Source organism: Sinomonas cellulolyticus, from assembly GCF_014656475.1.
Classification (GTDB): Bacteria; Actinomycetota; Actinomycetes; order Actinomycetales; family Micrococcaceae; genus Sinomonas; species Sinomonas cellulolyticus.
In genome coordinates, this window is the sequence record NZ_BNCM01000009.1 from 1 (window position 1) to 56,618 (window position 56,618).

The 56,618-nt window shown below is 70.6% G+C and carries 50 protein-coding genes, 1 tRNA gene and 1 riboswitch (1 of these 52 running past the window's edge); of the genes, 19 read left to right on the forward strand and 32 right to left on the reverse strand.

Annotated features, from left to right (window positions below; genetic code table 11):
- Positions 1-181: 181 nt before the first annotated feature.
- The 5 genes from iolD to IE231_RS12005 all read right to left on the reverse strand — a co-directional run bounded on the left by iolD (position 182) and on the right by IE231_RS12005 (position 6,104).
- On the reverse strand, positions 182-2,119 hold the full coding sequence (gene iolD, locus IE231_RS11985; RefSeq protein ID WP_189694317.1) for a 3D-(3,5/4)-trihydroxycyclohexane-1,2-dione acylhydrolase (decyclizing): 1,938 nt from the start codon (positions 2,117-2,119) through the stop codon (positions 182-184).
- A 14-nt stretch (positions 2,120-2,133) separates the two neighbouring features.
- The gene (locus IE231_RS11990; RefSeq protein WP_189694209.1) at positions 2,134-3,117 is read right to left on the reverse strand and encodes a Cgl0159 family (beta/alpha)8-fold protein; all 984 of its coding nucleotides are present in this window, start codon (positions 3,115-3,117) and stop codon (positions 2,134-2,136) included.
- Positions 3,114-4,103 carry a 5-dehydro-2-deoxygluconokinase gene (gene iolC / locus IE231_RS11995; protein WP_189694210.1) on the reverse strand — a complete coding sequence of 330 codons (990 nt, stop codon included), beginning with the start codon at positions 4,101-4,103 and terminating at the stop codon, positions 3,114-3,116. Before iolC ends, IE231_RS11990 begins: the two co-directional genes overlap by 4 nt.
- Before the next feature lie 11 nt (positions 4,104-4,114).
- The gene (locus IE231_RS12000) at positions 4,115-4,546 is read right to left on the reverse strand and encodes a tautomerase family protein (RefSeq protein ID WP_189694211.1); all 432 of its coding nucleotides are present in this window, start codon (positions 4,544-4,546) and stop codon (positions 4,115-4,117) included.
- Positions 4,547-4,649: 103 nt separating this feature from the next.
- A complete protein-coding gene (locus tag IE231_RS12005; RefSeq protein WP_189694212.1) occupies positions 4,650-6,104 on the reverse strand; it encodes a sugar porter family MFS transporter in 1,455 nt (484 codons plus the stop codon).
- Between the two features lie 141 nt (positions 6,105-6,245).
- Here IE231_RS12005 and IE231_RS12010 point away from each other — a divergent pair, with 141 nt between their 5' ends.
- The 4 genes from IE231_RS12010 to IE231_RS12025 all read left to right on the forward strand — a co-directional run bounded on the left by IE231_RS12010 (position 6,246) and on the right by IE231_RS12025 (position 10,432).
- The gene (locus tag IE231_RS12010; protein ID WP_189694213.1) at positions 6,246-7,268 is read left to right on the forward strand and encodes a LacI family DNA-binding transcriptional regulator; all 1,023 of its coding nucleotides are present in this window, start codon (positions 6,246-6,248) and stop codon (positions 7,266-7,268) included.
- Between the two features lie 81 nt (positions 7,269-7,349).
- The gene (locus tag IE231_RS12015; protein WP_189694214.1) at positions 7,350-8,672 is read left to right on the forward strand and encodes an MFS transporter; all 1,323 of its coding nucleotides are present in this window, start codon (positions 7,350-7,352) and stop codon (positions 8,670-8,672) included.
- A gap of 87 nt (positions 8,673-8,759) precedes the next feature.
- Positions 8,760-9,512, forward strand: a complete 753-nt coding sequence (locus IE231_RS12020; RefSeq protein WP_189694215.1) for a flavodoxin family protein — start codon at positions 8,760-8,762, stop codon at positions 9,510-9,512.
- Positions 9,509-10,432, forward strand: coding sequence for a DMT family transporter (locus tag IE231_RS12025; RefSeq protein ID WP_189694216.1), 924 nt, complete (start codon positions 9,509-9,511; stop codon positions 10,430-10,432). The genes IE231_RS12020 and IE231_RS12025 overlap by 4 nt, the downstream gene beginning before the upstream one ends.
- An 85-nt stretch (positions 10,433-10,517) precedes the next feature.
- Here the strand turns inward: IE231_RS12025 and purU are convergent, their stop codons facing one another.
- Genes purU through glyA form a run of 6 tightly spaced genes read right to left on the reverse strand, consistent with a single transcriptional unit; the run spans position 10,518 to position 18,001 of the window.
- Positions 10,518-11,441 carry a formyltetrahydrofolate deformylase gene (purU, locus tag IE231_RS12030; protein WP_189694217.1) on the reverse strand — a complete coding sequence of 308 codons (924 nt, stop codon included), beginning with the start codon at positions 11,439-11,441 and terminating at the stop codon, positions 10,518-10,520.
- A 4-nt stretch (positions 11,442-11,445) separates the two neighbouring features.
- The gene (locus IE231_RS12035) at positions 11,446-12,150 is read right to left on the reverse strand and encodes a sarcosine oxidase subunit gamma (RefSeq protein WP_189694218.1); all 705 of its coding nucleotides are present in this window, start codon (positions 12,148-12,150) and stop codon (positions 11,446-11,448) included.
- Positions 12,143-15,112, reverse strand: a complete 2,970-nt coding sequence (locus IE231_RS12040) for an FAD-dependent oxidoreductase (RefSeq protein ID WP_189694219.1) — start codon at positions 15,110-15,112, stop codon at positions 12,143-12,145. The genes IE231_RS12035 and IE231_RS12040 overlap by 8 nt, the downstream gene beginning before the upstream one ends.
- Positions 15,109-15,420 carry a sarcosine oxidase subunit delta gene (locus tag IE231_RS12045; RefSeq protein ID WP_189694220.1) on the reverse strand — a complete coding sequence of 104 codons (312 nt, stop codon included), beginning with the start codon at positions 15,418-15,420 and terminating at the stop codon, positions 15,109-15,111. The genes IE231_RS12040 and IE231_RS12045 overlap by 4 nt, the downstream gene beginning before the upstream one ends.
- Positions 15,421-15,455: 35 nt before the next feature.
- Positions 15,456-16,673 carry a sarcosine oxidase subunit beta family protein gene (locus IE231_RS12050; RefSeq protein WP_189694221.1) on the reverse strand — a complete coding sequence of 406 codons (1,218 nt, stop codon included), beginning with the start codon at positions 16,671-16,673 and terminating at the stop codon, positions 15,456-15,458.
- A complete protein-coding gene (gene glyA, locus IE231_RS12055; protein WP_201896888.1) occupies positions 16,673-18,001 on the reverse strand; it encodes a serine hydroxymethyltransferase in 1,329 nt (442 codons plus the stop codon). The genes IE231_RS12050 and glyA overlap by 1 nt, the downstream gene beginning before the upstream one ends.
- A gap of 122 nt (positions 18,002-18,123) precedes the next feature.
- Between glyA and IE231_RS12060 the strand changes: the two genes are divergently transcribed.
- The gene (locus IE231_RS12060; protein ID WP_229866799.1) at positions 18,124-18,786 is read left to right on the forward strand and encodes a GntR family transcriptional regulator; all 663 of its coding nucleotides are present in this window, start codon (positions 18,124-18,126) and stop codon (positions 18,784-18,786) included.
- Positions 18,787-18,890: 104 nt separating this feature from the next.
- Here IE231_RS12060 and IE231_RS12065 read toward each other — a convergent pair whose 3' ends face one another.
- Entirely contained in the window at positions 18,891-19,355 is a 465-nt protein-coding gene (locus tag IE231_RS12065; RefSeq protein ID WP_189694222.1) for a DUF2087 domain-containing protein, read from the reverse strand.
- Between the two features lie 58 nt (positions 19,356-19,413).
- Entirely contained in the window at positions 19,414-20,943 is a 1,530-nt protein-coding gene (locus IE231_RS12070) for a PucR family transcriptional regulator (RefSeq protein WP_189694223.1), read from the reverse strand.
- A 144-nt stretch (positions 20,944-21,087) separates the two neighbouring features.
- Here IE231_RS12070 and IE231_RS12075 point away from each other — a divergent pair, with 144 nt between their 5' ends.
- The 6 genes from IE231_RS12075 (at position 21,088) to IE231_RS12100 (ending at position 28,317) form a co-directional block, all read left to right on the forward strand.
- Complete coding sequence (locus IE231_RS12075) at positions 21,088-22,677, forward strand: purine-cytosine permease family protein (RefSeq protein WP_189694224.1); 1,590 nt, start codon at positions 21,088-21,090, stop codon at positions 22,675-22,677.
- A gap of 102 nt (positions 22,678-22,779) precedes the next feature.
- Positions 22,780-23,574: a creatininase gene (locus tag IE231_RS12080; RefSeq protein ID WP_189694225.1), complete on the forward strand. Its 795-nt coding sequence runs from the start codon at positions 22,780-22,782 to the stop codon at positions 23,572-23,574.
- A gap of 152 nt (positions 23,575-23,726) precedes the next feature.
- Entirely contained in the window at positions 23,727-24,980 is a 1,254-nt protein-coding gene (locus tag IE231_RS12085) for an aminopeptidase P family protein (RefSeq protein WP_189694226.1), read from the forward strand.
- A gap of 153 nt (positions 24,981-25,133) precedes the next feature.
- Positions 25,134-25,985: an IclR family transcriptional regulator gene (locus IE231_RS12090; RefSeq protein WP_189694227.1), complete on the forward strand. Its 852-nt coding sequence runs from the start codon at positions 25,134-25,136 to the stop codon at positions 25,983-25,985.
- A gap of 148 nt (positions 25,986-26,133) precedes the next feature.
- Positions 26,134-27,447, forward strand: coding sequence for an MFS transporter (locus IE231_RS12095; RefSeq protein ID WP_189694320.1), 1,314 nt, complete (start codon positions 26,134-26,136; stop codon positions 27,445-27,447).
- 81 nt (positions 27,448-27,528) lie between these two features.
- Positions 27,529-28,317, forward strand: a complete 789-nt coding sequence (locus tag IE231_RS12100; RefSeq protein ID WP_189694228.1) for an IclR family transcriptional regulator — start codon at positions 27,529-27,531, stop codon at positions 28,315-28,317.
- A 56-nt stretch (positions 28,318-28,373) separates the two neighbouring features.
- On the opposite strand, the gene IE231_RS12105 is transcribed toward IE231_RS12100, so the two are convergent.
- The 3 genes from IE231_RS12105 to IE231_RS12115 all read right to left on the reverse strand — a co-directional run bounded on the left by IE231_RS12105 (position 28,374) and on the right by IE231_RS12115 (position 30,346).
- Positions 28,374-28,775 carry a hypothetical protein gene (locus IE231_RS12105; RefSeq protein WP_201896889.1) on the reverse strand — a complete coding sequence of 134 codons (402 nt, stop codon included), beginning with the start codon at positions 28,773-28,775 and terminating at the stop codon, positions 28,374-28,376.
- A gap of 69 nt (positions 28,776-28,844) precedes the next feature.
- Positions 28,845-29,279 (reverse strand): nucleoside deaminase, encoded by a 435-nt coding sequence (locus IE231_RS12110; RefSeq protein ID WP_189694229.1) that lies wholly within the window; start codon positions 29,277-29,279, stop codon positions 28,845-28,847.
- Positions 29,276-30,346 carry a zinc-dependent alcohol dehydrogenase family protein gene (locus tag IE231_RS12115; protein ID WP_189694230.1) on the reverse strand — a complete coding sequence of 357 codons (1,071 nt, stop codon included), beginning with the start codon at positions 30,344-30,346 and terminating at the stop codon, positions 29,276-29,278. The genes IE231_RS12110 and IE231_RS12115 overlap by 4 nt, the downstream gene beginning before the upstream one ends.
- 85 nt (positions 30,347-30,431) lie before the next feature.
- Here IE231_RS12115 and IE231_RS12120 point away from each other — a divergent pair, with 85 nt between their 5' ends.
- The gene (locus IE231_RS12120) at positions 30,432-32,096 is read left to right on the forward strand and encodes a LuxR family transcriptional regulator (protein ID WP_189694231.1); all 1,665 of its coding nucleotides are present in this window, start codon (positions 30,432-30,434) and stop codon (positions 32,094-32,096) included.
- Between the two features lie 123 nt (positions 32,097-32,219).
- On the forward strand, positions 32,220-33,341 hold the full coding sequence (locus tag IE231_RS12125; protein ID WP_189694232.1) for a flavin-containing monooxygenase: 1,122 nt from the start codon (positions 32,220-32,222) through the stop codon (positions 33,339-33,341).
- A 254-nt stretch (positions 33,342-33,595) separates the two neighbouring features.
- Here the strand turns inward: IE231_RS12125 and sucD are convergent, their stop codons facing one another.
- From sucD to IE231_RS12165, 8 genes are all read right to left on the reverse strand, one after another.
- A complete protein-coding gene (sucD, locus tag IE231_RS12130; RefSeq protein WP_189694233.1) occupies positions 33,596-34,531 on the reverse strand; it encodes a succinate--CoA ligase subunit alpha in 936 nt (311 codons plus the stop codon).
- A 13-nt stretch (positions 34,532-34,544) separates the two neighbouring features.
- A complete protein-coding gene (sucC, locus tag IE231_RS12135) occupies positions 34,545-35,723 on the reverse strand; it encodes an ADP-forming succinate--CoA ligase subunit beta (protein WP_189694234.1) in 1,179 nt (392 codons plus the stop codon).
- Positions 35,724-35,922: 199 nt separating this feature from the next.
- Complete coding sequence (locus IE231_RS12140) at positions 35,923-37,218, reverse strand: glycosyltransferase (protein ID WP_189694235.1); 1,296 nt, start codon at positions 37,216-37,218, stop codon at positions 35,923-35,925.
- Positions 37,219-37,288: 70 nt separating this feature from the next.
- Positions 37,289-39,889, reverse strand: coding sequence for a DNA helicase PcrA (gene pcrA / locus IE231_RS12145; RefSeq protein WP_189694236.1), 2,601 nt, complete (start codon positions 39,887-39,889; stop codon positions 37,289-37,291).
- A 78-nt stretch (positions 39,890-39,967) separates the two neighbouring features.
- Positions 39,968-40,213 carry a hypothetical protein gene (locus IE231_RS12150; RefSeq protein ID WP_189694237.1) on the reverse strand — a complete coding sequence of 82 codons (246 nt, stop codon included), beginning with the start codon at positions 40,211-40,213 and terminating at the stop codon, positions 39,968-39,970.
- A gap of 36 nt (positions 40,214-40,249) precedes the next feature.
- Positions 40,250-40,759, reverse strand: a complete 510-nt coding sequence (locus IE231_RS12155) for a DUF892 family protein (protein ID WP_189694238.1) — start codon at positions 40,757-40,759, stop codon at positions 40,250-40,252.
- 149 nt (positions 40,760-40,908) lie between these two features.
- A complete protein-coding gene (locus tag IE231_RS12160; protein ID WP_189694239.1) occupies positions 40,909-41,097 on the reverse strand; it encodes a hypothetical protein in 189 nt (62 codons plus the stop codon).
- An 83-nt stretch (positions 41,098-41,180) separates the two neighbouring features.
- Entirely contained in the window at positions 41,181-42,032 is an 852-nt protein-coding gene (locus IE231_RS12165; RefSeq protein ID WP_229866807.1) for an inositol monophosphatase family protein, read from the reverse strand.
- 56 nt (positions 42,033-42,088) lie between these two features.
- Between IE231_RS12165 and IE231_RS12170 the strand changes: the two genes are divergently transcribed.
- Positions 42,089-42,721 carry a hypothetical protein gene (locus IE231_RS12170; protein WP_189694240.1) on the forward strand — a complete coding sequence of 211 codons (633 nt, stop codon included), beginning with the start codon at positions 42,089-42,091 and terminating at the stop codon, positions 42,719-42,721.
- Here IE231_RS12170 and IE231_RS12175 read toward each other — a convergent pair.
- Positions 42,654-43,487 carry a hypothetical protein gene (locus IE231_RS12175; RefSeq protein ID WP_189694241.1) on the reverse strand — a complete coding sequence of 278 codons (834 nt, stop codon included), beginning with the start codon at positions 43,485-43,487 and terminating at the stop codon, positions 42,654-42,656. The two genes, IE231_RS12170 and IE231_RS12175, sit on opposite strands and share 68 nt — an antisense overlap.
- 85 nt (positions 43,488-43,572) lie before the next feature.
- Between IE231_RS12175 and IE231_RS12180 the strand changes: the two genes are divergently transcribed.
- Together IE231_RS12180 and IE231_RS12185 are read left to right on the forward strand one after the other, a co-directional pair.
- Positions 43,573-43,646 (forward strand) — tRNA-Arg (locus tag IE231_RS12180).
- A gap of 13 nt (positions 43,647-43,659) precedes the next feature.
- Complete coding sequence (locus tag IE231_RS12185) at positions 43,660-44,094, forward strand: DUF6314 family protein (RefSeq protein WP_229866809.1); 435 nt, start codon at positions 43,660-43,662, stop codon at positions 44,092-44,094.
- 62 nt (positions 44,095-44,156) lie between these two features.
- Here the strand turns inward: IE231_RS12185 and IE231_RS12190 are convergent, their stop codons facing one another.
- Together IE231_RS12190 and IE231_RS12195 are read right to left on the reverse strand one after the other, a co-directional pair.
- Entirely contained in the window at positions 44,157-45,323 is a 1,167-nt protein-coding gene (locus tag IE231_RS12190; protein WP_189694243.1) for an alkaline phosphatase family protein, read from the reverse strand.
- A complete protein-coding gene (locus tag IE231_RS12195) occupies positions 45,323-46,603 on the reverse strand; it encodes an alkaline phosphatase family protein (protein WP_229866817.1) in 1,281 nt (426 codons plus the stop codon). Before IE231_RS12195 ends, IE231_RS12190 begins: the two co-directional genes overlap by 1 nt.
- A 186-nt stretch (positions 46,604-46,789) precedes the next feature.
- A riboswitch (SAM riboswitch) is annotated at positions 46,790-46,905 on the forward strand.
- 38 nt (positions 46,906-46,943) lie between these two features.
- Here IE231_RS12195 and IE231_RS12200 point away from each other — a divergent pair.
- Positions 46,944-48,218, forward strand: coding sequence for an acyl-CoA dehydrogenase family protein (locus tag IE231_RS12200; protein WP_189694245.1), 1,275 nt, complete (start codon positions 46,944-46,946; stop codon positions 48,216-48,218).
- A gap of 27 nt (positions 48,219-48,245) precedes the next feature.
- Here IE231_RS12200 and IE231_RS12205 read toward each other — a convergent pair whose 3' ends face one another.
- On the reverse strand, positions 48,246-48,680 hold the full coding sequence (locus IE231_RS12205) for an NUDIX hydrolase (RefSeq protein WP_189694246.1): 435 nt from the start codon (positions 48,678-48,680) through the stop codon (positions 48,246-48,248).
- 35 nt (positions 48,681-48,715) lie between these two features.
- Positions 48,716-50,605 carry an ABC transporter ATP-binding protein gene (locus IE231_RS12210; RefSeq protein WP_189694247.1) on the reverse strand — a complete coding sequence of 630 codons (1,890 nt, stop codon included), beginning with the start codon at positions 50,603-50,605 and terminating at the stop codon, positions 48,716-48,718.
- 167 nt (positions 50,606-50,772) lie between these two features.
- On the opposite strand from IE231_RS12210, the gene IE231_RS12215 reads away from it, so the two are divergent.
- Complete coding sequence (locus IE231_RS12215) at positions 50,773-51,537, forward strand: hypothetical protein (protein ID WP_189694248.1); 765 nt, start codon at positions 50,773-50,775, stop codon at positions 51,535-51,537.
- Positions 51,534-52,235, forward strand: coding sequence for a hypothetical protein (locus IE231_RS12220; protein WP_189694249.1), 702 nt, complete (start codon positions 51,534-51,536; stop codon positions 52,233-52,235). Before IE231_RS12215 ends, IE231_RS12220 begins: the two co-directional genes overlap by 4 nt.
- A gap of 140 nt (positions 52,236-52,375) precedes the next feature.
- Here IE231_RS12220 and IE231_RS12225 read toward each other — a convergent pair whose 3' ends face one another.
- The 3 genes in view from IE231_RS12225 to IE231_RS12235 are tightly spaced (at most 57 nt apart) and all read right to left on the reverse strand, a layout consistent with a single transcriptional unit that may run on beyond the window.
- Positions 52,376-55,504: an alpha-mannosidase gene (locus IE231_RS12225; protein ID WP_189694323.1), complete on the reverse strand. Its 3,129-nt coding sequence runs from the start codon at positions 55,502-55,504 to the stop codon at positions 52,376-52,378.
- A 37-nt stretch (positions 55,505-55,541) separates the two neighbouring features.
- Complete coding sequence (gene fdhD / locus IE231_RS12230; RefSeq protein WP_189694250.1) at positions 55,542-56,432, reverse strand: formate dehydrogenase accessory sulfurtransferase FdhD; 891 nt, start codon at positions 56,430-56,432, stop codon at positions 55,542-55,544.
- Between the two features lie 57 nt (positions 56,433-56,489).
- Positions 56,490-56,618 carry the 3' end of an FdhF/YdeP family oxidoreductase gene (locus IE231_RS12235; RefSeq protein WP_189694251.1) on the reverse strand. It continues 2,280 nt past the right edge of the window, so the window shows 129 of its 2,409 coding nt (coding positions 2,281-2,409); the start codon falls outside the window, past its right edge — the gene reads right to left on this strand; its stop codon occupies positions 56,490-56,492.

Here is a 56,618-nt window from a genome sequence, read left to right on the forward strand (position 1 = left end):
CAGCTCGCCCGTCTGCTCGCCGGTGGCCGGATTGAACACCGGCTGCGTCCGCTCCCCGACGCCGTTGGACTCCTCGCCGTTGAGGTAATGCGGAATGGTCTTGACAGTCATTGGTTCTCTGCTCCTGTTGGTACTTCTCAGTCGTTGAGGGGTCGCTGACGGACCTCTGTGGGATCTCTGGTCAGCCGATGAGGGGTCGCTGACGGGACTTGTGGTCGCTGTAGGTGGCGAAGGCGGCCCTGGTGGACTCGAGCTCGGAGGCGCCGGAGACGGGCACGTCCCACCACGACTCGGAGCTCGGGGCGTCGATCAGCGGGTCGGACTCGATGTGGATCACGATCGGGCCGCTGCCCTCGGGGGCGGCCTTGGCCTTCCCGATGGCGGCCTCAAGGTCGGCGATCGCGTTCGGCCCCGGCTCGATCCGGTACATGGTCACGCCGAGGCTCTCAGCGTTGGCGGCGAGGTCGATCGGGAGCTTCTCGCCGTCATCGAACGTGTGGTGCGTCCGGTCCAGGGTGCGGTACTTGGTGCCGAAGCGCTGCGAGCCCAGCTGCTCGGACAGGGCGCCGATCGAGGCGTAGCCGTGGTTCTGGATGAGCACCGTGATGAGCTTGATGCCCTCAGCAACGGCGGTGACGAGCTCGGTGTGCATCATGAGGTAGGAGCCGTCGCCGACCATGACGACGACGTCCCTGTTCTCCTCGCCGCGTGCCGCGGCGTCGAAGGCCGCGCGCTTGACCCCGAGGCCGCCGGGGATCTCGTAGCCCATGCAGGAGAAGGCGTACTCGACGTGGTAGCCGAACGGGTCGCGGACGCGCCACATCTTGTGCAGGTCGCCGGGGAGGGAGCCGGCGGCGCAGATGACGACGTCGCGCGGGTCCATCGCCCGGTTGACCGCGCCGATAATCGCGTTCTGGGACACGAGCGGCTGGTGGTCCTCGGCGAACGCGGCGTCCACCGTGTCGTCCCAGCGGGCCTTCTCGTCGGCGACCGTGCGCTCGAGGTCCGCCCCGACGTGGTAGCCGCCGAGCGCCGTCGTGAGCGCGGTGAGGGCCTTGCGGGCGTCGGCGACGATCGGCAGCGAGGTGCCGTGCTTGTAGGCGTCGATGGGGGCGACGTTGATGTTCACGAACTGCACGCCCGGGTTCTGGAACGCCGTGCGGGAGGCCGTGGTGAAGTCCTCGTAGCGCGTGCCGATGCCGATCACGAGGTCGGCGTCGCGCACGAGGGCGTTCGCCGCCGTCGTGCCGGTGGAGCCGACCGCGCCAAGGGCCTGGGGGTGGTCCCACGCGAGGGAGCCGACGCCGGCCTGGGTCCAGCCGACGGGAATGCCCGTGGCCTCCGCGAAGGTACGCAGCTGGTCCGTGGCGAATGCGTAGAGCACGCCGCCGCCGGCGATGATGACGGGGCGCTTCGCGGCGCGGATGCGGCGGGCCGCCTCGGCGATGTCCTCGGCTTCGGGCCCGGGGCGGCGGATGCGCCACTCGCGCTCGGCAAGGAACTCCCCGGGCACGTCGAACACCTCGGCCTGGACGTCCTGCGGCAGCGCGATCGTCACGGCGCCGGTCTCCGCCGGGTCCGTGAGGACCCGCAGGCCGTTCAGGAGCGCCGAGAAGAGCTGCTCGGGCCGGTTGACCCGGTCGAAGTACTTCGAGAGCGGCCGGAACGCGTCGTTGACCGTGATGTCGTAGCCGTGCGGCTGCTCGAGCTGCTGCAGGACCGGGTCCGCGGCACGGGTCGCGAACGTGTCGCTCGGCAGGAGCAGGACCGGAAGCCGATTGGCCGTGGCGAGCGCCGCGCCGGTAAGCAGGTTGGACGAGCCCGGGCCGATCGACGTCGAGACCGCGAAGGTCTGGCGGCGACGCGTGTGGCGGGCGTAGCCGACGGCCTGGTGCGACTGGGCCTGCTCGTTGCGGCCCTGGTAGTACGGCATGAGCGTGGGGTCGGCGACCTGCCACTGCTTCAGGGCCTGGCCGACGCCGGCGACATTGCCGTGGCCGAAGATGCCGAACATCCCCGGGATGAGCCGCTCGCGGTACGCCCCGCCGCCGGGGCCGCCCACGTTGTCGACCGTGTACTGGCGGCCGAGGAACTCCACGAGCGCCTGGGCGACCGTCATCCTGCGGGTTGTGCTCACTTCTCGGCCTCCTGGGTCGTGCCCTCGGCGGGCTGGATCTCTTCGGTGCGCAGCAGCGAGGCCGCGGTCGCGACGGCACCGGCCACGTCGCCGTCGGCCGGGTAGAGCAGGGTGCGGCCCACGGTGAGGCCCTGCACCCCGGGCAGCGCGAGCGCGCGGCCCCACGAGGCGAAGACCTCGTCCTGGTGGCCGGCGGGGTCCCCGCCGAGCAGCACGGTCGGCATGGTCGTGGCGGCCATGACGCGCTCCATGTCCTCGACCACGGGCAGCTTCATCCACGTGTACGCGCTCGTGGAGCCGAGGCCCCCCGCGATGCCGATGGACTTGATGACCGCCTCCGGGGAGAGGTCGTTGACGACCTTTCCGCCGACCCAGCCCGAGAGGAAGGGCTCGACCATCGCGATGAGCCCGAGGGCGGCGAGCGAGTCGATCGCCCGTGCGGTGCTCTCGAGGATGCCCGCCGTGGCGGGGTCGTCGAGCGCGATGCGGGTGAGCATCTTGCCGCCGTCCGCACCGAGGGCCGCGAGCGCCTCGGCCGTGTGGCCGGTGAAGCGGTCGTCGAACTCGTTCACGAGCCCCGCGAGGCCGCCGCGGTTCATCGAGCCGAAGACGAGCTTGCCCTCGAGCGCGCCGAGGAGGAGCAGGTCGTCCATGATGTCCGGGCTCGCCAGCACGCCATCGACGGCGGGGTTCGCGAGCGCGATCTGGAGCCGGTCGAGCAGCTCGCGCCGGTCCGCCATCGCGTCCGGCCGGCCCTGCGCCGCGAGCGCGCCCCGGGCGGGATGGTCGGCGGCCACGATGAAGTTCTGCCTGCCCAGCACCACCCCGGGGTGGTGCCGGCGCTCGGCGGCAGCCCGGGCCACCGCCTTCGGGTCCTCGAGGCGGATCTTCGTGAGGCGCTCGTAGCGACGCGGGTCATCGTCGTGCGCGTCCCTCAACGGCGCGCCGCCGCCCGCCCTGGTCGCGGCCGCAGCGGTCATCGGGCCACCGCCTCGGGGACGAGCCTACCGCGCTCGGCCAGCAGCGAGGTGACCTCGGCCGGCGTCGGCATCGCGTCGGCGCACGAGAGCCGCGAGGCGACAATGGCGCCCGCGGCGTTCGCGTAGTCGAGCACCTCGGCCAGCGGCCATCCGGCCAGGAGGCCGTGGCAGAACGCGCCGCCGAACGAGTCGCCGGCCCCGAGGCCGTTGAGCGTCTCGACGGGGACGGGGGCGGAGACCACGCGCTCGGTGCGGGTCTTCGCCATGACCCCCGCGGGGCCGAGCTTGACCACGGCGATCTCCACGCCCGCGGCGAGGAGGCGGTCCGCCTGCTCGTCCGGGGTGCCGCGCCCGACCGCGACCGCGCACTCCTCGTCGTTGCCGATCGCCACGGTGACGTGCGGCAGGACCTTGGCGATCTGCTCGCGGGCCGCGTCCTCGGACTCCCAGAACATGGGCCGGTAGTCGAGGTCGAGGACAGTGAACTGGCCCCCTGCAAGCTCGGCCCGCGGGCGAGCCCCGTGGGCTGTGATGTGCGCCGAACGGGACGGCTCCTGGCACAGGCCCGTCACCGTGGACCAGAAGATCCGCGCGTCCCTGATCGCCTCGAGGTCGAGTTCCTCGGCCCGGATCTGCAGGTCCGGAGCCGTGGGGAACCGCCCGTAGAAGTAGAGCGGGAACTCGTGAGTGGCGGGAATGATCGCGCAGAACGTGGCCGGGGTCTGCAGGCCCGCGACCGGGGTCACGAACCGGTCGTCGACCCCGAACTTAGCCAGCTCGCGGCGCAGGTACGTCCCGAACGGGTCGTCGCCCGTGCGGGTGATGACCGCCGTCGCGCGCCCATGGCGGGCGCCCGCGACCGCGACGTTCGACGGCGAGCCGCCGAGGTACTTCCCGAAGCTCTCCACGTCCGCGAGGCCGACGCCGATGTCGTTGGGATAGATGTCGACGCTGATGCGCCCCATCGTGAGGAGGTCGTAGGTCATGGTGCGCCTTCCTATGCGCCTGGAGTTGCGGCCGTGGCTCCGCCCGCCGGCACGGCGAGCTCACCGGTCATGTACTGCGCCCGGCCGAAGCCGAAGGACCAATCCCCCGCGCCGTTCTCGACATAGCCGATGAAGACGTCCTCGCCGGCCACGCCCGCGTGCGCGAGGTTCCCGGCAACGGCCGCGTAGAGCCGCTCCTTCGCCTCCTGCGAGCGCCCAGCCTGGGTGAAGATCTGGATCATGGCCACGCCGCCCGTCCGATCGAACCCGAGGCCCGCGTCCTGGGCCACGATCTGGCCCGGTGCGTGCTCGGTCACAATGTGGAAGTAGTCGCGCTCGGGAATGCGGTACTCCGCGAGAATCGCATCATGCACGGCCTGGCTGAGCCGCGCGATCTCGGCGGGGGTCCGGCCGGCGTTGACGTCGATGCGGACGAGGGGCATGGTGATTCCTTCTGCGTGTCGGAGTTTATTTGTAAGGACAAAGTAACGCTATCGCATTTCTGCCGTCAGGACCACAGTTTGTCCTAACAAATTTCGGGAGAGATCACCGCTGCTTGACGAGGTAAATGGCGCCCGTGGTGACGTCCTCCTCGAGCGCCTCGAGGGTGCGACCCCGGCTCTCCGGCACTTGGGTGACGACGAAGAGCAGCGCGAGGGCGCCGACCCCGGCGAAGAGGAAGAACGTGCCGGTGATGCCCATCGCAGCCACCATTGACGGGAAGTACAGCGAGAGGAAGCCGTTGACCACCCAGAGGGCGAACACCGCGACGCCGATGCCGAAGCCCCGCATATGCAGCGGGAAGATCTCGGAAAGGTAGACCCAGACCGCCACATTGAGGAAGGTCTGCATCGAGCCGACGAACGCCACAACGAGGAACAGGATCACGAACGGGCGGGCGGGGTTGCCGGCGGGCAGCGCCATCGAGGCGATGCCGATGAGCACATGGCACGCGGTGGTGAGGGAGAGGCCGATGATGAACGTGGTGCGACGATCGAGCCGGTCCATCATCTTCAGGGCGATGAGGCCGCCGACCACGGCGATCACGCCGGGGGCCACGTTGGCAATGAGGGCGCCGTCCCTGCTGAAGCCGGACTCGGTCAGCACGGTCTGCCCGTAGTACATGATCGAGTTGATGCCCGTGAGCTGCTGGGCTACGCCGAGGCCGATTGCGACCAGCAGGATGCGCAGGAGGTTCCTGTTGGAGAAGATGGCGCGCCAGCCGATCTGGTGGCTCTCCTGCTCCTCGCGGGCAACGTTCTCAACGTCCGCGAGCTCGGCGGCCGCGCGGTCCTTGGACCGCACGGTCTCGAGGACGGCAAGGGCCTCCTGGCGGCGGCCCTTCTCCACGAGCCAGCGCGGCGACTCCGGCATCCGCAGCATCCCGAAGAACAGCGCCACTGCGGGCAGCGCGCAGATGGCGAACATGATGCGCCAGACCCCGTCGAGATGGCCGAAGAGGTTGCCGATGATCGCGTTGACCACGAAGGCCGCGAGCTGGCCCACGACGATGGCGAGCTCGTTGCGGCCCGCGATAGAGCCGCGGATCTCATAGGGGGCGAGCTCGGCAAGGAAGACCGGCACCACGGTGGACGCACCGCCCACGGCGAGGCCGAGGAGGACACGTCCGACCACGAGCACCTCGAAGGTCGGGGTCAGCACGACCGCGAGCGTTCCAGCGAAGAACAGGACGGCGAGCAGGATGATCGTCTTGCGGCGCCCCCAGACGTCGGAGAGTCGGCCGCCGAGGATCGCGCCGATCGCAGCCGCGAAGACGAGGGAGGCGGTGACGACGCCCTCGGTGAACGGTGTGAGCCCGAGCTCCGCGGACATCGGGGTCAGGGCGCCATTAATGACGCCGGTGTCGTAGCCGAAGAGGAGGCCACCGAACGTGGCGACGAGTGCCACGAGTCCGAGCCGCCTGCGGTGGGGGCCGTTGGTTAGGGGCGGGAGCTGGACTACGCTGCCAGCGCGCCCGCCGTGTGCTGATGCCGTTGCCATCGAGACTCCTTTGTCAGGCCGAGTGGTGAGGTCTGCACGGATCCTGTGATCCGCGTCTCAACTAGACTAACGCGCGAAAGTCCGAAATGTAAGGTCAAACGGACAAAAGGTCGTCCGGTCACCCCGTGCAACGATGAAGGAGTGAAGAGCACTGCCGCCAACGGCCGGCCCCGGCCGGTCACGCAAGAGGACGTGGCGCGAGCCGTCGGCGTCTCGCGGACTCTGGTCTCCTTCGCGTTCCGGGGCGCCCCCGGTGTGAGTGCCGAGACGCGGCAGGCCATCCTGGACGCCGCCCGGCGGCTCGGCTATCGGCACAACGCGGCCGCCGCCGACCTCGCGCGGAAGGCGGCCTCCGCAGTCGGGCTCTACCTGCTCGACATCCGCAACGAGGCGTACGCCGACATGTTCGCCGGCGTCCGGGAGGCGCTGCGCGGCGCGCCGAGCCGGCTCATCCTCAGCATCGCCGAGACTTTGGGCGACGTGGACGACGGAGCGGTCGACTCGCTCATCGAGGCCCGCGTCGGGATCGTCATCGCAGCGACGCTCCTGGACAGCGACGACGAGGTCCGGCGGCTTGCGGCGAGCGTCCCGCTCGTGAGCCTCGCGCGGCGCGTCGAGGGCGTGGACAGCGTCTACTCGGACGATCACGCCGGGGCACTCGCGGCCACCGAGCACCTGCTCTCGCTCGGGCATGTGCGCGTTGCGCACGTGAGCGGGCCGCTGCACGAGGGCCACGAGGGGCGGTGGCGCGGCTACGAGCAGGCCATGCGGCGGGCGGGGCTCAGCCCCCGTATCGTCTTCGCCGAGGACTACACCCAGGTGGCCGGGGAGTCCGCGGCCGCCGCACTGCTCTCCGGCGCGGACCGCCCCACGGCGGTGTTCGCGCACAACGACGAGATCGCCCTCGGAATCCGCGAGGCCGCCGGCAAGGCCGGGCTGACGGTTCCCGCCGACCTCTCGCTCGTGGGCTACGACGACTCGCGCATCGCCCGGCTGAGGGGGATCGACCTCACGTCCATGGACCTGCACGCCCGCGAGCTCGGGCGCGAGGCCGGGGCCGCAGCGCTCGCCCGGCTCGCCGATCCCGGTGGGCCCGTCGTGGACCGGCGCCTCGAGGCGCGCCTCGTGGTGCGCGGCTCGACGGCGCCGCCACCCGTCGTCTGACGTCATACAGCGGGACCCGTGAGAGGGTGGGAGGGCTTCCGCCCTTTCTCCCTTCCCACTCACCCGCCCTCAAGGATCCCCGTGCCCCGCCGCATCAGCCGCACTGCGGCCCTGGCCCTCCTCGCCGTCGGCCTGATGTCCCTCAACTCCCGGGCGCCGATCGTCCAGCTCGGGCCCGTCCTCAACGACATCCAGGCCAGCACGGGGCTCGGCTCGGCAGTGGTGGGCCTCCTCGCGTCGATCCCGGTGCTGTGCTTCGGGCTCGTCACGCCCGCCGCGGCGTGGCTCACGGGGCGGATCGGCATCAATCACGCCGTCCTGTACTTCTTCGGAGGCCTCGCCGCGGGAGTCCTGGTCCGCTCCTACGGCGGCGCCCCGGGCGCCCTCGTCGGCACGGTGGTCATCGGCGTGGCGATGACGATCGTGAACGTGGCCACTCCCCTCCTCGTGGGCCGCGACTTCCCGCTGCGCGCTGCGCTCATGACGGGCGTGACGACCGCCGCCGTGAATGTGGGCACGACCCTCGCCTCGGCCCTGGCCGCCCCGCTCGCCGGGGCGATCGGCTGGCAGGCCTCGCTCGCGTCCTGGCTCGGCCTGACGGCGATCGCGGCAGGGGCCTGGCTGTTCGTCTTCCCCCCGGCCAAGGACGGTCCGCGCTGGTCCGATGCCGACTTCCCCGGGCGTTCGGCCAGGGCGGCAGCGCGGCGTCGGGCGGAGCTGACGGCGGCCCAAGCGCAGCCCGGCACGGAGACCGGCGCGCTCCCCCTCCTCGCGCCGGCCCGCGGCACACCGGCCGGGGTCAGCCGTGGGAACACCGTCAGCCCTGCGAACCGGCGCATGATGTGGCTGTTCACTGCCACGTTCGCGCTGCACAACGTGGGCTACTACGCCATGACACTGTGGCTGCCCACCTACCTCGTCGACACCCAGGGCATGACGCCATCGGAGGCCGGGCTCGGCGCCAGTCTTCTGCAGGTCTTCGCGATCGCCGGCCCGCTCCTGATCCCCGCACTCATCCACCTGTTCGGGTGGGGGCCCATGAAGCTCTTCGCGCTCGTCTCGGTGTGCTGGGTGGTGCTCCCGGCGGGCCTCCTCCTGGCGCCCGGCGCGTGGATCGCGTGGGCGGTGCTGGGCGGCATTGCCCAGGGCGGGACCTTCACCGTCGTCTTCACGGTGGTGATCAACCGGGCACGCTCACTAGCGGAGAACCGGCGCATGACGGCGCTCATCCAGTCGGTCGGCTACGCCATCGCCTCCACCGGTCCGATCGTGATCGGCGGCCTGCATGACGCGGCCGGGAACTGGGCGGCGCCGCTCGCGCTGGTGCTCGGCGCGCTCGTGCTGATGGCCTTCACGGGCTTCCTCGCGATCCGCTCGCACGGGCCCTCGCGGCAGCGTAGCTGAGCCGCGCACGACGCCGCCCCTCCCCTCGCGCGCCCGGCGCGCCTAGCATCGTGGCTGGGAGGGACCCTGTACGGAAGGAGCCGGCCCATGCTGCCGGAATCAGTCCAGGCGTTCATCGACGCGGAGATCGCGGCGAGCACCGCCGACTTCTCGGACCTGCGCGCCGTCTACGTCAACGGCACGCTCAAGCGCAGCCCCGAGCAGAGCCACACGGACGGCCTCATCGCGGTGAGCCGGCATGTCATCGAGGGGGTCGGCGCTCGGGTCGACGAGATCCGCGCGGTGGACCACGACATCCCGCCGGGCGTGTACCCCGACATGCGGGAGCACGGGTGGGAGACCGACGCCTTCCCGGACCTCTACCGCTCGCACATCGAACCGGCGGACATCGTGGTCCTCGCGACCCCGACGTGGCTGGGCGACCAGTCCTCGGTCACACGGAAGGTCGTCGAGCGGCTGTACGGCTACTCGGGCGAGGCCAACGAGCGCGGCCAGTGGGCGTACTACGGCAAGGTCGGCGGGGTGATCGTCACCGGCAACGAGGACGGCGGGAAGCACTGCGCCGCCCAGCTGCTGTACGCGCTCAGCCACATCGGCTTCACGATCCCGCCCCAGGCGGACGCCTACTGGAACGGCGAGGCGGGCCCCGGCCCGTCCTATCTCGACGACAATCGGGGCGCCCAGAACCACTGGACCACCCGGAACGCCGTGTTCGCGGCGTGGAACATGCTCCACACGGCGCGGCGCATCAAGGACGCAGGCGGCATCCCCGCGCACGGGAACGTCGTGGCCAACTGGGACCTCTCGAATCAGGACCACCCCAATCCCGAGTACCGATGAGCGCGGCCCGGACGGGCGCGACCGGCTCGCAGCGCGTCCAGACTGCCCTCGTCTTCAGTGCCGCGGTGATCGTCGCGGGCGGCAACGCTGTGGCAATCCGCATCAGCAACCGGGAAATCGACCCGCTCTATGGTGCGGCGGGCCGTTTCGCGGTCGCGGCGCTCGTGTTCGCGGGGATCGTCGCGGCCGGGCGCACTCCGTGGCCGCGGGGCCGGCAGCTCGTCGGGGCCGTCCTCTACGGCGTGCTCAACTTTGCGCTCGCCTACGGGTTCATCTACGAGGGGCTCCGCACCATCCATGCGGGCATTGCCCAGGTCATCCTCGCCGCCGCGCCCCTGGCCACGATCCTCCTGACGGCCGCGTTGGGCCTCGAATCGTTCAGCTGGCGCCGTCTCGCGGGCACGGTCGTCGCGGTCCTGGGCATCGGCGTCGTGAGCGGCCTCGGCACCGGCGAGGCCCTCAGCTTCTCGCTCCTCGGCATCGGCGCCATGGTCGCGGCCGCTGTGTCGATCGCCGCCGGCGCGGTGGTGGTGAAGGTCTTCCCGCCGGCGCCTGGTCCGGCGCTCAACGCGATCGGGATGGCGGTGGGCGCTGCGCTCCTCGCGCTCACCTCGCTGCTCACCGGCGAGCACTGGGCGGTGCCAACCCGGGTGGAGACGGTCGCGGCGGTCGGGTTCCTCATCGTCTCCACGATCATCCTCTTCGCCGCATTCCTGTTCGTGATCAGGCGCTGGAGCGCGTCCGCGACGTCCTACCAGTTCCTCCTGCTGCCGATTCCGTCTGTGCTCCTCTCGGCCCTGCTCGACGCCGAGCCGCTCACACCGTCACTGGTGGCCGGCGGTCTCCTCGTGGCCGCAGGCGCCTACGCCGCCCTGCATGCCCCGAAGAGGCGCAACCAACGGCTGAAGGCCACCCCCTGAGAGTCAGGCTCCCAAGGCCACACGACGTGGCCTGCAGAACGTGACTCCCAGAGGATGGCCCTCAGGAGATGGCGCTAGAGCATCGCTACCGCAGCACCACGGTGCGGTTGCCGTTGAGGATCACACGCCCCTCGCAGTGCCAGCGCACCGCGTTGGAGAGTGCCTTGGTCTCGGCGTCCCGGCCCACCGCCACGAGGTCCTCGGGCGAGTGGGTGTGATCCACCTCGATGACCTGCTGGGCGATGATCGGCCCCTCGTCGAGCTCGGCGTTGACGTAGTGCGCGGTGGCGCCGACGGTCTTGACGCCGCGATCCCACGCCTGGTGGTACGGCTTCGCGCCCTTGAAGGACGGCAGGAACGAGTGGTGGATGTTGATCACCCGTCCCGCCATCTTCGTGGCGAGCGCGTCCGAGAGCACCTGCATGTAGCGGGCCAGGACCACGAGCTCCACGTCGTAGGAGTCCACGAGCGAGAGCAGCTTGGCCTCCGCCTCGGGCTTCGTCTCCTTGGTGACGGGGATGTGGTGGTACGGGATCCCGTGCCACTCGACGAGGCTGCGCTGGTCCTCCCAGTTCGAGACGACCGCGACGACCTCGATCGGCAGCTCGCCGATGCGCTCCCGGAAGAGCAGGTCGTTGAGGCAGTGGCCGAACTTGGAGACCATGAGGAGCACACGGGTCTTCTCCGCCGCCGGCCGGAGCTTCCAGGTCATCCCGAACTTCTCCGCGACGCCCGCGAACTCCTCGCGGAGCCTCCGGAGACGATCCCCGTCCGAGTCCGCTCCGGACTCGGTGGGAGCGGCTGTCCCGGCCGTGTCCGTGGCGGCGCTGCCGGCGGAACCCTCGAAGTGCACCCTCATGTAGAAGTGGCCTGCGCGGCGGTCCCCGAACTGCTTGATGTCGATGATGTCGCAGCCGCGCTCCGCGAGGAACCCGGAGACCGCGTACACGATCCCGGGTCCCTCTGCGCAGTCGAGCGTCAGGACATACTCGTCTTGCTGGGTGGTCATGCTCTTACCGTACGCCCAGCCCTGAGGGCTCACGAACGGCGAACTCGCGCATGGCGTCGATGAGCCACCGGCCCACGTGGTCCGCGAAGGAGGCCCGCGGCAGGATCCGGTAGGCCTGCTCGCCAGTCTTCCACACGAGCACGGGCACGTGGTCCAGGACCGTCGCGATGGCCTGGCCCACGGCGAAGTGCCGCGGGTGCAGGTCGAACGAGACGCCCTTCTCGAGCACCGGCAGGGCGCTCGGGCCGGTCAGCTCGAACGTCGTGCGGTTCGCGGAGAGGTCGACGACGGCGCCCGGCGTGCGCGCCCCGACCTCGCCGAGCGCCGCACCCACCCGGGAGGCCTCGGCCTGGCCGCGGTCCTCGGCCGCGGAGTCGTCGTCGCCGACGGCCAGGAACTCATCGGGTCCGATCCACAGCACCGTGTAGCCGCCGCCCGCCGTCGTGCTCCCGTGCCCGGTGGGGAGGGAGACGCCGAGGGCTGATTCGATGGCGGCGGCACCTGCCGAGCCCGGCACCGCCCGGAGGCCGAGCTGGGTCACGAACGGGACCTCGCGCACGGCAACCGCGCGCTGGGGGTCGGCGGCCACCGCAGCCGACGCCGAGGCGAAGGCCTCCGCGAGCTGTGCGGCGGGGCTGCGGCGCAGGGCCGGAGCCCCCGGGCCCGCGAGCGGGGAGTTGGCGGGGGTCACAACAGTTGTCTCAGCCATCACGGCGCTTCCCTTCAGGATCAAACAGGACGGTCTCACCGACCGTGACGTCCACGAGCCGGTCCCCGGCGACGGCGGTGAGGGTCTCGCCGATCCGGTTGCGGCCGTTCTTGATGAGGGCCAGGGCGAACGAGCGTCCCAGCGCCGCCGAGTGGTAGCTCGACGTGACGAATCCCTGCATGGGCACGGGGCCCTGGGAGGAGTCCGCGGAAAGTCCCTGCTCGATGATCTGCGTGCCCTCCGGGAGGCGGAAGGACGGGTCCACCGGGACCAGGGAGATGAGGTGCTTGCGGTCACCGCGCGCGGTGTCCTCACGGGAGTAGGAGCGCTTGCCCACGAAGTCCTTGGCCTTGGACACGATCCACTCCATGCCCGCGTCCTGCGGGGTCACGGTGCCGTCGGTGTCCTGGCCCACGATCGGGTAGCCCTTCTCGGCGCGCAGCACGTGCATCGTCTCCGTGCCGTACGGGGTGATGTCGAACTCCGCGCCGGCCTCGGCGACGTCCTCCCACACCTGCAGCCCGTACCATGTGGCCACGTTGATCTCGTAGGCGAGCTCGCCGGAGAACGAGATGCGGCACACGCGGGCGGGGATGCCGGAGGCGAGGGTCGTCTCACGCCAGGCCATGAACGGGAACGCGTCGTTGTCCACGTCCAGCTCGGGGGCGACCTTCGCGATGACGGCGCGGGACTTGGGCCCGACCACCGCCACCGTGGTCCACTGCTCGGTCACGGACGTGAAGTTCGCGTCGAGCTCGGGCCACTCCGTCTGGTGCCACTCCTCGAGCCAGTCGAGCACCTTGGCGGCGCCGCCGGTCGTGGTGGTCATGAAGTAGCGGTCCTGATCGATGCGCAGGGTCACGCCGTCGTCGAAGATCATCCCGTCGGGGCCGCACATGACGCCGTAGCGGCCCATGCCCGGGGCGAGCTTCTTGAAGGCGTTCGTGTAGATCCGGTTGAGGAACTCGCCTGCGTCCGCACCCCAGATCTCGATCTTGCCGAGGGTCGTCGCGTCCATGAAGCCCACGGACTCGCGCACGGCGGCGCACTCGCGCAGCACGGCCTCGTCCATGGTCTCCTCGCCCTGGGGGAAGTACCAGGGGCGCAGCCACTGGCCCACGAACTCGAACTTCGCGCCGTGCTCGACGTGCCACGGGTGGATGGACGTGATCCGCTCGGGGTCGAACAGCTCCCCGCGCTTGCGGCCGGCCATCGCGGCGAAGGCGACGGGCGCGTACGGGGCGCGGAACGTCGTCGTGCCGATCTCGCCGATGCCGGGGGCGCTGCTGTCGGCCTGGCCCTTCAGCGCCGCGGCGATCACGCCGATCGCGTTCACGCCGGAGGTCTTGCCCTGGTCGTTCGCGGTGGAGATCGAGGTGTAGCGCTTGACGTGCTCCACGGAGCGCATGCCGGCTCCGGTCGCACGGAGCACGTCCTTGACCGTCTGGTCGCGCTGGAAGTCCACGAAGTGGGTGTCCCAGTCGGCGGGCCCGCCGGTCTCGCCCGGGACGAGCCAGACCTGGCGCGTCGGGGCGGAGGCCGCGGCGGGGTAGGCGGAGACCGCGGTGGCGTGCTCTCCGGCCTCGGTCACGAAGCCCGCGTTGAATGCTGCGACGGCGCCGGCGTGGGCTCCCTCGGAGACCGCGTCGCCCGTGCCGTACGAGCCGCGGGCTGCGCCGACCACCTGCTGGGCGGTGACGGTGCTCGCGGGCACGAAGCCGGCCAGGTCGTCGTCCCAGCGCAGCTTGCCCTGCCGCTGGCTGAACAGGTGGACGAGTGGGCTCCAGCCGCCCGAGACGGCCAGGAGGTCGGCCGCGAGGCGCTCGCCCTCGCCGGTCAGCTTCCCGGCGGCGTCCAGGCCGCGCACGACGACGCCGCTCACCCGTCCGCTCTCGGAGCCTTCCGTGCTGCTCACCACGGAGCCGGGGATCACGCGGATCCCTGCGGCCTCCGCGGCGCTGGCCACGGGAGTCTTCTCGGGGCGGGCGTCGACCACGGCCGCGACGGGCACCCCGGCAGCGACGAGGTCGGCGGCGGTGGCGTACGCGGAGTCGTTCGTGGTGAAGACGACCGCGGAGGAGCCCGGCCTGACGCCGTACCGGTTGAGGTACGTGCGGGCCGCGGAAGCCAGCATGATGCCCGGGCGGTCGTTGTCCGCGAACACGATGGGACGCTCGTGGGCGCCGGTCGCAAGGACCACCTGGCCGGCACGGATGTGCCAGAGGCGCTGGCGCGAGACGCCCTGGGCGTCCAGCTCGCGGGCCTTGGCCGTGCCCAGGTGGTCCGTGCGGGACTCGAGTGCCACCACGTAGTTCGAGTCGTACGAGCCGAACGCGTTGGTGCGCGTCAGGACCGTGACATCCTCGGCGGCGGCGAGCTCAGCGGCAGCCGCCGCGATCCACTCAGGAGCGGGCACGCCGTCGACCGTCTCACCGGGTGCGGAGAGCAGCGAGCCGCCCACCTCCGGCTGGTCGTCGATGAGGATCACGCGGGCGCCCGTGGCGGCGGCCTCGCGGGCCGCGGAGAGGCCTGCGGGGCCTGCGCCGATCACGAGCACATCGGTGTGCACGTGCTTCTTGTCGTAGACGGCGGTGTCCTGGCGGGGATCGAGCGTGCCGAGGCCGGAGAGGTACGTGGCGTCCAGCCCGTCCGTGAGCTCGACGACCGTGGCGGGCAGCATCGTCTCGTTGACGCCGCCGGCGCCGCGGTCCTTGACGGTCAGCAGTGCGTTGGGCTCCTCGACGCCGGCGGCGAGGATGCCGCGGGGCCGGCGCAGGTACATGGACGGGCCGGTCTCGACCACGCCGTTGGCGAGGAGGGCCGAGGCGACCGTGTCGCCTGCGAAGCCTGTGTACTCCGTGCCGTCCACGGTGAAGGTCAGCGGGGTGCTGCGGTCGATCCGCTCGGTGGTCCGCCCGCCGACGGGATGCTCGGCCGGGAGACGGTGGCTCTGGCTGGTCACTTCTGGCCTCCATTCGTGGACGCGGGCGCTGCTGCGGCTGACGCCGCGGGGGCTGCGCCGGTGTAGACGGACTTGAACTCGTAGGTCACGGTGTCGCGGACCGCGTTGAACCACTTGCGGCATCCACCGGTGTGGACCCAGCGCTCGGCGAAGCTGCCCTTGGGGTTCTCACGGTAGAAGAGGTAGCGGGACCACTCCTTGTCCGACAGCTCGGCGGGGTTCTCGGGGTAGGCCACGTGCGCCTGGCCGCCGTAGTGGAACTCGGTCTCGTCGCGGGGCCCGCAGTTCGGGCAGGTGATGAGAAGCATGCTCTGGCTCCTTTCTGGTCTGTCTGAGCCTGGGCTCAGTGCGCCACGGCGGCGGCGCCGTGCTCGTCGATGAGGGCGCCGGTCTCGAAGCGCTCGAGGGCGAACGGTGCGTTGAGGGCGTGGGGCTCGTCATTGGCGATCGTGTGCGCCATGGTCCAGCCGGCGCCCGGGGTGCCCTTGAAGCCGCCGGTGCCCCAGCCGCAGTTGACGTACATGCCCTCGACGGGGGCCTTGCCGACCACCGGGGACGCGTCGAGCGTGACGTCGACGATGCCGCCCCACGTGCGCAGGAGGTGCGCCCGGGAGAAGATCGGGAAGAGCTCCACGGCCGCGGCCATCTGCTCCTCGATGACGTGGAAGGCGCCGCGCTGGCCGTACCCGTTGTAGGAGTCGATGCCTGCGCCCATGACCAGCTCGCCCTTGTGCGCCTGGGAGACGTACACGTGGACGTGGTTGGACATGACCACCGTGGGGTGGACCTTCTCGTGGAGCTCGGAGACGAGCGCCTGGAGGGGGTGGGACTGGATTGGGAGGTCGAATCCGGCGAGCTTGGCCAGCACGCTCGAGTGGCCGGCGGCGCACAGCGCCACCTTGCCGGTGGCGATCGTGCCGCGGTTGGTCTGCACGCCCACCACGCGGTTGCCGTCCTTGACGAAGCCCGTGACTTCGCAGTTCTGGATGATGTCGACGCCGAGCTCGTCCGCCTTGCGGGCGAAGGCCCACGCCACGTGGTCGTGCTTCGCGATGCCGGCGCGGGGCTGGTAGGTCGCACCGAGGACCGGGTAGCGGATGTCCTCGCTGACGTTGATGATCGGGCAGAGCTCCTTGACCTGGTCCGCGTCGAGCCACTCGGCGTCCACGCCGTTGAGCTTGTTCGCGCCCACTCGGCGCACGGACTCGCGCACGTCCTGGAGCGTGTGCGCGAGGTTCATGACGCCGCGCTGGCTGAACAGGAAGTCGTACTCGAGCTCCTCGGGGAGCTGTTCCCAGAGCTTGAGCGAGTGCTCGTAGATCGCGGCCGACTCGTCCCAGAGGTAGTTCGAGCGGATGATCGTCGTGTTGCGCGCCATGTTGCCGCCGGCAAGCCAGCCGCGCTCGAGGACCGCGATGTTGGTCATCCCGTGGTTCTTCGCCAGGTAGTAGGCCGTGGCGAGGCCGTGCCCGCCGCCGCCGACGATCACAGCGTCGTACGAGGGCTTCGGGTCCGGGTTGTGCCAGAGGAAGTCCGGGTGTTCGGGCAGCAGATCCGCCATCACTGGGCTCCGTTCTCGGTATGGACCCAGGCCAGGTCGTTCTGGCCTGGGGTCAGGTGCGGGTAGAGGGGGTGCTTGTCGGCGAGGACGGCGACGCGGCTGCGCAGCGAGGCGGCCAGCTCGTCGTCGAACTCGGGCTTGAGCGCGGCAGCGATGATGTCTGCCACCTCGAGGAACTCTTCGGCGCCGAAGCCGCGGGTGGCGAGGGCCGGCGTGCCGATGCGCAGGCCCGAGGAGACCATCGGCGGCCGCGGGTCGAACGGGACGGCATTGCGGTTCACGGTGATGCCGATCCGGTGCAGGCGGTCCTCGCCCTGCTGGCCGTCGAGCTCCGAGTTGCGCAGGTCCACGAGGACGAGGTGCACGTCCGTGCCGCCGTTGACGACGCCGATCCCCGCCTCCGCGAGGTCGGGCTGCAGGAGGCGCTCGGCCAGGATCCGTGCGCCCTCGAGCGTGCGGTGCTGGCGGTCCTTGAAGTCCTCGGTCGCCGCGAACCGGAAGGCGACGGCCTTGCCTGCGATCACGTGCTCGAGGGGGCCGCCCTGCTGGCCGGGGAACACGGCCGAGTTGACCTTCTTGGCCAGGGCCGGGTCGTTCGTGAGGATGATGCCTCCGCGCGGACCGCCGAGCGTCTTGTGCGTCGTGGTGGTCGTGACGTGGGCGTGGGGCACCGGGTTCGGGTGGAGGCCTGCGGCCACGAGGCCAGCGAAGTGGCTCATGTCCACGAGCAGGAACGCGCCGACCTTGTCCGCGATCCGGCGGAACTCCGCGAAGTCGAGCTGGCGCGAGTACGCGGACCAGCCGGCGATCATGAGCTGGGGCCGGTGCTCGTCGGCGAGCCGCTCCACCTCCGCCATGTCGATCCGGTGGTCCTTCTCGGACACCTGGTAGGGGACCACCTTGTAGAGCTTGCCGGAGAAGTTGATCTTCATCCCGTGCGTGAGGTGACCGCCGTGGGCCAGGTCGAGGCCCATGATCGTGTCGCCCGGGGTGATGAGGGCGTGCATCGCGGCCGCATTCGCCTGGGCACCGGAGTGCGGCTGGACGTTCGCGTACTCCGCACCGAAGAGCGCCTTTGCCCTGTCGATGGCCAGCTGCTCGATGACGTCGACGTTCTCGCAGCCGCCGTAGTACCGCTTGCCCGGGTAGCCCTCGGCGTATTTGTTGGTCAGCACCGAGCCCTGGGCCTCCATGACCGCGGTCGGTGCGAAGTTCTCGCTCGCGATCATCTCGAGGGTGTCCTGCTGGCGCTCTAGCTCGGCCGCGATGGCTGCGGCAACCTCGGGATCCGCGCTCGCGAGCGGGAGATCGAGAAGGTTCTCCATCATGCCTCCTTGGTCTGGAACGAGATTGGTATCTGACTAATCATCAACTGATATATTAGTTCTGCCACCGATAGTATGGTTCACATCACAGGGAGTCAAGCGGCCCTGGGGAAAGGAGGTGCACGGTGACGATTGCAACCGTGGAAGGCGCGCCGTCAGGCGTCTCGCTGGCCGAGCAGGCCTACCTGACGCTGCGCGACCGGCTCATCATGCTCGAGATCAAGCCGGGCGCCCCGATCAACGACACCGCCCTGGCCGCCGAGCTCGGCGTGGGCCGGACGCCGGTACGGGAGGCGCTCAAGCGGCTCGAAGTGGACCACCTCGTGGTGTCCTACCCCCGGCGCGGAACGTTCGCCACGGCCGTGGACATCACGGAGCTCGCCGACGTCTCCGAGATCCGCGAGCAGCTCGAGCCCCTCGCCGCCCGCCGCGCCGCCCGGGACGCGTCACCGGCCATGCGCGCGCAGCTGCGCGAGACCGCGGACACGATCGAGTCGCTCACCGAGCCCCTCGACCAGCGCGAGCTCATGCGCTACGACATCACCGTGCACCGGCTCATCTACGCCGCCGCCGGCAACCCGCACCTCACCGATGCGCTCATCCGGTACGACAACCTGGCCACCCGGATCTGGTGCCTCGTCCTGGACAAGGTGTCCTCGGTGGCCGGACACGTCCAGGAGCACGCCGACCTGCTCCGCGCGATTGCCGACGGCGACAGCGAGGCCGCGGGCCGGATGGCGCTCGAGCACGTCACGAGCTTCGAGGCGACGATCCGCAAGGCCCTCTGAGCCGCCCCCGGCAGACGCGGGAACCGCGCCCCAGCCACCGGCTGCATGACCCTCATCGTCAGCAGGGGCCGTCCGAGGAGGGCGGCCCCTGCTCGCGTTCGGGACTACCCCTCCCCGGCCCGCCAGTACGCGCTCCCGTCGGCCTCCCGCTCGAGGATGCCCTCGTCGATGAGCGCCCGGCGCACCCCGGGGATGTCCATCACGTGCTCCTCCAGACGCGCGTTGAGCTCACGCTCCGGGATGCGCTCGTCTGCACCGAGGATGCGGTCGGCGACGCCGCGCAGCACCTCGAGCCGGCGCGTGTGCTGCCGCGGGAGGAGATCGACCTTGCCCTGCGGCTTCGCAGGGATGCCCTCGCGGGCGTGTCCGAGGAGCGCGCGGATCCCGGGCTCGCAGATGCGAACCCGCCCATCGTCCAGGACCTGGACGACGCCGGCGGCGATCAGGAGCGCATCGTCGCCACCCGCCGGTGCGACGCCGGCCGGTCCGGCCGCCGCGAGGGCGGCGAACCGCCCGCGCGTGCGGCCGTTGGCGAGTGCGGCGAGGAACTGGATGAGCTGCTGCTGCATGCCACTACTCTCACACGCGGGCGTCCCAGCGGCGGGCGTCCCAGCCGCAGCTTCGGCGTCAGGGCACCTGATCCCGTGCCGGCTCGGGGCGCGGGTCGTCGCGCAGCTGGGCATTGCCGCGCACGAGCTTGACCGCGAACGCGAGCGTCCCGAGCTTCCCCCGCCCGCGCGGGTCGCCGCCGATCGCCGCGAAGATGCGCCTGAGCCGCTTGTGGAGGGACTGCCGCTCGAGGAACAGCACCTGCGCGGCATCGGTGGCGTTGCATCCTGTGGTGATCCACACGTCGAGGGTGCGCACCAGTTCGCCGCCGTGGCGCCGGTCGAGCTGGATGAGCTCACCGAGGACCTCCTCGACGATCGAGTCCACGGCACCGCGGGAGAGGGACCTCTCTGCTGTGCGCTCCACGAGGAAGTCGGCGGCGTCATGGACCGCGTCGGTCCACTTCGAGGACCGGCCCAGCCGCCAGGTGACCTTCGCCTCCGCCAGAGAGTAGGCGGCCTGCCGGATGGTGGGCGCCGTCGGCCCGAGCGCTCCCGTGAGCCCGGCCTTGCCCACGGCGGCGCGCAGGACGTCGAGGGTCCGCTCCCGCTCCGCGTGGCCGCTCGGCGCCGGGAGCGGCATGAGGATGTCCACCCAGGATCCGTCCACGATCAGCAGGGCCCCGGGCAGGGCCGTGCGCGCCCGCTGCTCGATGTCCCCCGCCCCGTCCGCCGGCCGGCGCACCGCGGCCATCACGATGGGCTGATTCGCCGGGATCCCCGCCGCCTGGCACAGTTCGATCAGCCTGTCGCCTCCGCCCCCTGCGCCGATGAGGCGCAGGAGCTCGTCCTCGGCGAGCCGCGCGAGGCTCGGCCGGTGCTGCTGGGCGAGGGCGAGGGCCACGATGCTGCGCACACGCGCCAGAACGGTCTCGAGCAGCTCGGCGTCGGCGGTGGGGCCGCCGACCAGCTCGAGGCGCGCCGCGCCGATCCCGCCCACGCTCAGCTCGGCGTCGGGCCCACGCTCGCCGTCGGCAGGCTCGGGGCCTGCGGAGGCCAGGAGCACGCCACGGGTATCCACCACCCGCGCGTGGACACCGAGGGTCTCGGCGATGAGGCTGACGAGGGGACTGAGCAGCGCCCCGGAGGTGGCGATGCGCTCGGTCAGGGCCTGGGAGAGGCTGTCGGCGGTCTGCAGGGCGTCGACCTGCGCCGAGACGATCCGCCGGTTCACGGCTTCCGCCACCTCGACGAACGGCACGACCTGGCGCAGCTCGATCAGGGGCAGGCCTGCCTCATCCGCGGCGCCGACCAGTTCGGTGGGCAGGTGCCGCCCGGACCCTGCCGTCTCCACGGCGAGCGCCGCGACCCGCCGGGAGGCGAGGCTCCACACGTACTCGGCCTGCGCGGCCGGCTTGAGTGCCAGCAGAGCTGCGCCGCCGGTGAGCAGGAGCTCTCCCCCGGAGAGGAGCGGCGCGATCTCGAGGACCTCGCTCGAATGGACCCAACGGACCCTCGCGTCGGCGACGCGTGCGGCCCCCCCTACCACGACGGGGGCGCCAACTGCGAGGACCCCACTGTCGAGGACCTCGCGCAAGGGCAGAGACACAGGCCACCTCCAAGCGACACATTGTCGCCTCGGAAGTCCCGACCAGGCGACACAACGAGTCTAGGAGGTGATCCGCCGCACACCTACGCTTGAGGAAGCCGGCTACTCGCTCCCCCAGCGATATTCACGAGAAAGTAGTCTCACATGAGCCTTCGCACTCAGAGCAAGACTGAGGACGCCACCCACGTCGTCGAAGACGTGCTGCAGCCCGTCCCCGAGTCAGCTCGCACCACCAAAGTCTCAGGGCAGTTCTGGATCTGGGCTGGGGCCAACGTTGCCCCCATCAACTGGATCCTCGGCGCCCTGGGCATCAACATGGGCCTCGGCCTCGCCGACACCATGACGGTCCTCATCCTCGGCAACATCATCGGCATGTTCGGCTTCGGCTTCTTCGTCCTCCTGGGCCAGAAGACCGGCGCGACCGGCATGCTCCTCGCCCGCGGCGCCTTCGGACGGCGCGGGGCCTACATCCCCGCAGCGATCCAGGCGATCGTCGCCGTGGGCTGGTCCGCGGTGAACACATGGGTCATCCTCGACCTGGTCATGGCCCTCTTCGGCATGATCGGCTGGGTCGACCCGACCCAGATGAACTTGGGCTGGAAGATCGGGGTTGCGGCCGTGATCATGGGCGTCCAGGTCGCCATCTGCTACCGCGGCTACGGCGCGATCGCCAAGTTCGAGCGAATCACCATGCCGCCGACCCTGCTCGTGCTCGTCGCGATGTCGATCATCGCCTGGACCCAGCTGCCCATCGACTGGAGCTACGCCGGCCCGACCGGCAACGTGCTCGAGGGCGGCGAGCGCATCGCCGCGATGTCCGGCATCATGACCGCGATCGGCATCGGCTGGGGCATCGGCTGGTTCACGTACGCTCCCGACTACTCGCGCTTCGTCTCCAAGAGCATTCCCAAGAAGAAGCTGTACTTCACCTCCGTCCTCGGCCAGTTCCTGCCCGTCATCTGGCTGGGCCTCCTCGGTGCGAGCCTCGCCACGATGAACGGCACGGCGGATCCGGGCGAGCTGATCGTCAAGAGCTTCGGCGTCATGGCCATCCCGGTCATCCTGCTCGTGATCCACGGCCCGATCGCCACGAACATCATCAACCTGTACACGTTCGGCGTGGCCACCCAGGCCCTGGACATCCGGATCTCCCGCAAGAAGATCTCGATCATCGTGGGCATCTTCTCGATGTGCGCCGTGATCCTGTTCCTCTTCGCCGAGGACTTCGCGACGCTCCTGGACGGCTGGGTCGTGGCCATCGCCGCGTGGGTCTCGACGTGGGGCGGCATCATGGCTGTCCACTACTTCGTCTTCGAGCGCCACCACAAGAAGTTCGACTACCTCTTCCTGAGCCCGAAGGACACCCGCCTCAAGGCGGTCAACCCGGTCGCGCTGATCGCGTTCTTCGCAGGCCTGGTCATGACGTGGCTGTTCATGTACGGCGGCGCGCCAATGTTCCAGGGTCCGATCGCCACGGCCATGGGCGGCGTGGACCTCTCGTGGCTCGCCGGCACGGCGACCTCGGCCGGCCTCTACTTCGCCCTCGGCTACCCGCGGTTCAAGAACCGCATCCACCACGGCGTGCCGCTGGGGATCATGGGCGGCGTGAGCGACCAGGAGTACCTCGAGTCCCACGGCGACGCGTCGGCGCACGACGGCGAGCACGCGGCGTCGCACGTCGCCTCACCCGAGCGTGTGCCCGCCTCCCCGGCGAGCACCACCACCGCCTCCTAGCACTCAGACAAGCACGGCCCCTCGGGCCGTCCCATCCCGCAGTCGGCGGCGGGCCACGGCCCGCCGCCGTCCCCTGCCGCATGTCCCCAAAGGAGGAAAACCATGCGCACCAGCGTCTTCATGGAGGAGATCGACGCGTTCACCTACCGCGAGGCCATCGCGGACGGGGCACCGATCATCATCCCAGTCGGATCCATCGAGCAGCACGGGCCGCACCTTCCGCTCAACACCGACGTGATCCTGTCCAAGACCATGAGCGCCCGCCTCGCGGAGGCGATCGGCGGGCTGGTCGCCGCGCCGATCGTGTACGGGTACAAGTCGCAGCAGCGTTCGGGAGGCGGAAACCACCTGGGCGGCACCACGAGCCTGGACGGAACCACCCTCATCTCGATCGCGAAGACGCTCACGCTCGAGTTCGCACGCCACGGCGCGCGCCGGCTCGTGTTCCTCAACGGCCACTTCGAGAACTACCAGTTCCTCTACGAGGGCGTCGAGCAGGCCACGTCCGAGCTCTCGGTGCGGGGACAGGAGCTGTCCGCGGTCCTGCTCTCGTACTGGGACTTCGTGGACGAGGAGACGATCGAGACGATCTACCAGGGGGCGTTCCCGGGCTGGGATGTCGAGCACGGGGGTGTCCTCGAGACATCCCTCATGCTGCACCTGCATCCGGACCTGGTCCGCCTCGACCGCGTCATGGACCTCCCCGCCGCGCAGCTGCCACGGTACGACGTGCTGCCGGTCCGCGCCGAGCTCACCCCCGAGTCCGGGTGCCTCTCTTCTGCGGCCGCTGCCTCACGGGAGGCCGGCGAGCTCCTGCTCGAGCGGACATCCTCCGCCCTGGCGGCTGAGGTCGGCGCCGAACTCGGTGCATCGCTCGCGGCCAGCGCACGCTCGTAGTCGTTGCATTGAACGCAACGTCGATGCGCCTTACTTGACCGTGACGGCCGCCACAGCTAGATTGAGAACAACCAAGTTGCAATGAACGCAACTGGTCTTCAGAACTTCACTTCACCCCACGCCTACACCACCCCTTCCAGGAGGAGACCCCCATGTCCGTCGACCTGAACCCCGTCACCAACGTCGCCGAGCTCGAGCGCCTCAAGGTGCTCCACAACGGCAGCAAGGGCAAGCTCACCTTCTCGGACGCCGAGTTCGAGCGCCGCCTCGCTGGCCTCCGCCAGATCATGGCGGCCAAGGACCTCGACGCCGTCATCCTCACCAGCTACCACGGCATCAAGTACTACTCGGACTTCCTCTACACGACGTTCGGCCGCAACTACGCCCTGGTCGTCACCGCCGACGACTCGGTCACCGTCACCGCCAACATCGACGCCGGCATGCCGTGGCGCACGTCCTACGGCGAGAACATCGTCTACACCGACTGGCGCCGCGACAACTTCTACTTCGGCCTCCAGGAGGCCCTCCGCCAGCGCGGCGTCAAGGCCAACCGCCTCGGCGTCGAGGACGACTTCCTCCCCGGCCTGACCCGCGAGAAGATCGCCGCCGCATTCCCCGGCGCCGAGCTCCTCGACGTCTCCCAGGACGCCATGCGGCAGCGCATGATCAAGTCGGCCGAGGAGATCGAGGTCATCAAGCACGGCGCCCGCATCGGCGACCTCGGCGGCGAGGCCATCCGCAACGCCATCCGCGAGGGCATCTCCGAGTACGAGGTCGCCCTCATCGGCACCGAGGCCATGGTCCACGAGATCGCCAAGACCTTCCCGGACCGCGAGGTCCGCGACACCTGGGTCTGGTTCCAGTCTGGCATCAACACCGACGGCGCCCACAACTGGGCCACCACCCGCAAGCTGCAGAAGGGCGACATCCTCTCCCTGAACTGCTTCCCGATGACCTCCGGCTACTACACGGCCCTCGAGCGCACGCTCTTCCTCGGCCAGCCGGACGAGGAGAGCCTGCGCCTGTGGAACATCAACGTCGAGGTCCACCGCCGTGGCCTCGAGCTGATCAAGCCGGGCGCGGTCTGCAAGGACATCGCCGCCGAGCTCAACGAGATCTACGTCGGCTACGGCCTCCTGCCCAACCGCACGTTCGGCTACGGCCACTCGTTCGGCGTCCTCTCGCACTACTACGGCCGCGAGGCCGGCCTCGAGCTCCGCGAGGACATCGACACCGTGCTCGAGCCGGGCATGGTCGTGTCGATGGAGCCGATGATCACCGTCGCCGACGGCCAGCCGGGCGCGGGCGGCTACCGCGAGCACGACATCCTCGTGATCGGCGAGGACACGGTCGAGAACATCACGAAGTTCGGGTTCGGCCCGGAGCACAACATCGTCGAGGCCTGAGCCAACCACGGCAGGCAGCGATCCCGGATCCGGGGCCGGGCTCGTCACGGGGACCGGCCCCGGTGAGCACAGCGGCGCCGCATCCCGCCACGCGGGGTGCGGCGCCGCCGTCGTCCGCGACACGATCACGATCACGAGACCGAAAGGACCGCCATGCGCGAGCCAGACCAGCTGGGCACGGTCAGCAGCGGCGAGCAGCCCGAGGCCCGCGGCACCTCCCCCATCACCAACGCCATCGCCGTACTGCGCTGCTTCACGGTGGAGGAACCGCTCCTGGGAGTCACGGACATCGCCGCCCGGATCGGGCTGCACAAGAGCTCGGTGTCGCGGATGCTGGCCACCCTCGAGGCGGAGGACCTGGTCGAGCGGGATGAGCTGACCCGCCGGTACCGCCTCGGCCTGGGAGTGATCGGGATCGCCGGACCGCTTCTCGCGGAACTCGACGTGCGGCGCGTGGCGCATCCGGTGCTGCGCGAGCTCACCGACCTCACCGGCGAGACGAGTGCGCTGCTGGTGTGGAGCGGGCACGAGGCGGTCTCCGTCGAGCAGGTTCCGAGCCCGCACCTCGTCAAGCACACCACGGCCCTCGGCACCCGGTACCGAACGGCGCTGTCCGCGTCCGTGCAGGTCTTCCTCGGCACCCTGCCCCCGGCGACGGTGCGAGGCCTCGTCGAGGACGGCATCGTGGCGTACGCGCCCCAGGACGATGCCGGCCTCGAAGCACTCGCGGGCCGCCTCACCGAGGCCGCTGGCCGGGGGTACGCGTGGAACTTCGGCGAGACCTCCCTCGAGGAGGTGGGGGTGTCCGCCCCAGTGCTCGACCACCGAGGCGAGGTGGTGGCAGCAGTGCTCGTCTCCGCGCCGCGGTTCCGCGTCTCACCCGAGCAGCTCGAGGCGCTCGGCACCGCCTGCGCACGCGCCGCCGAGGACATCACGCGCCGCCTGGGCGGCGACGTCACACTCGGGTCGGAGGGAAGCCTGAGCGCAGACCCCCTTGCCATGTGATCACCGGCACACCTATCCTGATGCAACCGAGTTGCGCGAATCGCAACCATGAGTTCAGGTGGGTTCAACTTCCATGAGCACAGATCAATTCCCCGGGACGGCTCCCGTGCGCGGCGCCAACGGCGGCGTCTCCGATGCCGACGGCGACATGTCCCTCAGCGGGCACCCGCGCCCCAACGACGGCCACGGCCTGGGCAAGGAAGCCCGCCGGCGCGTCATCTGGGGCAGCTTCATCGGCAACTTCGTCGAGTGGTTCGACTACGCCGTCTACGGCTACCTCGCCTCGACGATCGCCGCAGCCTTCTTCCCCGAGTCAGACAAGCAGACGGCGCTCCTGGCCACGTTCGCGGTCTTCGCGATCTCCTTCTTCGTCCGCCCGCTCGGCGGCTTCGTCTGGGGCCACATCGGCGACCGTGTAGGACGCCGCACCGCCCTGTCCCTCTCCATCCTCATCATGAGCGGCGCGACCTTCTGCATCGCGCTGATCCCCTCGTACAGCCTCATCGGCATCGGCGCGCCCATCGCCCTGCTCGTGATCCGCGTGATCCAGGGCTTCTCCGCGGCAGGCGAGTACGCGGGCGCCTCGGCCTTCCTCGTCGAGTACGCCCCGGCCAACCGGCGGGGGCTCTACGCCGCCGTCGTTCCGGCCTCCACCGCCGCAGGCCTCCTGCTCGGCTCGCTCCTCGCGGCGCTGCTCTCCATCGTCCTCAGCGATGCGCAGATGGCCGAGTGGGGCTGGCGGCTTCCGTTCCTCCTCGCAGCCCCGATGGGCCTCATCGGGCGGTACATCCGCACCAAGCTCGAGGACACCCCCGTGTTCCGCGAGCTCGCAAAGGAGGACGAGGTCGTCCACGCCCCCGTCAAGGACATGTTCGCCAACCACTGGCGCGCGCTCCTGCTCGCGGTCGGAGCAGTGCTGCTGAACGCGGTGGGCTTCTACGTGATCCTCTCCTACATGCCCACGTACCTCTCCACCGAGCTGGGCTTCGGAGCCACGGAGTCGTTCTTCGCCACCACGATCGCGCTCCTGACCTACATCGGCTTCATCTTCCTCACGGGGCTCGCCTCGGACCGGTTCGGCCGCAAGCGCGTGCTGATCTCGGCGTCGGTCTCCTTCATCCTGCTCACCGTCCCGGCCTTCATGCTCCTGGACACCGGGAACTTCCTGGTCATCCTGCTCGTCGAGGTGTTCCTCGGCGCCATGCTGACCCTCAACGACGGGACCCTGCCGAGCTTCCTCGCCGAGCTCTTCCCGACCCGCATCCGCTACTCCGGGTTCGCGGTCAGCTTCAACCTGGCCAACGCGGTCTTCGGCGGCACTGCCCCGTTCATGGCCACGCTGCTCATCGGGCTCATGCACACCAAGCTCGCCCCGGCCTGGTACCTGGTGGCCGCGGCGGTCATCTCGCTCATCGCCGTCCTGTGCGCCAAGGAGACCTCACGCAGGCCCCTCGCACACTGACCTGTGCCGCCCACGACGGCGCCGCCTCCCCCGCGCGGGGAGTGCGGCGCCGTCGTCGTGCGTCGCGGATAGGGTGTGTCCATGACTGAGAACAGCGAGCCCTCCGAGGGACGCGGAGGCTCCCCCGTCTCAACCGCCCTCGCGGTACTGCGCTGCTTCAGCGTCGACGAGCCGCTGCTGGGCGTGACCGAGATCGCCGCCCGGGTCGGCATGCATAAGAGTTCGGCATCGCGGGTCCTGGCCACGCTCGAGTCCGAGGACCTCGTCGAACGGGACCCCGCCTCGCGGCGCTACCGGCTCGGCCTCGGGATCATCGCCATGGCCGGCCCCCTGCTCGCCGACCTGGATGTGCGGCGCGCTGCGATCCCCGTGCTGCGCGGGCTGACCGAGCGCACCGGCGAGACGAGTGCGCTGCTGCTGTGGAGCGGACACGAGGCCGTGGCGGTCGAGCAGGTTCCGAGCCCCCACCAGGTCAAGCACACCACCCCTCTGGGCACCCGCTATGCGACGGCGCTCTCCTCGTCGGTGCAGGTGTTCCTCGCGGCCATGCCGGCGGAGTCGGCACGCGCGCTCGTCGCTGACGGCACCGTCGCGCTGTCGGACGCGGACGACGCAGGCCTCGGCGCCTACGCCGCGCGCCTCGCCGAGGCCGCGGAGCGCGGGTATGCGGTCAACTACGGCGAGACCGCTCCCGACGAGGTGGGCGTCTCCGCCCCCGTCCGCGACCACCGCGGCGAGGTGGTCGCGGCGGTCCTCGTCTCGGCGCCCCGGTTCCGCATCTCGGAGGCGCAGCTGGCGGGTCTCGGCGAGGAGTGCGCCGGGGCGGCGGCCGAGGTCACGCGCCGGCTCGGCGGCAACCCGTCGGACTAGGGGCCCGGGAGTCAGGCGCCGCCGGGATCACGCGCCCGCGGCCACGCGCTCCCCGATCAGCCGTCCTCCCTGTCCGGATTCTCCAGCCGGAAGAACGTGGACTGGCGGCCGTCGCTGCGCTGCTCCTGGTAGATGAAGTTGAGGCGGCGTTCGTCGAACGTGCCGAACCAGTCGTCCCAGCTGATCTTCTCGAGCGAGTCGCTGTCGCCGCCGAAGTCGATGCGCAGCACGCCCGGCCGGCCGCCGTGCTCGGTCCCGGGGACGGTCGCGGGCACGCCGTTGCGCTCCTCGGCCCACTGGCGGATCACATCGTGGTTCGTCGTGACGAGGCTGCGGCCTTCACGCTCCGGCTCCTCGTCAGGCGACGTGATCTCCTGCGAGTACTTCAGCGAGTCCGACGAGCCCTTGCCCGTGCGGATGCCGCCTTCCTTCTCCTGCTTCTCCTGCTTGCCTGCCATGCCCGGCCTCCTTGTCTTGGAACTGTGCCCTGCCCCTGCACACTTCCCTCGAGTCCGTCCGGCAAACGGCTACTCGGCGATGTCCTCCGCCCACACCTCGGGGTGATCCCGCTGGAACTCGGCCATCATCTGAGCACAGCGCGGATCGTCCAGCACCTCGACCTCGACACCCCGCGAGCGCAGCAGCCCGATCTCGCCGGGGAAGGTCCGGTCCTCCCCCACCACCACGCGCGGGATCTTGAACTGGAGGATCGCACCCGTGCACATCGCACACGGGGCCAAGGTCGTGTACATGACGGTGTCCCGGTAACTGCGCTGGCGCCCGGCGGCGCGCAGTGCGGACATCTCGCCGTGGGCGATCGGGTCCCCCTGCTGGACCCGCTCGTTGTGCCCCACGGCGACCACCTCGCCGCCGCGCACGAGTGCCGCGCCGATGGGGACCCCGCCCTGCGAGAGGCTCTCGCGCGCAGCCGCCACCGCGGCCTCGAACCCCGGAACGCTCATCGCTGCGCGTCGGCGGGCACGAGCATCACCTTGATCGAGCGGCGCTCGTCCATGGCCCTGTACGCCTCGGCCGCGTCCTCGAGCGGCATGACCGCATCGAACACGAGACCGGGGTTGATCTCTCCGGAGAGCACGTCGTCGAGGAGCTCCGGCAGGTAGGCCCGGGTCGAGGCGGCGCCGCCGCCCACCGAGATGTTCTTCGCGAACAGAGTGCCGATCGGCAGCTCGGAGCCGCCCGCGGGGACACCGACGAAGCCGAGACTGCCGCCGGGGCGCGTGCAGCGCAGCGCCTGGTCCATGGATTCGTGGGTGCCGACGCACTCGAGCACCGAGTCCGCGAGGACGCCGCCCAGGATCTCCCGCACCTTCTCGGCGGCCTCCTTGCCGCGCTCGGCCACCACGTGCGTCGCGCCGAACTTGCGGGCAATGGCCGCGCGGTCCTCGTGCCGGGACATGGCGATGATCTGCTCGGCGCCCAGCCGCTTCGCCGCGAGGACCGCGCAGAGGCCGACGGCGCCGTCGCCCACCACCACGACGCTGCGGCCGGGGCCCACGTGAGCGGCGACCGCGGCGTGGTGGCCGGTGCCCATGACGTCGGAGAGGGTGAGGAGGCTCTTGGTGAGGTCCTCGTCCGGATCGGTGACACCGGGGACGGGCACAAGGGTGCCGTTGGCCATGGGCACGCGGACACGTTCGCCCTGCCCTCCGTCCACGGGCAGGCCGTTCTCGTCGGTGGCGCCCCACGCCGCCCGGTGCTCGCAGGCAACCTGCACCCCGTCACGGCACGGCGGGCACTCGCCGCACGAGATAGCCCAGGGCGCCACGACGAAGTCGCCCACCTTCACCGCGGTGACCTCGTCGCCGACCTCCTCCACCACGCCCACAAACTCGTGCCCGATCGGCTTGGCCTCGGTGATCTCCCGGACACCGCGGTACGGCCACAGGTCGGAGCCGCACACGCATGCAGCAGCCACCCGGACCACCGCGTCGCCGGGGAGCAGGAGCTCGGGGTCGGGCCGGTCCTCGACGCGGATGTCGCGGGTTCCGTGGATCATCGTGGCGCGCATGGAGGCTCCTTGCGTTGGCGTTGGGGCGGTTCAGGTCAAACCTACTCCGGATGTCGCGCCGGCGCGTCGGGCATATCCTCTTCTCGTGGCGGTATCCACCCCCGCACCGCTCGTGGCGGACGGCCGAAGGCTCTACGCTGCCGGCGCCTGGACACGCGCGCTCGACGCGTTCGAGCGAGCGGACCGGGCCGCGCCCCTCAGCGCCCGCGACCTCATGCTCACGGCGTTCAGCGCGTACCTGCTGGGGCGGGAGGAGCGCAGCATCGATCTCCTCGTCAGGGCCTTCCGGGAGTTCCTCGCCGCGCACGACGACGCCGCTGCCGCCCGCGCCGCCTTCTGGCTCTCCTTCGCGCACGACACCCGCAGGGACCGCGCGCAGGCGGAGGCGTGGGGGCGGCGCCTCGCTGCCGTGCTGGACGATGGCCATCTCGGGCCCGAACGGGCGCTCCTGCTGTCCGGCCTGGGGCACCGCAGCCTCGCCACGGCCGATCCCGCAGAGGTGCGCAGGGCCCTCGAGCTCTCCCGCGAGGCGATCGCCTTGGCACGACCCGCCGGGGACACGGACACCGAGGTGTTCTCCCACCTGAGCGCAGGGTGGGCCCTGCTGCGGCTGGGAGGCACCGCGGATGGCCTCGCCGAGCTGGACGAGGCCATGGCGCGGGTGGCCGCGAACGAGGTCCGGACCCCGATCGTGAACGGCGTGGCGTACTGCTCGGTGATCTCCGCGTCCCTGTGGGCCGACGATCTGGCGAGGGCCCGCGAATGGACCGCCGCGGCAACGGCGTGGTGCGACCGCAGCCCCGAGCTCGTCCCGTTCCGGGGCCAGTGCCTCGTGCACCGGTCCCAGGTGAAGATGCTCGACGGCGACTGGCCCGGCGCGCTCGACGAGGCACTCCGCGCCACCCACCGGCTGCTCGCCTCGGACGCGGGCCTCGCCAGCTACCAGCTGGGGGAGGTCCACCGGGTGGCCGGCCGCTTCGCCGAGGCGGAAGACGCCTACCGGCTCGCCAACTCGGCCGGGCGCAGGCCCGAGCCGGGGCTCATGCTGCTCCGGCTTGCCCAGGGCCGGGCGGACGCTGCCGCCGTCACGGCACGGCGCCTCAACACCGAGCTGACCCGCCGCAGCGAGCGCGACGAGTTCCTCCCGGCCTACGTGGAGGTGATGGCTGCCGCAGGCGACGTCGAAGCGGCGCGCGCCGGCGCCCGTGAGCTCGCGGCAGTCGCGGAGAGGGCGGAGCAGGCGCGCACAGCATCCGCGCCGGTGCCGCGGGCGAGGGCCCTCACGGCGGAGGGCGTGGCCCTGTGCGCCGCGGGCGAGGCGGCCCTCGCCGTCGGGCGTCTCCGCGAGGCCTCCCTGGCCTGGCACGGCCTCGGCATGCCGTACCTCGAGGCTCGCGCCCGCGCCGTGCTGGGGCGCTGCTATGCGGCCCTCGGGGACGATGAGGCTGCCGCGCTCGAGGTCGAGGCCGCGCGGTCCACGTTCGAGCGCTTGGGCGCCGCCCCCGACCTCGCGGCACTGCCGGCGGATGCGCCGGGCTCCCCCGCCGAAAGCCCGGGCGCGCCCCTGACCGACCGCGAGGTGGAGGTGGTGCGTCTCGCGGCCCAAGGGCTCACGAACAGGGCCATCGCGGGGCGCCTCGTGATCAGCGAGAAGACCGTGGCGCGGCATCTGGCGAACATCTACGCGAAGCTGGGCATCGCCTCCCGCGCCGCGGCGACCGCCTACGCCTACGAGCACGGCCTCCTCTGACCCGGGGTCAGCTCCCCACGACCCGGGGTCACCTCCCCTGCATAGAAATGCCCATGCCCTCCGCACGCGGAATGCACCATCCGCCCGACGCGCTCCCGTGCAACCCAGCCGTACCGTCGAGGCATGAGCAGCATCCAGCCCCAGACACCCCTTCCCCTCGGCAGCGACGAGCACCCCCGGCGTGTGGAGACGGTGATCGTCGGCGGCGGCCAGGCCGGCCTCGCGGCGGCGCACTGGCTCGCCGAGTCAGGCAGCGACTTCCTCGTCGTCGAGGCGGCTGAGCGGGTGGGCGACCAGTGGCGCCAGCGCTACGACTCCCTCCGCCTCTTCACTCCGGCCATCGCCAACGGCCTTCCCGGCGCACCGTTCCCGGGCCCCCGCTTCGCGTTCCCGAGCGCGCGCGAGCTCGGAGACTACCTCGAGACCTACGCAGCGCCGTTCGCGGACCAGATCCTCAAGGGAACACGAGTCACCCGCGTCGACGCGCTGGACGACGGCGGCTTCCGGGTCGCAACGAGTGCGGGCACCATCGACGCCGCACACGTGGTCGTCGCAACCGGTTCCGATGCCGAGCCGAAGATCCCTGAGGTCACGGCCCTTCTGGACCCCGGCATCCGGCAGCTGCACTCGAGCCGCTATCAGAACCCGGACCAGCTGCTCCCCGGGCCGGTTCTCGTGGTCGGCGCGGGGACGTCCGGGGCGGATCTCGCCCTCGAGGCGGTCCGGTCGGGGCACGAGACGTGGCTGTCGGGGCGGCATCCGGGCGAGATCCCGGGCAACGAGTTCGTCCGCGGCCCTCTCTTCTGGCTCGTGTCGAACTACGTCCTGACCCTGAAGAACCCCATCGGCCGCAGAGTCCGGCCGAAGATCCGCAGCGGCAGCGCTCCCCTCGTGCGCACCAAGCGCCGCGACCTCGATGCCGCCGGCATCCACCGCACCCAGGCTCGCACTGTAGGAGCGGTGGACGGGAAGCCGCAGCTCGACGACGGCACCGTCCTCGACGTCGCGAACGTCCTGTGGTGCACCGGATACCGGGGCGACTACTCGTTCCTGCCTGTCGGCGTCCAGATCGGGACAGACGGGTTCCCCGCGGAGCACGACGGCGCGGCAGACGGCGTCCCCGGCCTGTACTTCGTGGGGCTGATGTTCCAGCGAACCTTCGCCTCGCACCTCGTGGGCGGCGTGGGGAAGGACGCGAAGGTCGTCGCAGACATGATCCATGCCCGCTCCCTCGCCCCCGTCTGAACCCTCTAGCTGCCGTCTCAGAGTCGCCCTCTGGAAGCCACCTCCTGCAGGCCACCTTCTGGAGGTCACCTTCCGTGGGTCACCTCCGGTGGGTGGGGACGAGGCCGGGGCTGCACTCCTCCCCAGCCTTCCCTGCACTCCAGGGTATGACACCCAGAAGCTGACTCACCCACGGACGACGGCGGCCGGTCGCCTTCCGCAGAGAAGGCGACCGGCCGCGGTCGTGGTTCGGGCTGTGCTCAGCCCCGCGTGCATCAGAGGTTTGAATCGGGGGTGTGCACCGGGTAGACCGAGCGGAGGAGGTGGGCGGTCTCGGACGGCGTCTTGCCGACCTTGACGCCAGCGGCCTCGAGGGCCTCCTTCTTCGCCTGCGCGGTGCCGGAGGAACCGGAGACGATGGCGCCGGCGTGGCCCATGGTCTTGCCCTCGGGGGCGGTGAAGCCCGCGACATAGCCGACGACCGGCTTGGTGACGTTGTTCTTGATGAACTCGGCAGCGCGCTCCTCGGCGTCGCCGCCGATCTCGCCGATCATCACGATCGCCTTGGTCTCCGGGTCCGCCTCGAACGCCGCGAGGGCGTCGATGTGGGTGGTGCCGATGACCGGGTCGCCGCCGATGCCGATGGCGGTGGAGAAGCCGAGGTCGCGGAGCTCGTACATCATCTGGTAGGTCAGGGTGCCGGACTTGGACACGAGGCCCACGCCGCCCTTGCCGGTGATGTTCGCCGGAGTGATGCCCACGAGGGCCTCGCCCGGGGTGATGATGCCGGGGCAGTTCGGGCCGATGATGCGGGTGGTCTGGTTGCCGTTCGCGTCCTTGCGGGACTGGGCGAGCGCCCAGAACTCGGCGGAGTCCTGCACCGGGACACCCTCGGTGATCACCACGACGAGGCCGATCTCGGCCTCGATGGCCTCGACCACGGCGTCCTTGGTGAAGGCCGGCGGGACGAACACGATGGACGTGTCCGCGCCGGTCTCCGCCATGGCCTCCTTGACGGAGCCGAAGACGGGCAGCTCGAGCGCGTTGCCGTGCTGGTCCGTGTGCGAGACCGTGGTGCCGGCCTTACGGGCGTTCACGCCGCCCACGATGTTGGTCCCGGCCGCGAGCATGCGGGCGGTGTGCTTGGAGCCCTCGCCGCCGGTGATGCCCTGGACGATGACCTTGTTGTCCTTGTTGAGGAAGATCGACATGGTGTGGCGTCCCTTACTTCGCTGCGTTCGACGAGTTTGCGAGCTCGGCGGCCTTGTCCGCGCCCTGGTCCATGTTCTCGGCGAGGGTCACCAGCGGGTGGTTGGCCTCGTGGAGGATGCGGCGGCCCTCCTCGACGTTGTTGCCGTCGAGGCGGACGACGAGCGGCTTGTCAGCCTTGTCGCCGAGCTTGTCGAGGGCGCCCACGATGCCGTTGGCCACCGCGTCGCACGCGGTGATGCCGCCGAAGACGTTCACGAACACGCTCTTGACCTGCTCGTCGCCGAGGATGATGCCGAGGCCGTTGGCCATGACCTCTGCGGAAGCGCCGCCGCCGATGTCGAGGAAGTTGGCCGGCTTGACGTTGCCGTGCTTCTCGCCGGCGTAGGCCACGACGTCGAGCGTGGACATGACGAGGCCCGCACCGTTGCCGATGATGCCGACCTCGCCGTCGAGCTTGACGTAGTTGAGGTCCAGCGCCTTGGCCTTGGCCTCGAGCGGATCCTCGGAGTCCTTGTCGGCGAGCTCCTCGTGCTCCGGGTGGCGGAAGCCGGCGTTCTCGTCGAGGGAGACCTTGCCGTCCAGGGCGATGATGTCCCCGGCGCCGGTGCGGACCAGCGGGTTGACCTCGACCAGCGTGGCGTCCTCGCCCTTGAAGACGTCCCACAGCTTGACGATGACGTCCGCGACCTTCTCGCGAAGCTCGGGGGCGAAGCCGGCGGCCTCGACGATCTCGGCGGCCTTCGCGGCGTCGATCCCGACGGCCGGGTCGACGGGGACCTTGGCGAGGGCGTCCGGGCGCTCGACGGCGAGCTGCTCGATCTCCATGCCGCCCTCGACCGAGCACATGGCGAGGTAGTTGCGGTTGGCGCGGTCCAGCAGGACCGAGAAGTAGAACTCCTCGGCGATGTCGGCGCCGGCGGCGATCATGACCTTCTTGACCGTGTGGCCCTTGATGTCCATGCCGAGGATGGCGGAGGCGTGCTCGAACGCCTCGTCAGCGGTCTTGGCGACCTTCACGCCGCCGGCCTTGCCGCGGCCGCCGACCTTCACCTGAGCCTTGACGACGGTGACTCCACCGATCTTCTCGGCCGCGGCCTTGGCTTCCTCGGGGGTGTACGCAACGATCCCGGCAAGCACGGGAACACCGTGCGCCTCGAACAGATCGCGCGCCTGATACTCAAACAGGTCCACGGTTCAGGTCCTCTACGTCGAAGTAGTGCTGACTCGGAGCAAGCCACGAGGCGCCGCGGGGAGCTCCCCGACGGCGGGCCTGATGCTCCAAGGGGAAACTCTAGCCCCTTGCGGCGTTGCGGATTGAACCGGGGCGCCATTCGTGACCAAGGGCACAGCTCTACAGCGTGTAGAATCCGCGCGCCGGCCACGGACCGTGCTAGGCGGAGCTGGCCTGCCGTGCGCCGACGGACTCGATGACCGCCACGCTCTCCGCGAGCGGGTCGAGGGCTGCGAGCTCTGCCCGCGCGGCCGCCAGACGATCGCGCATCGCGTCGTCGGCCAGCACGCGCTCGACTGCTGCCCGGATCGCCTCGGGGCGCGGCCTCTCGGTGCGCAGGTCCTCGGCCAGCCCGCGGTAGGCGAGCCGGGCATTGACATCCCCTTTGCCCTCGTTGAGTCCCGCAACGACCATGGGAACGCCAGCGCTGATGGCCATGAGCACGCCTCCCTGACCCCCGTTGGTCACGTACACGTCCGAGGCCGGGAGAACAGCGTCGAAGTCCAGGAATTCCTCGACCACCACGTTCTCCGCCCCGATCCTCTCCCGCACGGGGCCGGCCGGCTGCCTCCCGGTGGAGACGACGACCTGCATACCGCTGTCCCGCAGCGCCTCGACCGCGGGGTAGATGAGCTTTCCGAAGTCCGCGGTGTCGATGGTGCCTTGCGAGATGAGCGCACGACGCCGGTACCCACCGAGCGGGACATCGGTGCCGCGGTCGCCCTCCGGGTCGCGCCACGGAAGCAGCGCGCCGACATGCCGCACCTTCGGATTCGTGGCCCGGCGCGGGAAGTCCAGGCTGGGGGTCCCAGTCTGGATGACCGCCGAGGCGACGCGGTACGGGACATCGGTCATGACCGTGCGCAGGTCGAACGGGACGCCGTACTCGGCGAGGATCTCGCGGTAGCGCAGCTTGGCGGGCCGCAGGACCACGGTGTTCGAGACATAGCGTGCCGCGGCGTGCTTTGCCCGGTCGAGGCGGTTGCGGGGATAGCCGAAGCCGAAGAACATCGGCGGGACGTCCGGCGCGGATTCGATGTCCCCGATCACGTTGACCGGCACCGAGGCCACCCCGAGGAAGCGCACGGCGAGCTCGGCGGCGAAGAAGCCCGTGTCGTGCACGAGCACGGTGAACGGGAACGTCTCCCTGATCTCGCGCAGGTCCTCGAAGAACCGGCCGACGTTGTCCGCGAAGAAGGCCCGGCCGTCGAACGAGATCTGCCGGGGGCCGGAGAGCTTGGTGCGCTCGGGGAAGATCTCGTTGATGTTCTCAGCGGTCACCTCCGTGGCGCGCACGTAGGGGAAGTGCCGGACCCCCATGCGGGCGAGCTTCGGCCCGTACAGGCTCCCGGTGTAAAAGGCGACCTCGTGGCCGGCCTCCTGGGTGGCCTTCGCGATGCCGGTGAGCGGGTTGAAGTGGCCGTCCTGGGTGAGGCTGGCGAAGAGGACTCTCATGATGTGCTCCATCTGCGAATCCGAGACCAGTCACCACGGTACGGCCCGGGAGGGAGCCTGAGAAGAGGGCTCAGACCACCTTGGTCAATGGTGCGTACCGCAGGAGGAGACGCTTCTCGCCCACGTCGAAGCTGACCTTCGCGACGGTCTTGTCCCCGGCACCCTCGACCCCGATCACGGTCCCGTTGCCGAAGGCCGTGTGGTTGACCTTGTCCCCCACCGCCACGGAGATGACCTCCTTCTGCGGCTGAACGCGGCCCTTCTTCTGGGCGGCGGTCGCCGAGGAACCGCCCGAGGCGGGCGAGATCGAGGAGAAGCTCGCGTTCCGGCTCGTGCCTGCCCCCCACGACGAGCCGCCGTAGCGGCCGCCGGAGCGGTCCCACCGGCCGTTCCCTGCGCCGCCCGCGGTGCCCACTGCCGGCGGCCGCTTGGAGCCCTCGCGCTTCCAGTCGATGAGGTCGGCAGGGACCTCCCCGAGGAACTGGCTCGCCGGGTAGTACTCGCTCTGCCCCCAGAGGCTGCGCACCTCGGAGCGGGTGAGGTACAGGCGCTTGCGGGCGCGGGTGAGCCCCACATAGGCCAGTCGGCGCTCCTCGGCGAGCTCCTCGGGGTCCGTCGCGGCGCGCCGGTGCGGGAAGACGCCGTGCTCCATGCCCGTGAGGAACACGACCGGGAACTCGAGTCCCTTCGCCGTGTGCAGGGTCATGAGGGTCACGACCCCCTGCCGCTTCGCCTCCGCGACCGCAGCATCCACCTCGGCCTGGGACGCGCCGTCGGGCGCATCCGGGATCTGGTCCGCGTCCGCGACGAGCGAGACCTGCTCGAGGAACTCCTCGAGGCTCCCCTCGGGGTTCTCGCGCGCGTATTCGCGCACGACGGCGACGAGCTCGGCGAGGTTCTCGACGCGCGACTCGTCCTGGGGATCGGTCGAGCTGCGCAGGCCGGCGAGGTAGCCGGTCTGCTCGAGCACGGCCTCGAGGGCCTCGGCGGGCCCCGAGCCCTCCGCGACCTCCGCCAGGTCGTCGAGCAGCTTGACGAAGGCCGCGACCGAGTTGAGCGACCGGGTGGCCATCCCGGGGGCCTCGTCGGCGCGGCGCAGGGCCGCCATGAAGGAGATGCGGTCCCGCTCCGCCAGGGCGGCGACGGTCCCCTCGGCGCGCTCGCCGATGCCGCGCTTGGGCTCGTTGAGCACCCGGCGGAGGTTCACGTCGTCGTCCGGGTTGACGAGGACGCGCAGGTACGCGAGCGCGTCCTTGATCTCCTTGCGCTCGTAGAAGCGCGTGCCGCCCACGACCTTGTACGGCAGGCCCACACGCATGAGGATCTCCTCGAGGCTGCGCGACTGGGCGTTGGTGCGGTAGAACACTGCGACGTCCCCCGGGCGGAAGTCGCCGGTGTCCGTGAGCCGGTCGATCTCCTGGGCGATGAAGCGTGCTTCCTCGTGCTCGTTCTCGGCCGCGTAGCCGATGATCTTCTCGCCGTCCCCCTCCGAGGTCCACAGCCGCTTCTCGGGACGGTTCGGGTTGCGGGCGATGACGGCGTTGGCAGCCGAGAGGATGGTCTGCGTCGAGCGGTAGTTCTGCTCGAGCTTGATGGTCCGGGCGTTCGGATAGTCCTTTCCGAACTCCACGATGTTGCGGATGTCCGCACCGCGGAACGCGTAGATGGACTGATCCGAGTCGCCGACCACGGTCAGCTCGGCAGGCTCCGGCCCGTCCCCGTCCCCTGCGGCGCCGACGATCTCGCGGACGAGGGCGTACTGGGCGTGGTTGGTGTCCTGGTACTCGTCCACGAGCACGTGGCGGAAACGGCGGCGGTACATCTCGGCCACGGCCGGGAAGGCGCGGAACATGTACACGGTCTCGGCGATGAGGTCGTCGAAATCCATCGCGTTGGCCTGGCGCAGGCGCTGCGTGTAGCCCTTGTACACCTCGGCGACGCCGGCCTCGAACGGGTCGTTCATGTTCGCGCGGGACGCGAAGTCGTCCGCGTCGACGAGCTCGTTCTTCAGCGCGGAGATCTTGTGCTGGATGGCCTTCGGAGCCACCTTCTTCGGGTCCAGCTCGAGGCCCTTGTGCACGAGGGTGATGAGGCGCAGCGAGTCCGCCGAGTCGTAGATCGAGAAGTTCGAGTTCAGCCCCACGTTCTTCGCCTCGCGGCGCAGGATGCGCACGCACGAGGAGTGGAAGGTGGAGATCCACATGCGCTGGGCGCGCTCGCCCACGAGGGCCTCGATGCGCTCGCGCATCTCGGCAGCGGCCTTGTTGGTGAAGGTGATCGCGAGGATCTCGCCGTGGTGCGCGCGGCCCGTGGCGATGAGGTAGGCGATGCGGTGCGAGAGCACGCGCGTCTTCCCCGATCCCGCCCCCGCGACGATCAGCAGGGGGCTCCCCGCGTGGGTGACGGCCTCGAGCTGCTGCGGGTTCAGCCCCTCGAGCAGGTGCGCGGCCCGCGCTTCGGCCTCGCGGCGCGCGTCGTCGGCGGGATCGGAGGCCGGAAGCCACCCCTCGGGGAGGTCTTCCGGGGCACCGTACTCCTCCTCCGGTGCGGGCAGGAACTCCTCCGGCTCGGGCTCCGGCGGCATCCCTGCCGCGACCCCCGTCATCCCCTCGGCCATGCCGGAAGCACCGGACTTGGGCAGGTGGGCGTAAGGATCGAAGAGCATGTCCATGATCCATCCATTTTAGTCCGGGGTCGGACACTTCTCGTGGCCCCGGGCCGGGGCGACGCGCCCTGCGCCCTGATTCCCTCAGTGCTCGGTCGGCTTGCGCACGCCGTAGCGGTGCCCCTCGCTGTCGGTCACGACCTCGATGCCGGCGAGTTCCTGCTCCTCCTTGACGTCCTCCGGGTTGTGGCCGTGCCGCTCGGGCTCCTGTGCGGTCCGTCGGTTGGCGGGTCCGTAGACGTTGCGGAGATGGCCCATCGCCCGCATGAAGGATTCGGGCCGGCTCTCGTGGTCCCCAGGCTCCCGAGAGCCCTGGTCGTGGTGTTTCACGGTGTCCCTCCTTGGATTCGCCCCAGAATGGTCGCCCTAGTCGACCTTGGCCTGCACGGTCTCGGTGCTCGCGAACACCTCGCGCATGAGCTCGAGCACCCGGTTGCGCGAGGCGATCTGCTCGACGAGGCACTTCTCGAGCTGGTCGGCCAAGTGGCCGCTGATCCACTCGCGCGCGTACACGGTGAGCGGCTCGTACATCGCAATGGCCTCGTAGACCACCTCGAGGGCGAGGGGCAGCACGGCGAGGTCCTTGATGCCGTCCGCCGTCTTGCGCAGCACCGCGTGGGCCTCCCGGTCGAGGCCGTCCGCCGCGTGGCCGGGCGGCACCGCGACGTTGCGCTCGAGTTCGGCGAAGCAGTCCTCGAGGACCGCGGCATGCAGCCGCGACTCCTCGCTCAGGTCGAGCATGAGGGCAGCAACCTCGCGGCGCTGGGACTCCTGTTCCAGGACACCCAAGGTCACGATGGCGCGGCGGCTCGCTCCCCGGGCAATGCCGAGGCGGTAGACGAACAGCTCGTGCGCTTCGGAAAAGTGCTCGAACATGGCAGAACCTCCCTCCCAGCGGGCCAGCAGCGGGCGCGAGGTCTGAATCCTGCCTGCGGCGACGTCCGCCCCAGTCCTACAGCCATTCTCCCGCCGCGTCCGGGCAGGGGCAATGACGTCGGGCCGGAGGCGATGAAGTCCGCGGGCTGCTAGTCCTCCACGTCGCGGTGCTGGTCCGCCACGTCCGCCAGATCAGCCTCAACCACGACCTCTTCGGAGTCGATCAGGCCGTCCTCCTCGTCCCACACCGTCTGATCGTCCTCCACCGGGAAGTCGAGCGAGGGGTCCTCGTCCTCGGTGCGTACGCGGGCCGGATCCTGGCCATCGATGCTTGCCATCGTTGTCCTCCTAGACGGTCCTACAGGGTTCCTCCAGAACATCACCGGGCCCGCGGTGGGTCAAGGGCGCCCGGCCGGAGGGCTCAGACGAGCTGCGCAGACGCGAGGGCCGAGACGACCTGGCGCACCGCCGTCGCGCCTCCCGCCGCGAACCACGTGAGGCCGTTGACCTCGACGGTGGCCGTGGTCCCCCCGGCCGCGGTGACGATGGCCTTGCCGGGAAGCCAGTCCCACTGAGGGCACGAGTGCTGGAACCAGACGCCGATCTCGCCCTGGGCGACGCGGGCCAGGTCGCAGGAGCCGGAGCCGAGGATGCGGATGGATGCGGCCTGGATCGCGGCCGCGTGCCAGGGCATGGCCGAGAGCGGCTGCTCGAGCCAGCGCGGCTGGATCGACGTCGCTGCCCCGAGGAGCCCCAGCTCTGCATCGGCCGGCCCGGACAGCGGTGCGCCGTTGAGCGTCGCCGGCGTCTCCGTACCGCCGAGCCACAGCTTGCCCTCCTGGGGCTGGAAGACCGCGCCGAGGAGCGCGTCTGGGTCGGCGTCCGTGGTGGCGGCCGGGCCGCGCAGGGCGATCGCCGAGCACCAGTAGCTGGACCCGGCGAAGAAGTTGTAGGTGCCGTCCACTGGGTCGATCACCCAGGTGCGGCCGGAGCGGGACGGCACGTCCGCGCCCTCCTCGCCGAACACGCCGTCGTCCGGCCGACAGCGGCGCAGCTGCGCGAGCACGTACGCCTCGGCAGCCTTGTCCGCAGCGGTGACGATGTCCGAGACCGAGGTCTTGCGCACGGCGTCGAGCCCGCTGCGGCGCATTTCCAGCGCAAGAGTGCCGGCGTTGCGCACGAGCTCCGCGGCGAGGTCTGCGTCGGAGAGCGACGGGTCGAGCTCGGGCAAGTTCTCGGGCGGGGTGCGGAAGGGGTCGTTGGTCTCAGCCACGTGCCCAGCCTACCCGGGGCATCCGGCGCCCCAGCCGGGGGCTGGATAATGGGAGCATGTCCAAGACCCCCGCCCAGCGGGCGCGCAAGCACGGTGAGCGCGCCGCGGCCGCCCCGGCCGCGCGCTCCGGCAAGCCAGCCAATCCCACCACCGCCCGCACGCCCGAGCAGGCGCAGGGCAACGCCCGGCTCATCATCATCGCCGGGCTTGGGGCCAGCGTCTTCATGTTCTGGTACTACCACCTGCTCGTCCTGACCCAGATGACGCAGCTCTCCGGCGGCCTCGCCATGCCGGACTCGCTCATCCTCGGCTTCTCCCCGGAGTACGCGCACCAGCTGCAGGGGGCCCTCGACGACGCCGCGCGCGGCCAGCTCAACTACGTCCACAAGACGGCCGGCACGATCTTCCCGCTCGTGACGGGCTTCACGTTCCTGCTCGTTTTCGGCACGTGGCTGAAGTCCAAGGCGCTGCGCTGGACCGCGTTCGCGCTCGTCGGTGCGTTCGCGGTCGTGCGGCTCTGGGGCAACATTGCCGTGGACAACGCCGTCGGGCCGGGCGCGGACGCGGGCACGGCCGCGCTCGCCTCGGTCCTCGTGGTCCTCGGCTGGGCGCTGCTCTTCCTCACCCTGATCGGAGCCGGCGCCGCAGTACTTGCCTCGCGGCGGGGACGCCGAGCCGGTACGCGATGACGCCGCCGGCCACCGCGATCCCCACCGTGATCGGGTAGGCCATGAAGCGCTCGAAGGTGCCGGGCTCCGGCACCCGCAGGAACAGCGCCCCGCCTGTCAGCGTCGCCACGAAGGAGGCGCCGCCCAGCAGCAGGATCGGCCACGCCGCAGCGGTCTGGGCGATCCACAGGATCCCCAGGACCACGAGCGCCGCCGAGCCGCACACAAAGTAGGTGCCGGCCCCGGCCAGGTGGAGAACCTCGTTGGTGTCCTGCGGGGCGAAGCCCACCACCGCCACGCCCACCCCGGCGAGGCCCACGAGCACGCGCACCGCCAAGGCAGCGGCCCAGGGCACGGCGACGGCCGGATGGCCGGAGGCCAGGGCTGCGGCGACCCGGGTGCGGGCGCCTCCGCGCGGCGTCGTGCGCGCTTGGGCGAGGACGGCCCTGGTGAGCCGCGTCTCGGCGCGGATCGCGGAGACGTCAGCGGCGACGCGCAGCACCGTCGAGGTGATGAGCAGCGCGGCGATGACCATCCCGAACCCCTGCAGCACGAACGAGACGTTCATGAGCGCATGCAGCGGCGAGCACACCTCGCGGGTGCCGTGGAGCCCGCAGTGGCGCTGCCCGAGGTCGCTGATCAGGTTGAGCCTGCGGCTGTACGGGGCGGGGCCCCGCCAGGCGGCGATGGTGGCGGCCTCCGCCACGAAGAACTGGACCACGCTCACGGCGGACCACGCGCCGAGGTAGTGCCGGACACGGTTCGTCGGTGCATCTGCGGTGGCCACGCGCCCAGCCTAGCGACGGGGCGGCCGTGACAGCGGGCACCCCGCCAGCCGGTATGCTTGGGTGCGTGCCCGGGCGACCGGGCGGGCCCCCGTAGCTCAGTAGGATAGAGCGGCCCTCTCCTAAAGGGCAGGCCATCGGTTCGATTCCGGTCGGGGGCACTTGCTGTATCCAGTGCCCGATCTGCGCGCCTACCTCGAAGGCTCCTGGTCCGTGGAGCGCAGGCTCCTGGACCGCGCCACGGGTGCAGAGGGCGCGTTCACCGGCACGGTCACCTTCTCGGCGCTCTCCGCGGACGACGACGGCGCGCTCGACCAGCGCGAGGACGGCACCGTCCGCTGGGGCACCCACGAGGGACACGCGTTCCGAGAGTACGTGTGGCGCCCCGGCGCGTCGCCGGGCTCCATGGATGTGTTCTTCCCGGACGGGCGGCCCTTCCACACCGTGGACCTCACGGGCGCGTCGGCAGACGGCAGCCACTGGTGCTCGCCCGACGACTACCGGGTGCACTACGAGGCGGTGGGCCCCGACGAACTCCGCTACACCTGGGACGTCCGCGGCCCCGCGAAGGACCTGCTCCTGGACACCACCCTCCGACGGATCCACTGACCGTCCGCCCTCCCCGATCAGGGGTCACCTCCCCGACCAGGGGTCACCTCCCCGACCAGGGGTCACACGCCCTTGTTGTACACGTCCAGCCCGAACCGGTTGAGGCCCGGGGTCCCCGCGTAGCCGAGGTACGGAAGGCCGTAGAGGTCCTCGATGCTCGCGAGCAGGCTGTAGTGGTTGTAGGGGGTCGTGGACCACGTGCCGCCAGCCGTGAACGGCGAGAGCACGAGCGCTCCGACGCGGCCGCCGCCCATCCCGGTGATGCCCGGCTGCGGCGCGTTCGGCCCCGGCCCCTCGCCGCAGCACGCGCTCGAGTCCTGCTGCGGCCCGTCCGACTCGTCGAACGTGATGACGAGGACGCCGTCCTGCTTGAAGGCCGGCGAGCCGGTGATGACGGGCACCCACTGCTTGAGCCACGCGTCGGCGGAGACCAGACCGCCGGGCTCGCCGTCCACGCACGGCGAGTCGTGGCCGTCGTGGCACAGGTCCGGCGTGATGAAGGAGACCGTGGGGGTACTCGAGACCGAGGCGAGGTCGCCGCTGAGGTGCGAGAGGTCGACGTCGTTCGCGACGCAGTCCGGCGAGCCGGTGATGCCCGCAAAGTACACGAAGGGGTTGTGCCGGGCCGCGTACTGGTCGCCCACGCGGGCCTTCTGCGTGTCATCGATGGCGCCGAGCTGGGGGTGGCGGCAGGGCGTGCCCATGTCCTCCATGTACCCCTTCCATGTCTTGCCGGCCGCAGTGAGCTGGCCGGCCACGGTCGGCACGCCCGCCGGGTAGACGCACCCGGACCCGACCGCCTGCCCGGGCGCCACGGTGCCGGTCTGCGCGAACGGGCTGTAGGTCTGGCAGTCTGCCTGGGTCTGGCTGTTGGGGCCCTGGCCCGAGATCTGCGAGATGTAGTTGTCGAGGGAGTTGTGGCCCGTGCCGTAGTAGCTGTTGAGCAGCACCCCCTGGCCCCGCAGGGTCTGCGACAGGTACGGCGCCTTGGAGGCGGTACCCCAGGTCTCGTCGTAGCCCTTGTTCTCGAGGTTGACCACGAACACGTGCGCACTCGGCGGCAAGTAGGAGGAGGTCCCGGTCGCGGCGTCGGCCGGCTGGCCCGCTCCCCCGCGCACGAGGGCGACGGCGGCGAGCACCACCACGGCGACGGCGGCGAGCACGACGGCGAGGGGACGCCGTCGTGCGGCGCGGGCGAGGGCGGTGAGGGCGAGGTCTGCGCGTGTCATCAGAGCTTCCATCCTTCCGCGATGGCGCGGTCCTTGAGCGGGTGCCACTCGTCCTCGGGGTCTCCTCCCGGCAGCGGCGTGCACGGTGGCCCCGCCACGAAGGGAGGAACGGTGTAGGCCGGCGCGCTGAGGTTCGGGCCGGAGGCGAGGTCGAGGACCTCGGCGATGTTGGCCGCGTTCGCGTCGCGGGGCGTGAGGGCCGGCAGGTTCCAGCGCCACTCGATGGCCTTGAGCACGGAGGTGTGGTCGTAGGTGCCGGAGACTACCGCCCCCCTCCGGGCGAACGGCGAGATGACGAGGGCGGGGACGCGGAAGCCGCGCAGCGCCGTCGTCGGGCTCACGTCCGGGGCGGTGGTCGGCGCGACGTGGTCGTAGAAGCCGCCCCACTCGTCGAAGTTGACCACGAGCATCGTGCGGGACCAGGCCGGCGACGTCGTGACCGCGTGGTAGACCTCATTGAGGAAGAGCTCTCCTGAGCGGACGTCCGCGTGGGGGTGGTCGTCGCCCGAGGTGCCCGAGCCCTCGTCCGTGAAGCGCGGGTCGACGAAGCTCACGGAGGGCAGCGTCCCCGCCGCGCAGTCGCTGAGGAACTCGGAGTACTGCGCGGAGATCGGCAGGTACTTGGTACCCCAGAGGGCCACGAACGGCACGTCGGAGTAGTAGTACTTGCCGGAGACGCCAGCGGCGGCCAGGCGGTCCCAGATCGTCGGCATCGTCGCGTTGGCGGTCGAGTTGTGGATGCGGTCCGTCTGCGCGGAGTGCTGGTAGAAGCGGTTCGGGTACGTCTCGGCCATCACGGCGGCGTAGTAGTTGTCGCAGACGGTCCAGCCGGGGGCGGCCTGGGCGAAGAACGCGAGGTCCGCGTCGGTGTAGTAGCCGATCGCGAACTCGTCGTTGTCGCCGGCGCGGAGCCAGCCGTCGCACCTGCCGTTGTTGTACTCGATGAGCCCGCCCTCCTGCGAGTGGTCGGGGTCCGGGTGGCTGCAGCCCTGGAAGTCGGTGAGGTGGTGCGTCCCATGCGGGACGCCGTAGCGGTCGATGAAGGTGAGGCCGCCCTGCTTGCCGTTCGCGCCCGGGAGCCAGCCGAGGAAGTGGTCGAACGAGCGGTTCTCCATCATCACCACGATGATGTGGTCGATGCCCGAACTCGATGGGTCCGCGGGCAGTGCGGCTGGCGCGATGCTCTTCACGGCCGACGGCGCGGCCGCGCCTGTGAGGGCTGTGGCACCGAGCGCTGCGAGGGACGCTGCCGAGAGGAAGGTGCGGCGGGAGGTAGTCACGGCCAACCAAGTTACCCGCCGGTAGGACGCCCTCACCCCGTTTCCGGCGCTTGTTCAACCCCGGTTCACAGACTTCCCACCCTGCTCCCAGCTTCAGCGATCAAGCCTGAGCGTTTCCTGAGTGCCGGTCACATGGCGCAACACCGATGGAGCTTCCAGCCCTTCCCTTCCTAAGCTCGCACCAGAGATCAAGAGTTCCGATGCGAAGCTCTGGCTGATCGGACGGCAACCCTCTCTCGTGGCGGGGTGCCCCAGGTGAAGATCCGACCGCGGCGCACCGGCGTCGACGGTAAGCACGGTGCCGCTGACGCGGCTCCCGAAGCAGAGAGGCTGCCCTTCCATGTCTTCTTCCTCGCCCTCGCCCACCGCAGCAGCCGCAGCAGCCGCTGCGGGGCCCGACTACGAGACCCTCGCAAACCGGTTCCGGCCCATTTTCGCCAAGATCGCCGAGGGAGCCAGCCGCCGCGAACAGGACCACCAGCTGCCCTTCGCCGAGATCAGGGAGCTCGCGAGCGCCGGCTTCGGCGCCGTGCGCGTTCCGGTCGCCCACGGCGGAGCCGGGGCGTCCCTCCCACAGCTTTTCCGCCTGCTGACCGAACTGGCTGCAGCGGACACGAACATCCCTCAGGCCCTGCGCGGGCATTTTGCGTTCGTCGAGGATCGTCTCGTCTCCTCGGGCGCGCAGCGCGAGGTCTGGCTCGAGCGTTTTGCGCGGGGTGAGATCGCCGGCAACTCCTGGACAGAGGTCGGCACGGTGAAGATCGGCGACGTCATCACGAAGGTCAGCCCGGACCCTGCCAGCGGCGAGGGGAACTTCCTCGTCAACGGCACCAAGTACTACTCGACGGGCAGTATCTTCGCCGATTGGATCGACACCTTCGCCCAGCGCACTGACGACGGCACCAAGGTCATCGCGGTGGTCAACGCCCATCAGCCCGGGGTCGTCCACTCCGACGACTGGGACGGCTTCGGCCAGCGCACCACGGGATCGGGCACGAGCACCTTCACGGACGCGGTCGTCGAGTCCGAGAACGTCATCGACTTCGGCACCCGGTTCAAGTACCAGACGGCCTTCTACCAGGCCGTGCTCCTCGCGGTCCTCGCGGGAAGCATCCATGGGGCCGAGCGCGACATCGCGGACGAGGTCCGCCGGCGCACCCGCATCTTCTCCCACGGCAATGCCGACTCATTCGCCGCGGACCCGCAGATCCTGCAGGTGGTCGGGCAGGTCTCCGCCCGTGCCTACGCCGCGGAAGCCGTGGTCGAGCGCGCCGCCCAAGCTCTCCAGGGCGCGTACGAGGCCGCCTTTGGGGATGACCTCGTCGAAGAAGAACACCGTAACGACCTCGCCGAACTCGAGACCGCTCAGGCGCAGGTGATCCTCACCGAGCTCGCGACCCGGGCCACCTCGGACATCTTCGACGCCCTCGGGGCCTCCGGCACGAGCACTGGGAAGAACCTCGACCGCCACTGGCGCAACGCCCGCACGGCCGCCAGCCACAACCCGTGGGTCTTCAAGGCCCGCATCGTCGGCGACTGGGTGGTCAACGGCGCCACCCCGCCACGCGTGTGGTCCATCGGCGCCGGCCCCAAGGCAGACCTCGCGGCGAAGTAGCGCGGTTCCACCCGGCCGGCGCGGCCGTCACGCGCGCCGGTGGGGTGGGCTCTGCTGCCGCCGGGCGAGCTCCGGGAGGACATGGTCCGTCAGGAGGGGCGCCAGATCGGCATCGGGTTCGGCCCGGGGATCGATCCAGCGCAGTTCATCGATCTCCGCGGCCGGATGCACCTCGGCCGGATCGTGTGCTCCGGGTGCGGTGAACACCGTGGCCTCGATATCGGTCGCGGCCTCGTTCGCCGCCCGGGCGATCCAGACGCCCAGCGGCATCAGCGCCTCTGCCGCGACCTGGATGCCGACCTCCTCGAGGAGCTCTCGGCTCGCGGTCTCGGCCGGGGACTCCCCCGGCTCGGGCTTGCCGCCCGGGTGCATGAACCGGTCAGTGCCGCGCTTCCGGACCGTGAGGAGGAGCCCCTCGGGCGAGTAGACGCAGACGGCGGAGACGACGATCCGGGAAGTCACCGTACGAGGCTACCGGGTTGCCCGCACCGCGAGGGCTAGGGGGCAAAGTCGGCTGCAGTCGCGGCAGCCTCGGAGAACTGCGTGGTGTACAGCTCGGCGTAGCGGCCGCCTGCGGCGAGGAGCTCGGCGTGGGTGCCCCGTTCCACGATCGCGCCGCCCTCGACCACGAGGATCTGGTCCGCCGCGCGGATCGTGGAGAGCCGGTGCGCGATCACGATCGCGGTGCGCCCCTCGAGCGCCTCCGTGAGGGCGGCCTGGACGGCGGCCTCGTTGGTCGAGTCGAGCGCGGCGGTGGCCTCGTCGAGGATCACCACGCGCGGAGCGGCGAGCAGGAGCCGCGCGATGGTGAGTCGCTGCCGCTCCCCGCCTGAGAGGCGGTAGCCGCGCTCGCCCACGATCGTCTCGAGGCCATCGGGCAGGGAGCTCACCATCTCCTCGAGCCGCGCGCGCCGGAGGACGTCCCACAGCTCCTCGTCGCTCGCCTCCGGACGGGCGAGGCGGAGGTTGGAGGCAATGCTCTCGTGGAACAGGTGGCCGTCTTGGGTCACCATGCCCACCGTGCCCCTCATCGAGGCGAACGTCGCATCCCGCACGTCGGTGCCGCCGATCCGCACGGCTCCGGAGTCGACGTCGTACAGCCTCGACAGCAGCTGGGCCACCGTGGACTTCCCCGCGCCGGAGGAGCCGACGAGCGCCACGGTCTGTCCCGGCTGCACACGGAACGAGACCCCGTGCAGCACCTCTTCGCCGCCGCGGGTGTCGAGGACCGCGACCTCCTCGAGGGAGGCGAGGGAGACCTTCTCGGCGCTCGGGTAGGAGAAGCGCACGTCGTCGAACTCGACGGCGACCTGTCCGCTGGGCAGCGCCCTCGCGTCGGGCTTCTGGCGGATCAGGGGCGTGAGGTCGAGCACCTCGAATACCCGCTCGAAGCTCACGAGCGCGCTCATGATCTCCACCCGGGCGTTGGAGAGGTTGGTGATCGGCGCGTACAGGCGGGTCAGCAGCAGCGCGAGCACGACGACGTCGCCCGCCGCGAGCTGCCCGCCGATCGCGAGCCAGCCGCCCACCCCATAGACGAGGGCGAGCGCGAGGGAGGAGACGAGGGTCAGCGCGGTGATGAACGTGAAGGAGAGCATCGAGGAGCGGATGCCGATGTCCCGGACCCGGCGGGCGCGCACGGCGAACTCCCGCGACTCCTCGTCGGGGCGTCCGAACAGCTTGATGAGCGTCGCGCCGGGCGCGGAGAACCGCTCCGTCATCTGGGTGCTCATGGCGGAGTTGTGCGCGGCGGCCTCTCGCCTCAGATCCGCGACCCGGGTGCCCATCCGGCGCGCCGGGATGAGGAAGACCGGCAGCAGGATGAGGGCGAGGACGGTGACGAGCCAGGACTTCTGGGCCATCACGGCCACGGTGAGGATGAGCGCCACCGCGTTGCTCACCACGCCGGAGAGGGTGCCGGCGAAGGCCGCCTGGGCTCCGATGACGTCATTGTTGAGCCTGCTGACCAGCGCGCCGGTCCGGGTCCTCGTGAAGAACGCGATGGGCATCTTCTGGACGTGGTCGAAGACGGCGCGGCGGAGGTCGAGGATGACCCCTTCGCCGATGGTCGAGGAGAGCCACCGGGTGAGCAGGCCGAATCCGGCGTCGGCGACCGCAACGACGGCGATGAGGACCGCGAGCCATACGACCGTCGAGACGGACTGGTGCCCCACGATCGCGTCGACCACCTGGCCTGCGAGCACCGGGGTGGCGACCGCGAGGACGGCTGCGACGATCGAGGCCAGCACGAAGGCGACGAGGCGGGTGCGGTGCGGCCTCGCGAAGGCGAGGACACGCCGGATCGTGGCACGGCTGAACGGGTTCCTGCCGTCCGTTGCGCGCGAGATCTGGTGCAGCGAGCTCCACGCGGCACTCTGCATGCTCATGAGTTCTCCTGGGAAACGTGAAAGGCCCGCCGACTCGCGATTGGGGGGTGCGCGAGCCGGCGGGCTGACTCCAGCATAGGGCAGGGACGACCTCGCGTAAAATCGGTATCCGGAATGTCTAACGATGCGTGGGGGCTGTCGGCTGCGCGGATGATTCAGGGGGGTACATGCCGGTTTCAGCGCTCGTCTTCCGGGACTGGATGAAGGAGCTAGCGCCGGGGATATCGGCGGCAGACGTATGCCGGCGCTCCGGCGTGAAGAGGAGCACGCTCGCCCAGCAGATGGTGCGCGGCAAGGTGGCAGAGACCACGGTCGTCGCCGTTGCCCGCGCCTACGGCGAGAACCCCGTGCTAGGGCTCGCACACTTCGCGCCCTACCAAGACCTCGCCGCGAGCACGGCGCCCCCCACCGATGCCGAGCTCCTCAGCCAGGTCCCGACCTCCCGCCTCCTGACAGAGCTGCTGGTCCGCAGCGGCGGCCTCGCCGAGGTTCCCACGGGCCTCCCGTCGCCTCCGGCCGAGCCCTCGGCCGCCCGGGAGGGCCTTGAGAACTCGATGCTGGAACCGGATGTGCGCCACTGGGTGGACGCGATCGACGACGGTGAGCTGCGCCAGCGCGTGAGCGAGGCCGCCGGGATCGCTCCGCAGAACCTGTCCGCCCAGCTGCGGGCCAACAGGCTCAGCCCCGAACTCGCCGTGAGCACTGCGCGGGAGGCCGGCGTGGGGCTGCGGAACGGCCTCGTGGTCACCGGGCTCGTGACCCCGACCGAGGCGGGCTGGCCGCGCGAGGCATGCGAGGACGCAGTGCGCCGCGTTCCGGACGCCGAGCTCGCCTTCATGGCCTCCGAGAGGCTCGCCGCGCTCGGACGGTCGCTGCGCCGGCAGACCTCCGACGAGCGCGCCGCCCAGCGGGTCTGGGACAACCTGGGATGACCTGGCTCGCCTGGGTGACGTTCGGCGTCGCCCTCGTGCTGGCGCTGGTCAGGATCCCTGCCGCCCTCCGGGGGCAGAGCCAGCTCATGCTGTGGCTCTTCGCGCTCCTCGCCGGCGCGGTGCTCCTGAGCATCGAGGGACCCTACCTGGCGATCGACCACTTCCTGGGCGGGTTCAACCTCGCGAACCTCCTGCTCCGGTTCCTCCTCTACGGGATCACGCTCCTGCTCGCCGTGCGGATTGCCCAGGCGTTCGGCGCACGAGGAGCACAGCGCGTGCTCCTGGGGCCTTGGGGCCTCGCCGCGCTCGGCGTGGTCGGTGGCGCTACCGTCTGCTCGTTCGTGCTGCTCGATCCGGGCGCCTCGAGCGTCGGCCTGCACGGCGAGGCCACTGACATCTGGTTCACCGTGTACTCGACGCTCGGCCGCGTCTATCCCGGCTTCACGGGCGTGGTCCTGCTGCCCTGCCTCTTCCGGGCAGTCCGCCGCGCTCCGCACCGGATGCTCCGCGCGGCGGCCCTGCTCCTCGCTGCGGGCTACACCCTGCTCGCGCTCACCAACACCTTCACGCTGCTGCCGCCGAGTGCCGTGCCCCTTATGGAGGCTGTGAACTACTCGACACTCCTGCTGATCCTGAGCGGTCTTGCCACGATCTGGATCGGCGGCCTGGTGGCAAGGCGGCGCGCCGTGACGTCATAAATCAAGACTTGTGAGGAACTGGGTTCACATTTTCATAAGTACGTGCCACAATCATGATTGTGTGAACGCAGCCTGTCAGGGGGACAGGGGAAGTTCTTCATTGGGGGGATGAGTGGCGGCGGCCTTCGGGCCGCCACCACTCAGCCATTTAAGGCCACGTCCCGCGAGCGCACCCCGCGCGGTGCCCGGCGGAGCCTGAGGGTGACGATCTCGAACGGGCGCAGCGAAAGCCGTGCCGCCCCTGCCCCGGTTGAGGCGAGCGGTGTGTGTGCCTCGGCGCCGAGCGGCCGCTCAAGGAGGTCTACGGCCTCAATGCCAGCGCAATCAAAGGCGGCCCTGACGTCCGCGCCAGTCCGGGAGCCCAGCGCCTCGTATAGCCGCACGACCACGTCGCCGCTGCCGTCCTCGGCGAGCTTCACCGCCTCCACGACCACACTTGGCCCGCTGACACCCACCAGTGGTGCGACGTCCCGCTCACCCTCCACGACGCGGTACGGCAGGTTCAGGTCGTAGCCTTCGCGCACCGCCTCGGCGATGCCGGCATTCGGGACGACCACGATCGCGAAGCGGTGCGTCCCGGCGTCTGCCGAGGGGTCGGGGAACAGCGGCGACTTGAGCAGCGAGAGCCGCACTGTCGTCGTCGTGCCCCCGTCGCCGCCCGGACCGGAGCGCACGGTGCGGGTCACGTCGTGCCCGTACACGGTGCTGTTCGCGATGGCGACCCCGTACCCGGCCTCGCCGACGTGGATCCAGCGGTGGGCGCAGATCTCGAAGCGCGCGGCGTCCCACGACGTGTTGGCGGGGATGGGCCGGTAGACGTGCCCGAACTGGGTCTCGGCGGCACTGCGGTCTGCCCGCACGTCGAACGGGAAGCCCAGCTTGAGGAGCTTCTGCCGCTCGTGCCAGTCGACCTCGGTCTCGATCCTCAGCCCGGCCGCTCCCGGCGCGAGGACGATCCGCTGGTACACGGTCGACCCCCCGAAGGCACGCCGCACCTCGAGCACCGCCTCCCCGGGATCGCCGGCGCCCGGCTCCACCGACACGGCCGCCGTCATGGGATCCACGTTGTGCCGGTAGAACTCGTCGAGGTCCCACGCGTCCCACTCGTTCGGGGTGTCCCGGTGCAGCTCGAGGAGGTTGCCGCGGGCTTCCGGCGCGATCGCGTTCCTGCCCGTCCCGTGGTCCGCGAGCGCCACGAGCAGGCCGTCGTCGTCGATCTCTGCGCGGACACGCCCGTTGTCGAGGACCCAGCCGCCCGCCGTCGTGCGGTGCGCGGCCCCCGGCGCGGAGCGGGAGCCGTCCCGCGGGGCGAGGCGCGCCTCGCCCGGGGTGCGCACGACGGCGCCCCCTCCGAGCGCGGGCACGCCGGCCCTCGCGTGGGGCGCCGCATTGAGGAGGAGGGGCCGGCTGCCGGTTCCGACGAGGGCGCGCACGGCCTGGGCGATGAGACCCTCGAGGTCCCTGCCGATCGCCGCGTAGTTCCGCTCGGCGTCGTGGTGCACCCACGCGATGGAGCTGCCGGGGAGGATGTCGTGGAACTGCTGGAGCAGCACGAGCCGCCAGAGACGCCGCAGCTCCTCGGCCGGGTAGTCGGCGCCGGTGCGCACTGCCGCCGTGGCGCACCAGAGCTCCGCCTCCCGCAGCAGGTGCTCGCTGCGCCGGTTCCCTGCCTTGGTACGCGCCTGCGCGGTGTAGGTGCCGCGGTGCTTCTCGAGGTACATCTCCCCGGTCCACACGGGCGGATGCGTGTACTCGGCCTCGGCCTCCGTGAAGAACGCCCGCGGGGTGTCGACGCGCACGGTCGGCGAGCCCTCAAGGTCGTGGTACCTGCGCGCCGCGGCCATCATCTCGCGCGTGGGGCCGCCCCCGCCGTCGCCGAAGCCGAACGGTACGAGGGACATCGAGGCCCGGCCGTGCTCGCGGAAGGTCCGCTCCGCGTGGGCGAGGCTCGCGGCGCTCAGGTCCGAGCTGTAGGTGTCGGCCGGCGGGAAGTGGGTGAAGACCCGGGACCCGTCGATCCCCTCCCAGAGGAATGTGTGGTGCGGGAAGGCGTTGACCTGGTTCCAGGAGATCTTCTGCGTCAGGAACCAGCGGCTGCCCGCGGCGCGAACGATCTGCGGCAGTGCGGCCGAGTACCCGAAGGAGTCGGGCAGCCACGTCTCCTCGCACTCCACGCCGAACTCCTCGAGGAAGAACCTCTTGCCCTCCACGAACTGCCGCGCCATGGCCTCGGCGCCGGGCATGTTGGTGTCCGACTCGACCCACATCCCGCCGACCGGCACGAACCGCCCCTCGGCCACCTTCTCCTTGATCCGCTCGAACAGGAGCGGGTAGCCGTCCCGGATCCACGCGAGCTGCTGGGCGGAGGAGCACGCGAACGTCAGCTCCGGGTCCTGGTCCATGAGCGCGACGACGTTGGCGAACGTGCGGGCGCACTTGCGCTGTGTCTCGCGCACGGGCCAGAGCCAGGCGGAGTCGATGTGCGCGTGGCCGGTGGCGATGATGCGGTGCGCGCTGGGCTCCGCGGGAGAGGCGAGCACGTCCGCGAGCGCCGCGCGCCCGGCGGAGGCCGTGCCGGCGACGTCGTGGGGGTCCATGACGTCCGCCATGCGCTCGAGGGCGCGCAGGATGAGGTGGCGGCGGGGCCGATCCTCGGGCAGCTGGCGCATGAGGCCGAGGAGGGCCCAGGAGTCCCGGGCCAGCTCCCACACCGTCGTGTCCCGCTCGGCGAGCAGGAGGGGCCCGAGCCGGTAGAGCGGCGGACCATCCGGGGCGGGCCGGTCCCCCAGCGGCGTCGGCCGGAAGGTCCAGCCCTGGGCCACGTCTGGGTTCGCCGCCGCCTCGACGTAGAAGTCCACTGTCGGTCCGCCGCCGAGCGCGCTCAGCGGGACGTGCTGGTTGCGGGGATTGAGCCCCTTCACGGGCCGGCCGTCGGGGAGCCAGGCCAGGCCCTCGCACTGGAAGCCGGGCTGCTCATCGGTGTACCCGAGGTCCACGAGCGCCTCGACCTCGGTCCCCGCCTCGCCCCAACCGGCAGGGACGCTGCCGGTGAGGTGCAGCCACGTGGTTCCCCACGGCGGCCCCCACGGGTCCCCGGCTGCAGTGGGCCCGAAGGGCTGGGCCAGGGCCTCCGCCGCTGCGACCGGCTCGCCCGGCGCGTCCCACCGGGTTGCGTCCAGCGGGACAGTCCGCCGATACTGCGCCGGCAGGATCCGTTCGCGGAAGAAGCGGTCGATGCGGGCTTCGGTGATGAGGCGGTCGTCGTGCACCGACATCCAATCAGTTGACTAACCCGGGATACCCAAGCTACTCCCCCGTAGGCCCGAGGGGAACCGCCTCCTGCACGGGATCGAGGCGTTCGTGGCCGGCGTAGACGTTGAAGCCGTCCCCACGGCTGAAGCCGATGAGGGTCACGCCGGCCTCCTCCGCGAGCTCGGCCGCGAGGGTCGACGGCGCGCTCACGGCGGCAAGGACGGGGATCCCTGCCATCGCGGCCTTCTGCACGAGCTCGAACGAGGCCCGGCCCGACACCTGCAGCACGGTTCCGGAGAGGGGGAGCCTGCCTTCGCGCAGCGCCCAGCCCACCACCTTGTCCACCGCGTTGTGCCGGCCCACGTCCTCGCGAAGGCACTCGAGCTCGGCGCCCGTGCCATTGCCGTGGATCGAGAACAGGCCCGCTGCGTGCACGCCACCAGTCTTGTCGAAGAGCGCCTGGGCCTCGCGGAGGCGCCCCGGCAGCGAGGCGACGAGATCGGGCTGGAGACGCACGGGATCGCCGGCAGGCCCATAGTGCGAGGAGCGCCGCACGGCGTCGATCGAGTCGGTCCCGCAGATCCCGCAAGCGCTCGAGGTCACCACGTTCCGCCCGAGGTCGGGCAGCACGACGCCGGGCCGCAGCTGCGCGTCCACCACGTTGAACGTCTGGTGCCCGTCCGCATCCTCACCGGCGCAGAAGCGCTCCGAGACGAGCTGCCCGGACTCCCAGACGATCCCCTCGGAGACGAGGAAGCCGGCCACGAGGTCGAAATCGTGGCCAGGCGTCCGCATCGTGACGCTGTACTTGAGCGTGCCCGCGGGACCGGTCAGCCGGATCTCGAGCGGCTCCTCGACCGCGAGCACGTCCTCCTTGTGCCGGATGGGATGCTCGCTGCCGAGCACGTACTTGTGGACCTTGCGGCGCTGGCTCAGCCGACCCATGGCGCCCTCCTTACCCTGCTCCTGCGCTCATGCCCTGCTGTTCCCGCAGGGCGCGCCTCAGCTCAATTCTCCCGCGCGGCGCAATTCTCCCGCGCCGGCCGCGGTGCCCGCAGGGGTGCGCCGTTCGAACCGCACCGTGATCGCCTTGAAGCCCGGCGTGTTGGACACCCGCGCCACGTTGTCGCG

What these genes read in the sequence shown, in the direction of transcription:
- iolD (WP_189694317.1), bottom strand. Translation starts at nt 2,119, where the DNA reads ATGACGGTCGCCCAGGCGCTCGTGGAGTTCCTCGGCCGCCAGTACACG.
- IE231_RS11990 (WP_189694209.1), bottom strand. Translation starts at nt 3,117, where the DNA reads ATGACCGCTGCGGCCGCGACCAGGGCGGGCGGCGGCGCGCCGTTGAGG.
- iolC (WP_189694210.1), bottom strand. Translation starts at nt 4,103, where the DNA reads ATGACCTACGACCTCCTCACGATGGGGCGCATCAGCGTCGACATCTAT.
- IE231_RS12000 (WP_189694211.1), bottom strand. Translation starts at nt 4,546, where the DNA reads ATGCCCCTCGTCCGCATCGACGTCAACGCCGGCCGGACCCCCGCCGAG.
- IE231_RS12005 (WP_189694212.1), bottom strand. Translation starts at nt 6,104, where the DNA reads ATGGCAACGGCATCAGCACACGGCGGGCGCGCTGGCAGCGTAGTCCAG.
- IE231_RS12020 (WP_189694215.1), top strand. Translation starts at nt 8,760, where the DNA reads ATGCTGCCGGAATCAGTCCAGGCGTTCATCGACGCGGAGATCGCGGCG.
- IE231_RS12025 (WP_189694216.1), top strand. Translation starts at nt 9,509, where the DNA reads ATGAGCGCGGCCCGGACGGGCGCGACCGGCTCGCAGCGCGTCCAGACT.
- purU (WP_189694217.1), bottom strand. Translation starts at nt 11,441, where the DNA reads ATGACCACCCAGCAAGACGAGTATGTCCTGACGCTCGACTGCGCAGAG.
- IE231_RS12035 (WP_189694218.1), bottom strand. Translation starts at nt 12,150, where the DNA reads ATGGCTGAGACAACTGTTGTGACCCCCGCCAACTCCCCGCTCGCGGGC.
- IE231_RS12045 (WP_189694220.1), bottom strand. Translation starts at nt 15,420, where the DNA reads ATGCTTCTCATCACCTGCCCGAACTGCGGGCCCCGCGACGAGACCGAG.
- IE231_RS12050 (WP_189694221.1), bottom strand. Translation starts at nt 16,673, where the DNA reads ATGGCGGATCTGCTGCCCGAACACCCGGACTTCCTCTGGCACAACCCG.
- glyA (WP_201896888.1), bottom strand. Translation starts at nt 18,001, where the DNA reads ATGATGGAGAACCTTCTCGATCTCCCGCTCGCGAGCGCGGATCCCGAG.
- IE231_RS12065 (WP_189694222.1), bottom strand. Translation starts at nt 19,355, where the DNA reads ATGCAGCAGCAGCTCATCCAGTTCCTCGCCGCACTCGCCAACGGCCGC.
- IE231_RS12075 (WP_189694224.1), top strand. Translation starts at nt 21,088, where the DNA reads ATGAGCCTTCGCACTCAGAGCAAGACTGAGGACGCCACCCACGTCGTC.
- IE231_RS12080 (WP_189694225.1), top strand. Translation starts at nt 22,780, where the DNA reads ATGCGCACCAGCGTCTTCATGGAGGAGATCGACGCGTTCACCTACCGC.
- IE231_RS12085 (WP_189694226.1), top strand. Translation starts at nt 23,727, where the DNA reads ATGTCCGTCGACCTGAACCCCGTCACCAACGTCGCCGAGCTCGAGCGC.
- IE231_RS12090 (WP_189694227.1), top strand. Translation starts at nt 25,134, where the DNA reads ATGCGCGAGCCAGACCAGCTGGGCACGGTCAGCAGCGGCGAGCAGCCC.
- IE231_RS12095 (WP_189694320.1), top strand. Translation starts at nt 26,134, where the DNA reads ATGTCCCTCAGCGGGCACCCGCGCCCCAACGACGGCCACGGCCTGGGC.
- IE231_RS12100 (WP_189694228.1), top strand. Translation starts at nt 27,529, where the DNA reads ATGACTGAGAACAGCGAGCCCTCCGAGGGACGCGGAGGCTCCCCCGTC.
- IE231_RS12105 (WP_201896889.1), bottom strand. Translation starts at nt 28,775, where the DNA reads ATGGCAGGCAAGCAGGAGAAGCAGGAGAAGGAAGGCGGCATCCGCACG.
- IE231_RS12110 (WP_189694229.1), bottom strand. Translation starts at nt 29,279, where the DNA reads ATGAGCGTTCCGGGGTTCGAGGCCGCGGTGGCGGCTGCGCGCGAGAGC.
- IE231_RS12115 (WP_189694230.1), bottom strand. Translation starts at nt 30,346, where the DNA reads ATGCGCGCCACGATGATCCACGGAACCCGCGACATCCGCGTCGAGGAC.
- IE231_RS12125 (WP_189694232.1), top strand. Translation starts at nt 32,220, where the DNA reads ATGAGCAGCATCCAGCCCCAGACACCCCTTCCCCTCGGCAGCGACGAG.
- sucD (WP_189694233.1), bottom strand. Translation starts at nt 34,531, where the DNA reads ATGTCGATCTTCCTCAACAAGGACAACAAGGTCATCGTCCAGGGCATC.
- IE231_RS12140 (WP_189694235.1), bottom strand. Translation starts at nt 37,218, where the DNA reads ATGAGAGTCCTCTTCGCCAGCCTCACCCAGGACGGCCACTTCAACCCG.
- pcrA (WP_189694236.1), bottom strand. Translation starts at nt 39,889, where the DNA reads ATGGACATGCTCTTCGATCCTTACGCCCACCTGCCCAAGTCCGGTGCT.
- IE231_RS12155 (WP_189694238.1), bottom strand. Translation starts at nt 40,759, where the DNA reads ATGTTCGAGCACTTTTCCGAAGCGCACGAGCTGTTCGTCTACCGCCTC.
- IE231_RS12160 (WP_189694239.1), bottom strand. Translation starts at nt 41,097, where the DNA reads ATGGCAAGCATCGATGGCCAGGATCCGGCCCGCGTACGCACCGAGGAC.
- IE231_RS12170 (WP_189694240.1), top strand. Translation starts at nt 42,089, where the DNA reads ATGTCCAAGACCCCCGCCCAGCGGGCGCGCAAGCACGGTGAGCGCGCC.
- IE231_RS12190 (WP_189694243.1), bottom strand. Translation starts at nt 45,323, where the DNA reads ATGACACGCGCAGACCTCGCCCTCACCGCCCTCGCCCGCGCCGCACGA.
- IE231_RS12200 (WP_189694245.1), top strand. Translation starts at nt 46,944, where the DNA reads ATGTCTTCTTCCTCGCCCTCGCCCACCGCAGCAGCCGCAGCAGCCGCT.
- IE231_RS12210 (WP_189694247.1), bottom strand. Translation starts at nt 50,605, where the DNA reads ATGAGCATGCAGAGTGCCGCGTGGAGCTCGCTGCACCAGATCTCGCGC.
- IE231_RS12215 (WP_189694248.1), top strand. Translation starts at nt 50,773, where the DNA reads ATGCCGGTTTCAGCGCTCGTCTTCCGGGACTGGATGAAGGAGCTAGCG.
- IE231_RS12220 (WP_189694249.1), top strand. Translation starts at nt 51,534, where the DNA reads ATGACCTGGCTCGCCTGGGTGACGTTCGGCGTCGCCCTCGTGCTGGCG.
- fdhD (WP_189694250.1), bottom strand. Translation starts at nt 56,432, where the DNA reads ATGGGTCGGCTGAGCCAGCGCCGCAAGGTCCACAAGTACGTGCTCGGC.